The following is a 55,837-nucleotide window of genomic DNA, read 5'->3' as shown; positions in this document are numbered from 1 at the left end:
CCCAGGCGAACGACTTCTTGCCGACATACCAGGTCCGGTGCCCGAACCGCAGGCCCTCGGTCACCTCGGGCAGCCGGGCGATGACCCTCTCGACGTCGCGAACTGTCGCCATGCGCCGACCGTAGTACGCCCCGCCGGAGGGCGCCGCGGAATGCGCGCCGCCGCCCGGGTCGTTGTCCCCGCATGAGCCGCATCGGTGTCGAGGAGTGCCCGCAGCGCGTCCGGATCGAGGTCGACGGGGTGACCGTCGCCGACTCGAAGCGGGCCCGCGTCCTGCGTGAACGCGGGCTGCCACCGCGCTACTACCTGCCCGCCGAGGACGTTCGCACCGACCTGCTCACGCGCACCGACTCGAGCACCCGCTGCCCGTACAAGGGCACCGCGTCCTACTGGTCGCTGACGGTGGGCGGCCGCATCCACACCGACCTCGTGTGGAGCTACGAGGACCCGATCGCCGAACGCGCCGACATCGCCGGCCTGCTCTGCTTCTACGACGATCAGGTCGATCTCTACCTCGACGACGAGCGGCAGTAGCCCTCAGGCGGCGAGCACCGCGTCGCACTGGCCGACGGCGGAGGACATGCCCTCCTCCATGCCCATCTCCAGGCACCAGGTCATGTTCTCGGCGGTCTCGAAGACGGTCGCGATCGTCATCACCGTCCCGCCGCCGGGGCGCGGGGCGAGGGTCATGCGCATGGTCATGACGGGCATCGAGCGGTCGGGCTCGAGGTCGTCGGTCGCGAAGCCGTTCTCCCACTCCAGGGAATGCGGGGCGTCGACGGCGCGGACGATCCAGTACCCGCAGGACTTGTCGCCCTCCGGCCCGGTCATGACGTAGCGGACGGTCCCGCCGACCGACAGGTCGTGGTCGACGACGGTCGCCGGGTAGGTCGGCGGACCCCACCACTGCTCCAGCCGGCGCGGGTCGTCGTAGAGCTGCCAGACGCGGGGGACCGGGGCGTCGAACTCCGCGGTCAGGGTCATCGTGCGGGTGGTGGCGTCCTTGGTCACGGAGGTGACGGTCATCTGAAGTCCTCGTTGTCGGGGGAGTTGTCAGCGGAAGCGTCGGCGGCCAGGAGGTCCGCCATTCGGGCGACGCGGTCGCGCCACACCAGTTCGAGCCGATCCAGGGCGTCGCGGGCGGCGGCGAGGGCGGCGGGGTTGCCCGCCACCAGGTGCTCGCGACCGCGTCGTTGCTTGGTCACCAGGCCCGCCCGCTCCAGCACGGCCACGTGCTTCTGCACGGCGGCGAAGCTCATCGGGTACTCGCGGGCCAGGGCGGAGACCGAGTGGGATCCGTCCAGGGTGCGGCGGACGATGTCGCGTCGCGTCGCGTCCGCCAGGGCGTGGAAGAGCTGATCCACCTCGGCCTGATCTACAACCATACGGTTGTATATAGACCAGGACCAGCGCCGACGCAAGAGCAACGCCTTGGATAGCGTGCAGCCATGTACCCGGGAACTCATGCGAAGACGACGCCGGACAAGCCCGCCCTGATCGTGGCCGGAACCGGCAGGACCGTGACCTATCGCGAGCTCGACGAGCGCTCGAACCGCCTCGCCCAGTGGTGGCACGCCGCTGGGCTGCGTACCGGCGACGGAGTCGCCATGCTGCTGCCGAACACGGCCGAGGTGCTGGAGATCTACTGGGCGGCGATGCGCTCGGGTCTCTACGTCACCGCGATCAACTTCAACCTCTCCGCGGACGAGGCGAGCTACATCGTCAACGACGCGAACGCCCGCTCGCTGGTCGTGCACGCCGACCTCGCGGACCTCGCGACCGAGGTCGCGAAGCGCTGCCCCCAGCTCGACTTCAAGCTGGCCATCGGCACGGTCGACGGCTACGACGACTACGAGACCGCGCTCGCCGGCAGCACCCCCGAGCCGCTGGCGCACGAGCCCCGCGGCGCCGACATGCTCTACAGCAGCGGCACCACCGGCCGCCCCAAGGGCGTCAAGCTGCCGATCCCCGGCACGCTCGCGGCCGACGACCCGGGCGTGATCACCCCGCTGCTCAAGATGCTGTGGGCCTTCGACGACTCGACCGTCTACCTCTCGCCCGCGCCGATGTACCACGCCGCGCCGCTGCGCTTCTGCGCCGGCGTGCAGTCCCTGGGCGGCACGGTCGTGATGATGGAGAAGTTCGACGCGCAGCGCTCGCTCGAACTCATCGAGAAGTACAGCGTGACGCACAGTCAGTGGGTGCCGACCCACTTCGTCCGCATGCTCAAGCTCGACGAGTCGGTGCGCTCCGCCGCCGACGTCTCCAGCCTCAAGATCGCGATCCACGCCGCCGCGCCGTGCCCGGTCGAGGTCAAGGCGCAGATGATCGACTGGTGGGGCCCGATCGTTCACGAGTACTACGCCTCCACCGAGTCCAACGGCCTGACCTTCGTCACCCCGCAGGACTGGCTCGCCCACCCGGGCACCGTCGGCCGCGCCGCGCTCGGCGTACTGCGGATCTGCCGGGACGACGGCTCGATCTGCGACGTCGGCGAGCCCGGGGACGTGTACTTCGAGCGCGACGAGCTCCCGTTCGAGTACCACAACGACCCGACCAAGACGAAGGGCGCGCAGCACCCCGAGCACCCGACGTGGACCACGGTCGGCGACATGGGGTACGTCGACGCCGAAGGCTTCCTGTACCTGACCGACCGCAAGGCGTTCATGATCATCAGCGGCGGGGTGAACATCTACCCGCAGGAGATCGAGGACGCCCTCGCTCTGCACCCGTCCGTCGACGACGTCGCGGTGATCGGCATCCCGGACCCGGAGATGGGCGAGCGGGTCAAGGCCTTCGTCCAGGCCGCGCCCGGCGCGACGCCCGGCCCGGAGTTGGAGGAGGAGCTGATGGCGTTCCTTCGCGACAAGATCGCCGGCTTCAAGATCCCGCGGGTCTGGGAGTTCCGCGACTCCCTGCCGCGCACCGCCACGGGCAAGCTGCAGAAGGGTCTGCTCAAGGAGAGGACGGCGTGAGCCCCGCCCCTCTGGGTGTCGGCATCGTCGGCCTGTCCGCGTCCCGCGGGTGGGCCGGCACCGCGCACGTCCCGGCGATCCGCGCGATCCCCGGGCTGGAGCTCCGCGCGGCCAGTGCGAGTTCGGCGGCCAGCGGCCAGGCGGCGGCGGAGGCGCACGAGGTCCCGATCGCGTGCGCCGACGCCGCCGAACTCGCCGCGCACCCGGACGTCGACCTCGTCGTCATCACGGTCAAGGTGCCGTACCACGCGGAACTGGTGCGGCACGCGATCGCGCACGGCAAGAAGGTTCTGTGCGAGTGGCCGCTCGGCAACGGCACCGCGGAGGCCGAGGCGCTCACCGCCGAGGCCGCCGAGCGGGGCGTCCACGCCTGGGTCGGACTCCAGGCGCGGGCCACGCCGGCGATCCGGCACGCGGCCGACCTGGTCGCGACCGGCGAGATCGGCGAGGTGCTCTCCACGACGCTCGTCGGCGTCGGCGGGGAGTGGGGCGGCGTGGTCCGTCCCGGCGGCGAGTACCTCATCGACGCGGCGAACGGGGCCACCCTGCTCACCGTGCCGGTCGGGCACGCCGTCGACGCTCTCGCCTGGACCCTCGGCGAGTTCGCCGAGGTCTCCGCCACCGTGACGACCCGTCAGCCGACGGTGCGCCACGTCGAGACCAGCGAGGAGATGACGATGACCGCCCCGGACCAGGTGGCGATCACCGGCACCCTGGCGGGCGGCGCCGTCGTCAACGTCCACTTCCGCGGCGGGAACACGCGCGACCAGAAACTCCGCTGGATCGTCAGCGGGACGAAGGGCGAGCTGGTGTTCGTCGGTGTCCACGGGCACCTGCAGTTCGGCATGGTGGAGCTGTTCAAGGGCACGGGCGACGACAAGATCCTCAGCCCGGTCGAGATCCCCGGCGGCTACGAGCTCGTACCGCACGGTCGGGGTGGCCCGTCGTACACGGTCGCGCAGGCCTACGCCGGCCTGCTCCGCGACCTCGACGACGGCGGTCACCGCACCCCGACCTTCGCCGACGCCCTGCGCCGGCACCGGATGCTCGACGCCGTCCAGACGGCCGCGGACACCGGGACCCGGCAGCGCTGCGCGGACTGAGCGGCGCCTCCGCACGACACGCCGGACCCCGTTCGCCCGGACGGTGGAACTTGTTTCGGGTGAACGCCGGACATTCGGGAGCAACGGGGTCCGGCGCGGGTCCGCGCGCCGCCAGGATTCCCTTCGCCGCGGGGGGTCGCGGCGCGAGGGGGATCCGGGCGGATGTGGCGTGCGCGCGTCGGGACGGCGGTAGTGGCCGCCCTGGTGCTGACCGGACTCGCCACGCCCGGGAACGCCGTCACCGGCGGGTGGCGGCCGGACCCCGAGGCGTCGGTATCGGAGCCCCGGGCGAAGCAGACCACCGGCCGGGCGACCTACCGCTACGGGGACCACGGGACGGCGTCGACCCTCGACGTGTACCTGCCGCCCGCCGCGGTGGGGCGGACCGGCGCGAAGCTGCCGACGGTCGTCCTCGTCCACGGCGGGGCGTGGACGCGGGGGAGCCGGGCGTCGATGGCGCCGATCGCCCGCAAGCTCGCGCGTGAGGGCTACGTGGCAGTGGCGGTGAACTACCGGCTCGCGACGCAGGCCCGCTGGCCCGCGCAGCGCGAGGACGTCGCTGCCGCCGTGGCGTACCTGCGCCGGCACGCCGACCGCTTTCACATCGACCGTCGGCGCCTGGCACTGCTCGGCTCGTCCGCGGGCGGACACATCGCCGCCGCGGTCGCGACCGCGGGGGACGGCCGGGACCGCTTCCGGGGCGTGGTCGCCCTCTCCGGTCTGCTCAACCCGCTGACCGTGACCAAGCAGGCGCCGAACTTCGAGGACGCGGTCGTGCAGGACAAGCTGCTGCGCTGCGACCCGGCCGAGTGCCCGGACCGCTACCGGGACGCGACGCCCGCCGCGGCGCTGAACCGCCGCGACGTGCCGTCCCTGCTGTTCCACTCCGAGGGGGAGGGCCCCTTCGACACCGCACAGGCGCGGGAGTTCGCCGTGAGGTCGCGGGCCGTCGGTGTCCCGTCGACGCTGAAGGTCCTCGCCGGCGACCAGCACGGAGCGGCGTACTGGCCGCGCGTCAGCGAGTTCGTCCTGAGCTGGCTGGCGACCCGGCTGCGCTGACGCCTCGGGCGGGTGCGAAAGAGTTGGCGCCGTGGACTACTCGCTGACCTGGCCGGAAGCCGCCGCCGTCGTCCTGACCGCGATCGGCATGTACGTCGCGTTGCTGGTGCTGATCCGGCTGGCCGGACGGCGCCTCGTGGCCGCGCTGACCGTCTACGACCTCGCGCTCGGCCTGTGCCTCGGCTCGATCGTGGGCCGCTCCATCCTCGGGCACACCCCGTCGCTCCCGGCCGGTGTGCTCGGCTTCGTGACGCTGTTCCTCCTGCACGCGGGAACGCGGCACCTGCTCGGCAACCCCCGCGTCGACCGCCTGCTCGGCGGGGGACCGGTGCTGGTGATGAGGGACGGCCAGGTGCTGGCCGAGGCCCTGCGGGGAGCCCAGCTCTCCGAGGACGACCTGCGCGCGGCCCTGCGCCGGGCGGGCATCGGGTCCTACGCCGACGTCGGCGTCGCGATCGTCGAGCGGACCGGAACGATCAGCATCCTGCGCCCTGGCCAGGCCACCGCCGACGTCCTCACAGGCGTCGAGGGATGGCGCTGACGGGGCGTCAGAGAGTCGTCACTGGTAGGAGATCATCACCGGGACCGGCTCCCGGTTCAGGGTCTCCCGTGGGGTCATGAGCCGGGTGTCCTTCTTGTAGAAGTTCTTCCAGCCCATCCAGATCTCGTCCGGCACCGTGTTGGTGACGATGCGCCAGGTGCCTTCCTTGGCGATCGGCTCGCCCTGGCCGTCCATGTGGATCAGCAGCGCGAGCTCGTCCCGTGAGGTGTCCAGGGCCGATCGGTTCGTGATCATCGTCAGGCTGAACTGGTGCAGGACCAGCAGCTTCTGCGGCAGGTTGTTCTCGGCCGTCAGGTCAGCGAGCCAGTCGATGACGCGGTTGATCTCCGAGGAGTCCACGCTGCCGATCTGGCGCAGGTGCACCTGCCCGGGCTTGAGCCGCCACTCGGGGTCGAGCGCCAGTCCGACGTGCGGGTGCTTGAGCAGCTCGGCGTAGCGCTTGGCCTGCGTGAGGAAGTCCGTGCGACCCGGCTGCAGGTCGAGGATCACGTACATGCCGGCCGCGTCGGCCTGTTCGATCCAGGGCCGGATCTTGTCCAGGCCGGACTCGGCCGAGTAGTCGCCGTCGCTGCCGGGCACGCCCTGCGCGACGGTCGTGATGATCTCGAAGGTGGGGATGACCGGGACGTCGGAGATGCCGTCGTAGAGGTCGGCGATGCCCTTCGCCCGGCTGATGCTGGCCTCGATGCCCTGCGCGCCGAGGACGCCGAGTTCCGGCGCACCCGGGTAGCCGTACATCGCGATCAGCCGCCGGCCCGGGAAGAACACCTGGCCGCCGCCCGGCAGCTCGACGCCGGTGCCGACGACCGCCATGCGGTCCGAGAGCCGCTTCGCGGAGCCGATGTCCCCGACGCCGAGGACCTTCGTCGGCTTCGCCGCGAAGAGCGCCTGCACCGCGCACTTGCCGGCGCGCGGGTCGCCGTTCGTGACGCCGACGACGTTCGCGCCGGCGACGGTCGCCGAGGCCTGCGCGGCCAGGGCGCCGGCGCGCAGGTCCTCCTCGGCGGGAACCAGCACCGCGAGCCCGGACAGCCCCTCCGGGGCCGAGGTCCGCGGCAGGTCGGACGCGTTCTCGACGACCTTCACACCGGGCAGGGCCTCGCGGACCTTCGCCGCCACCGCGGCGTCGGTCGCCAGCACCGCCTCGGGGGAGAGCCGCTGGATCTCCGCCGCGACCGTCGGGTCGAGCGGCACGTTCACCGGAGCCTGCGTCTCGCTCGGGGCCTCCGGCGGGATCTCGGTCGGGCTGTCCGTCGTCCCCGGGGTCGTCGTGTCGCTCGGGGTCGCGGTCTCGCTCGGGGACTCGGTCGGCGTCGCGGTCTCGGTCGGCGTCGCCGTCGCGGTCTCGCTCGGGGCGGGGGTCGCGGTGCCCTCGGCGGGAACGTTCTCCGCGAGCTCGTCGAGGCAGTTGGAGGAGCCGGCGGTCGCGACCGAGAACGACGCCGGGGTCATCGACAGGGACGCGGTGGCGGTCTCCTCCGACCCCTCAGAGTCGGCCTCCGACTCCGAGGGCGTCGCGGTCGGGCTCGCGGTCGCGGTCGGGCTCGCGCTCGGGTCGGCGGTGGGGACCGCGCTCGGGGGCGGGGCGGCGCAGTCGGCGGTGTCGGTCTCCAGGGAGACGGCGGCGGCGGTCGGGGCGCTGGTCGGGGCGGCGGTCTCGCTCCCGGTCCCGCCGTCCCCGGTGAGGTCGGTGACCAGGACCGGGGCGCCCACGTCGCGGCCGGCCCGGGTCGCGTCGGCGAGGCCGGGGCCGGCCGCGGGGCCGACGACCACGACCGGGGCGGAGGTGAACAGCGCGGAGCTGACCGCGACCGAGACCTCGGCCGGGGTCTCGGCGTCGACGACGGTCGTGCAGCCGTCGGGCAGCTTGACCGCGGCCGCCTTGCCCCCGCCGGGGGCCGGGGCGCCGGTCGCGCCGGGGGAGCCGTCCTTGTCGTCGTCGCTGCTGCAGCCGGCCGCCAGGGCGACGAGGGCCAGTGCCGCGGTGGCCGCGGTCAGTCGAACCCGGCCCGGACCACGGCGCAACCGTGCAGACATGCGAACGCCCCCGCTTCCCCTCGGCCCGTCCGGGCCGAAACCAAGATCACCAGTATTGGGGAGGCGGGGGCGCCGCGCCGGTATTTGCGGTGGCTGCCGCTCAGAACCGGATCACGCCGCGCAGGTTCTTGCCGGAGAGCATGTCCGCGTAGCCCTGATTGATCTCGTCGAGGGAGTACTCGCGGGTGACGAGCTCGTCGAGCTTGAGCTGCCCGGCGCGGTACATCTCGAGCATGCGGGGGATGTCGTGACGCGGGTTCGAGGACCCGAACAACGAGCCGAGGATCTGCTTCTCGTAGAGCGTGAGCTCGAACAGGTTGGTCTTGATCTCCATCTGGTCGGGGTGACCGATGGCGGTGACGACGACCTTGCCGCGCTTGCCGACCAGCGACAGCGCCGGCGCGATGTAGTCGCCCTCGGCGACGTCGGTGGTGATGACGCAGATGTCGGCGAGCTGGCCGCGGGTCAGTTCGGCGACGACCGTCCACGCCTCGTCGACGTCGGAGACCGCGTGCGTCGCGCCGAGCTCCATGGCCTTCTCGCGCTTGAACTCGACCGGGTCGATGGCGACGATGTTCCGCGCCCCGCCGATCCGCGCGCCCTGGACGGCGTTGATGCCGATGCCGCCGATGCCCATGACGACGACGGTGTCGCCCGGCTTCACCGCGCCGGTGCGGACGACGCTGCCGAACCCGGTCGGGACGCCGCAGCCGACGAGCGCGGCCTTCTCCAGCGGGATGTCGTCGTCGATCTTCACGACCGACTGGTCCGGCACGACGGTGTGCTCGGTGAAGGTGCCGAGCAGGCACATCTGGCCGACGTCCTCACCGCGCGCGTGGAACCGCCAGGTCCCGTCGAGCTGCGGGCCGAGGATCAGCGCCGCGCCGCTGTCGCACAGGTTCGTCATGCCGCGCGCGCAGTACGAGCACTTCCCGCAGGAGGGCAGGAAGCTCATGACGACGTGGTCCCCGACCTCGACGTCGGTGACGCCCTCGCCGACCTCGGTCACGATCCCGGCGCCCTCGTGCCCGCCGAGCACCGGCAGGGCGATCGGGATGTCGCCGGTGACGAGGTGCTCGTCCGAGTGGCACAGCCCGCTCGCGACCATCTTGACCTGCACCTCGTGCGCGTTCGGCGGATCGAGGTCGATCTCCTCGACCTCCCACTTGCCGCCGAGCTCCCAGAGCACTGCTGCTCTCGTCTTCATCCCGCTCCTCACTCACTCACCGGTGGTGTCGGAACCGATAACACCACCTCGGAGGCCCCCGCTCCAGGGCGGGGGACCCAACACCCCACCCCTCGGTTGTGCCCCGACCCCAGTGGAGATGACATCTCCACTGGGAGGGGCTGATGTCGATGGAGATGTCATCTCCACTGGAAGGGGAGGGGGTCAGGCGGGTTCGGTCTGGCGGATCGTGACGACGCCGGTGGTGCCGTTGACGGTGAGGTGGGCGCCGTCGGGGATGTCCCGGGTCCCGGTGAGCGTGTTGATGACGCAGGGGACGCCGAGCTCGCGGGCGACGATCGCGCCGTGGCTCATCTGCCCGCCGGTGTCGATGACGAGGGCCTCGGCGACGAGGAACAGCGGTGTCCAGCTCGGGTCGGTGGTGCGGCAGACGAGGATGTCGCCGGGCTCGAGGTCGACGGCGGCGGGATCGAGCGCGACGCGGGCGCGGCCGGTGACCTCCTCGTCGCCGAAGACGCCGATGCCGGTGATCTGCTCGACCCCGGCGACCGGGGCGTCCGACGCCTTCGGGGTGGCGACCTCGGCGGTCGGGTTACCCGTCCAGGCCTGGGGGACGTCGAGGGTCTGGTACTGCGCGTGGTTCGCCTTGCGCTCGGCGACGAGTTCCTGCTGCGGGGTGCTGACGCCCGCGATCAGTTCGGCGTAGGTCAGGAAGAAGACGTCGTCGCGCGCGTCGAGGAAGCCCGTCGCGACGAGGTCGTCGCCGAGCACGCGAGCCGCGCAGCGCGCCCCGTCGATCGCGTGGAGGAAGCCGGCCTTGCCGACCTCGCGCATCGGGATCAACGAGCGTCCGAGCTTGAGCAGCAGCTTCGCCTTGGAGCGCTTGCCCCGACCGAGGGCGGCGAGCAGGTCGGCCTCCGTGGCCTCGCGGCGCGCGATCTGCGCCGCCTCCTTCGCCTTGGGGTGCGCGACGGACGCGCTGCGGTACTGGTCGATCATCCGCTGAACCGGCTTGGGGTCCTCGCGCCAGATCGTGCTCGCGAGGTTGCCCTCGTCGGGCCCGTGGTAGCCGTGGCGGGCGAGGAAGTCGTCGAGCGAGAGCTGGTTCTGCGCGACCTCCCACAGGTCGCCCATCAGCTCGGTCTCCTCCATGGAGCCGTAGCCGGTCATCAGGTCGGCGGCGCGGTCGCGGCTGCCCCACGCCGACTGCGCGAGGGCCTCGATCTGCTCGGCGATGCCCTGACCGATCAGGGTCATCGACGCGTGCCGCTCACCGACGCGGATGAACTCCTCCGCCGAGCGCTTCAGCAGCGCGATCGCGGCGGCCTGGTCCTTGGGCGGGGACACGATCACCGACTGGTGCCACCACTGCCGCTGGTCGGCGAGGATCGGGCGCAGCGTCTTTGCGGCCCACCGTGCGCACAGCGGCAACTTCACCGCGACGATCGGGTACCGCCGCTTGCCCGCGGAGTCCTTCTTCCGGGCGCCCTCGGGACGGCGCTCACCGAACATCTGCTCGACGACGGCGTCACCGGAGGTGCCCGGCATCGCCTCGCCGATCAGCCACATCGTCCGCACGTTGCCGGCCGGGCGGCCGAAGAACGCGGCGGCGAACTTCTCGTCGACCGACGTGGGCATCTTGAGCTGGCTCCGCGGAAACACGCCCATGCGCCCGAAGGCGCGGCGCACGGAGATCTCCATGACGTAGTCCCAGTACGTCCACCCGAGCGGGGTCTGCACGCCCTGGATCGCCTCGGCGAAGTTCGCCCGTGACCAGCGGGTCGTGGGGGAGGAGGTCGCGTGGACCGGGTTGTCGGACGCGGAACTCATGTGCGGGTGCTCCATCCGTTGTGCAGGGCGGCGCGCACGGCGAGACCGATGTCCCGGGTGCCGGCGCGCGGGTTGGTGGACAGCTCGAAGTCGCAGTAGCCGGTGCGCCCGTCGTCGAGGATCACCTCGCACAGCGAGTCGACCCAGACCACCCCGTGGTTGCCGGTGACCACGCCGTCGACGACCGTGCACCGCGCCGACAGTGACGATCCGTCAGCCAGCGTCCAGTGCACCTCGCCGCCGCGGTGGGTGAGGGCGTCGACCTCCATGTACGCGAGGACGTCGACGTTCGTCGCGAGCACCAGCTCACCGTCGCGGACGACGTACCCGATCTGGACGACGCTGTTGTCGGCCGCGTGCCAGGCCATCGAGCCGAACGAGAGCTCGGGGCCGATCGTCCCCGAGACCCAGCGGTGGGACAACAGTTGGTCCCAGCGGCGCGGACCCCACGAGTGGTCGCGGTGGCAGAGGCCGTCGATCTCGTAGCTGCGGCCCTGCAGCACCGCCGTCCCGCGCACCCGGCCGGAGGTCTCGTAGTGGTGCTTGGCGAAGTCCTCGACCATCGACCCGCCGGAGGGGAAGAAGTCGGTGAGGTCGTAGAAGTTCTCCATCACGAGGTCGAGCTCGAGTCCGTCCTCCTTCACACGCAGGCGGGGCCGGCCGTCCTCGACGTCCCACGTGCTGCCGCCGGCGCGAAAGCCGCGTGGCGTGTCGGGGGCGAGCAGGGGGACGCGCTCGACGCGGCGGTACCGCGCCTCGCGGTCGAAGACGAAGCAACACAGCGCGGAGGTGTCCTGGGGGACCTCCTGCCCGATCCGGTGAACGCCGCCCACGCCGGCCGCCGGGTCGAACCAGTGCAGGAAGACGCTCTCCTGCCACCAGGGATCGGAGCCGGGCGCGTGGTTGCCCTCGTCCTCAGGCGTGTACCGCAACCCGCCGCCCATCGGTCGGCACCTCCTCGCCGCGGTCGGTGTCGATGGCGCGGACCGTGGCCCACCACATGACGAACATCCAGACGAAGAAGTCGACGGCCACGACCCAGAACCCGACGATGCCGTTCCACGCGAACGGACCGTCCTGGAAGAACGGCGTCAGCACCCCGAGCGTCAGCCCGAGCGCGCAGTACAGGTTCAGGTAGCCGATCCAGCGTGGGTACACCGCGCCGTCCCCGGAGAGCACCACGGTGGCGATCGCCATGTTCTGGAACACCGCCGGCGCGACCGCGCCGAGGATGAAGAACCACGCCATCGCGTTCATCGTCGACACGACGTCGTCGCTGCTGCCGTCGTAGAAGGAGATCGCGAGCCAGATGGCCGCGGCGATCTGGATGCCGAGGACACCGACGGCGCCGCTGAGCAGCTGAGCCCAGGTCATGACCGGCCGGGCGGTGCCCTCGATCCGGCGCAGCTGGCCGGCGATCGCGACGGTCGGGAAGACGAACACCGCCCCGCCGAAGAAGAACATCGCCGCCGCGATCCGGACGTTGTCCTGGTCGCGGAAGTTGTTCGCCAGCTCCTCGAACGACCCGTCGGGGGAGAACGGCGGGACCCACCCCGCCACCGCAAACGCGCCGCCCACGAGGACGAAGAACAGCCCGGTCAGATGGATGCACAGCTTCTGCGCGAACACATTCGGCCCCATGACCGTGCCCAACCTCCGTGGGATGACGTCCCGCAGGGGGTCCGTGTCAGCCCTCAGGCGGGCTGACAAGCGCCCGCAGGGGACGTCATCCCGCGGGCGTTTCTGTAACAGACTTTCAGTATTGAACATCCGCTACAGATAGTCCAGACCCGGTGTCCGACAGACAGGGAGGCGAGCTACGGCGCGAGGGCCTGGGCGAGGACCTCCTCGGCGGCGGCGCGGGAGCCGCCGAGGCGGAGCCGGGGATCGTCGAGGACGGTCCGGCCCCAGACCAGGAGGAGCAGCGCCTCCGCGGGACCGGCGACCTCGGCGTCGGCCTCGGCCGGCGGGACGGACGCCGTGCCGTCCCCGGCGAACACGACGGGCGCGCCCTCGTCCGGGGTCAGGCGCAGGGTCCGGGTCAGCGGCGGGATCCGACCGAGGGAGACCTGGCGCGGGAAGAACATGTCGGCGACCTCGTGGACGCCGTCCACGGCGAGTGCGGGATCGATCGGGCCGGGCGCGCCCTGCGAGGCCTCGGCGTCCCAGCGGTGGACGGAGGTCTCGTGCGCCTGCCGGCGCAGCCAGAACGCGACGCTCCGGTCCGTGCCGAACGACCAGCACGGGGTCTGCGGGTCGGCGGCCGCGAGGGTCTCGTGGAGGGCGTCCGCGCCCTCGCGGAACCAGGCGACGATCGCGTCGCGGTCCGAGGGCAGGTCGGGCTCCTCGATCGGCCCGGGTCCGGTGACGATGGCGCCGCGGGCCCAGCGGTGGATGCCGCCGAGGTGTGCGGTCAGTGCGGTGAGGTTCCAGTCCGGGCAGGCCGGGACGGGGGCGTCGAGGTCGCCGGTCTCCAGGACACGCGCGAAGGCATCCGCCTCCGCGCGGAAGAACGAGACGAAGTGCGCGGGCGTCATGCCGTCAACCTAGGGCTGTGTCATGGTGAGAGCGATGGAACCGCCCGCCGACCGCCGTGTCGAGAGGTCCGGCCCGGAACGTGTCCTGACGCCTGCCCTGGTCGCGGCCTGCCTGGGCTACTTCATGGTCATCCTCGACACGACGATCGTGAACGTCGCGCTGCCGCCGATCCGCGACGACCTCGACACCAACCTCGCCGGCCTGCAGTGGGTGGTCGACAGCTATCTCGTCGTCCTCGCGGCGGGGATCCTCACCGGGGGCGCGCTCTGCGACCGGTACACCGCGCGGACGGTGTTCCACGTCGGCATCGCGCTGTTCACCCTCGCCTCGCTCGCCTGCGGGCTCGCACCGACGACGGGGACGCTGATCGGCGCCCGGGCGCTGCAGGGTGCGGCGTCGGCGTTGTGCGTGCCGTCCTCGCTCGCCCTGGTCCGTGCCGGGTACGCCGACCCCGGCCTGCGCCGGCGGGCGATCGGGCTGTGGGCGTTGATCGCCGCCTTCGGCGCGGCCGCCGGCCCCGTCGTCGGCGGCCTCGGCGTCGAGGTGTGGTCGTGGCGGTCGGTGTTCCTGGTCAACGTGCCGTTCGGACTGCTCGTGCTCGCGCTGACCGCCCGTCACGTCCCGCGCGGGCAGGGCATCCCGCGCGCCCTGGACGTGACCGGGCAACTGCTCGCCGTCGTCACCCTGGGCGCCCTGGCCGTCGCGTTGATCGAGGGTGCGCACGCGGGGATCGAGCCGGTCGTCGTCGCGGCCGCCGCCGTGTTCGTCGTGGGCGCGCTGGCGTTCCTCGCGGTGGAGACCCGGGTCCCCGAGCCGATGCTGCCGCTGCACCTGTTCCGCGAACCGGCGGTCGCGGGCGGCGCGGTCATCGGCGTCCTCATCAACTTCGGGTTCTACGGCCCGCTGTTCGTCCTGACGCTGTACTTCCAGAACGAGCGGGGGATGTCTCCGTTGGAGGCGGGCTTCGCGCTGCTGCCCCAGGTCGCGGGGATCATCCCGGGCGCGGCGTCCTCCGCCCGCTGGAGCGCCCGCGCCGGCGGCCCGACGGGCACTGCGTGCCTCGGCATGTTCCTCACCGGGACCGGCATCGCCGCGACGATGCTCGCCGGCGACGTCCCCTACGCCGTGCTGGTCCTGACGTTGACGGTCACCGGCGTCGGCATGGGCCTGACGATGCCCGCGGTCACCGCCGCGCTGACCGACGCGGTGCCGGTGCACCACGCGGGTCTCGCGGCCGGAGTCATCAACGCCTCGCGGCAGACCGGCAGCGTCATCGGCATCGCGGTGCTCGGCGGGCTCGTCGGTGCCGGCGACGACGTCGTCCTGCAACTGCGATACGCGCTCGGTGTCGCGGGGCTCGCGTTCTTCGTCGCGGTGATCCTGGCCGCTACGTGTCTGCACCGGTCCGCCAAACTGGAGCCATGGTCTCCCGCCCCGCCCCCACCACCCGCGCCCTCGGTCCCGACTTCGAGGCCCCCGTCGACGACCGGTTCTTCGAGGACTATCCCGTCGGAGTCGCCTTCACCTACGGCTCCCTCGGGCTGACCGAGGACGAGATCGTCGAGTACGCGATGCGCTTCGACCCGCAGGCGATCCACATCGACCCGGACTACGCGAAGCGCGGCCCGTTCGGCGGCATCATCGCGAGCGGCTGGCACACGTCCGGCCTGTGCATGCGGATGTTCGCCGACCACTACCTGACGCACAACGCGAGCCTGGCGTCCCCGGGAGTCGACGAGATTCGCTGGCCCGCGCCCGTCCGCCCCGGCGACGAGCTCCGCCTGCGGGTGACGACGACCGAGGCCCGCCCGTCCCGCTCCAAGCCCGACCGCGGCCTGATCTTCAGCTTCGGCGAGCTGCTGAATCAGGACGCCGTCGTCGTCATGTCGATGAAGGCGATGAACATGGTCGCCCGCCGCCCCGCCTGACCGTTCGGTCGTGAGAAAAGGGTGTCACCCCTTACTGCGCAGTAAGGGGTGACACCCTTTTTTCACGACGGGGTCAGCGGCGCTTGCGGCCGAGGATCGCGGCGGCCTCGGTGGCCATGTCGCGCACGATCTTCCCGGCGGGTTCGACGGAGTCGATGATCTCGCTCGACTCCGAGCCGGCGAGCAGGCACATCTCGTCGAAGTCGCCCTCGGACAGGCGCGTCGGGATGATGACGCTGAACTTCGGCATCGCGTAGGGGATGCCGCCCGGGACGGTCCACGGCATCAGGCGAGCCGTGCCGACGAACGGGGCCGGCGGCGGGGGCACCGGGATCTGATCCTCCTTGCCCTTCCACTCCGTCAGGACGCGGTTGACGATCGAGCGCGTGTACGCGTGGGGGAACTCGGGGCCGAAGATCGCGGTCGGGGTCGTCTGGCTCCAGCCGTCCTTCACCGCGATGACGCGGCGCATGTACTCGGGATGCGCGAACGACTCCTTGCTGACGGCGAAACGGGTCCCGACCCAGCCGCCGTCCGCGCCCTCCGACAGCGCGTTCGCGAGCGTGCGCCCGTCCGCGATGCCGCCGGAGCCGAGGACCAGGACGTTCTTCGGCACCGCCTTGCGGACCATCGGGACGAGCTCGGAGCGGTGCAGCGGGTCGCCGTCCTGGAACCCGCGCACGTGCCCGCCGCCCTGCTTGCCCTGGGCGATGAGAACCTCGGCGCCGTACTCGGCCGCCTCCAGAGCACCCGCGACGCTGCCGACCTGCGCCCACTGCGGGATCTTGGCGTCCTTGAGCTTCCGGACCCACCGCGCCTCGGGCTTCGTCCAGTACCAGACGACGAAGTCGACCTTCTCCTCGATGACGACGTCGATGTGCAGGTCGTTGACCGACCACGTCGCGTTGCGCGCCATGTGTTCGTCGTCGGCCTCGTAGCCGGGGGTGTACAGCGTGCTGTTCGCGAGCGGGAAGTACACGAAGTCGACGCCGAACGGGCCCTTGGTCAGCGCGCGAGTCTCCTGGATCTGCTTGCGCATGCCCTCCGGGGTCTCGGGCATCGGCCCGAGGCAGCCGAGGCCGCCGGCGTTGGTGACCGCGGCCGCGAGTTCGGGCGTCGCGTAGAACGCCATGCCGGCGTTCACGATCGGGTAGGTGATGCCGTACTGCTGCGTCAGTCGGGTCCGCAGCGACGCGGCGCCCCTGGCCGCGTCCGGCGCGGGTGCGGCCGCGGCCACGCCCGGCGTCAGCAGTCCGGCGCCGGTGCCCAGGCCTGCGCCGCCGATCAGCTGCAGGAGTCGACGTCGTCCGAGCTCACCCATGGCGCCTCCCGGCCGGGCAGACATGACACACCAAACCGCGAAGTTGGTGCGATCTGCGTATCGAATCCGCGGTCAGCGGGTCATGTCAAGAGGGCGCGGGCCGCGGCGAAGCGTCCGGTGTACGCCGGGTCGACCGGCGCGACCTCCAGCCCGGCGGCGGCGACGACGCTCTCCAGGTGCGCGTCCGCGGGCTCGGCGAGGGCGGCAAAACAGGTGGCCGCGACGGCGTAGGCCTGCTCGCCGACCCAGCCCGTGGGCCACAGCTCGGCGGGCAGTTCGGGCTCGCGGAGCACGACGCGGCGGTATGCGTGCACGAGCAGAGTCCGCGTCAGAAACGCGTCCTCGGGGTCCATGTCCGGGGGAGTGCGACCGTCGAGCGACTCCGCGAGCGGGCCGAACCGCCGCAGGAACGCCTTCCACGCCGGCTCGAGCTCCCGCAGCCCGCCGGTCAGCGCCCGCGCGAGGTCCTTGGTCGAGCGGCCGCCCGGGGCGACCTCGCCGCGGAAGACCGCGACGTGGTCGGCCAGGCCGAGGTCGGCGAGCAGCTGCTGCAGCTCCTCGGTCCGGTCGAGGGGGCACACGTGCACCGGCGGGTTGAGCGAACCGAAGCCGAGCCAGGCGAGCTGCTGGCGCAGCGCCGTCCGCTCGCCCGTCGGCAGCCCCGGCGACTCGACGGCGACCGTCCACCGCCCGTCCCACGGCGTCGCGGTGCGGGGGTAGTAGATCCGGCGGTCCGCCTCGCGGAACTCGTTCCGGGCCGCAGGCGCGATCGAGTAGAAGCTCAGGCGCCCGTCGCGCCGGTTGACCACGAGGCCGTCGGTGACGAGCCGCTGCAGCGACGTCCGGACGAGCCGGTCGTTGATGCCGAGCGGCTCGACCAGACGCGACAGCGTCCCCAGCCACACCTCGCCCCCGCGCGGGGCGACGGAGTCACCGAAGATCGTGACCAGGAGCGAGCGCGCGCTGGCATCGGGTTCGCGGCGGAACCGTCGAACCAGCAGCGCGCAGCGATCCTGAGCCTCCGTCATTCAGTTCACCTGGCGTCCGCCCAGCTCCTTCCAGTACGGCTCGCGCAGTTTGAACTTCTGGATCTTGCCGGTCGCGGTGCGCGGGATCTCCTTGCGGAACTCCACCGACGTCGGCGCCTTGTAGCCGGCGAGGCGCTCCTTGCAGTGCGCGATCAGCTCGGCCTCGGTGACCTCCGCGCCCGGCGCGAGGACGACGAGCGCCTTGATGGTCTCGCCCCACTTCTCCGACGGGACGCCGATGATCGCGACCTCCGCGACGGCCGGGTGCGAGAAGAGGGTGTCCTCGACCTCGATCGAGTTCACGTTCTCGCCGCCGGTGATGATGATGTCCTTCTTGCGGTCGCCGATGGTGAGGTAACCGGCCTCGTCCATCGAGCCGCCGTCGCCGGTGTGGAACCAGCCGTCCTCGATCGCCTCGGCCGTCGCGTCCGGGTTGCGCCAGTACCCGGCCATGACGACGTTCGAACGCGCCAGCACCTCGCCGTCGTCGGAGATCCGCAGCTTGACGCCCAGGGCCGGCTTGCCTGCGCGGGACATCTTGCGGGCCTTCTCCTCGCCGGGCGCGTCGTCGTCCGCGGGGTCGGGGACGTTGACGGTCAGCAGCGGCGCGGTCTCGGTGAGGCCGTAGATCTGGTTGAACTCCCACCCGAGCTCGTCGCCGATGCGCTGGATCGTGCGCGACGGCGGGGGAGCGCCGGCCACGACGATCCGGACCCGGTCGCGGCCAGGGACCGGGTCGAACTCGGGCGCCGCGTCGAGCGTCGCCGCCCAGACCGCGGGGGCGCCGCACATGATCGTGACGCCGTGCCGCTCGACCCGGCGCAGGATCTCGGCGCCGTCGATCTTGCGGATGACGACGTTGGTCGCGCCGAGGCCCACGGTCGCGTAGGGCATGCCCCAGCCGTTGCAGTGGAACATCGGCAGCGTGTGCATGAGGACGTCGCGCTCGTACAGGCGGACGTGCATCGAGAACGTCACCGCGTTGATCCAGATGTTGCGGTGGGTCAGCTGGACGCCCTTCGGCGATGCCGTCGTGCCCGAGGTGTAGTTGATCGTGGCGGTCGCGTCCTCGTCGGGTGCCGCCCACGGGCGCGGCTCGACGCCGAAGCGCAGAACCGATTCGCTCTCCTCACCGAGGACGAAGCGGTGCCGTGCGCCCTTCACGTCCTTCAGGTCCGCGTCCAGCTCGGGGTCGACGAACAGGACGTCGGCCTCGGAGTGGTCGACGATGAACTGCACCTCGTGCGGCCGCAGCCGGAAGTTGATGGGGACGCAGATCCGCCCGGTGCCGGGCACCGCGTGCAGCAGCTCCTGCAGTCGTGCCGAGTTGTGGCTGACGACCGCGACACGCGCCCCCGGCTCGACGTCGAGCGCGTCCAGACCCGCCTGCCACGCCCGCACCCGCTCGCCGAACTGACGGTAGGTCGTGGTCGCCACCGGCGCGGCGGGCTGGTCGGGTTCGTCGACGATCGCGGTGGAGTCCCCGAAGGCGGTCACCGCCCGGTCGAGGAAGTCGGACACGATCAGGGGAACGCGCATGCGGTGCCTCCACGGGCGTCGTACCGGGGGTGTGCCCCACCGAAGTTAGTCCGTCCGGTCGCCGTCGTCTCGTGCCACCCACCCGGTGGAGTTCCGACGTCCCTGATGCGCCGTCGACAAAAGTGGGGATTGACAAAAAGGGTCCTCGGCGCACGGCCAGGCCGTGCCGACTGGGGCGCCGGCGACGGGGAAGGATGAGGGCATGACTGCGATGAAGTTCGGGGTGTTCATCCCGCAGGGCTGGAAGATGGAACTGAAATCCATCGAGGACCCGGCCGCCAAGTGGGCCAAGTCGGTCGAGATCGCTCAGCTCGCCGAGGAACTCGGCTACGACTCCCTCTGGGTCTACGACCACTTCCACAACGTGCCGAAGCCGGCGCAGGAAGCCATGTTCGAGTGCTGGACGACGATGGCCGCGATCTCGCAGCGGACGTCGCGGATCATGCTCGGCCAGATGGTCGGCTGCAACCCGTACCGGAACCCGGCGCTGCTCGCGAAGATCACGTCGAACATCGACGTGATGTCCGGCGGCCGCCTGATCTGGGGCATCGGCGCGGGCTGGTACCGCAACGAGTTCGCCGGGTACGGCTACGAGTTCGCCTCCAACCGCGACCGTCTCCGCGCCATGCGCGAGTGCATCGAGATCGTGACCGGGATGTGGAAGGAACCGTCGTTCTCCTACGACGGCGCGTACTACCAACTCGACCGCGCCGAGTGCGACCCCAAGCCGCTCCAGGCCCGGCCGCAGGTCCTCGTCGGCGGGGGCGGCGAGAAGGTGACGCTCCGGATCGTCGCCCGCCTCGCCGACGCCTCCAACTGGGGCGGCAAGCCCCACGAGTGGGCCGCGAAGGCCGAGATCCTGAAGAACCACTGTCGCGACGTCGGCCGCGACTACGACGAGATCGAGAAGACCTGGTCCCCGGAGATCCACGTCCGCGAGACCGAGGCCGAGATCGTCGACGGCGGCTCCCGCAGCACCTGGGGCGAGGAGTTCGACTCCTGGCGCGAGGGCAACCTCGTCGGCACCCCCGACCAGGTCGCGGAGAAGATCGCCGCCTACCGGGACCTCGGGTGCACCGGCTTCTACCCGTGGTGCTCCGACTACCCCGACACCACGACGATGCGGCTGTTCGCCGAGAAGGTGATCCCGCAATTCCGCTGAGTCCCCAGCCAGCGACAGGGTTGAAAGAACTGAGGCGACTTCCAGGCCGGAAGTCGCCTCACCCGTTTCAACCTTGTCGCTCACTGGAGCGGGATCGACCAGGATGGGGGCTCCTGGCGGTCCTCGACCTGATTGGTGGAGAACCGGTCGGGTAGCGGCAGGGCCGTGCGCAGTCCCGACGACGCCCCGATCGCGCCCGGCCTCCTGTTCGGCATCGGGCTGGGCGGCTTCATCGACGGGATCGTCCTGCACCAGTTGCTCCAGTGGCACCACATGGTCAGCCACGTCGACGACTACCCGACGACGACGCTCGCGGGCCTGGAGGCGAACACCCTCGCGGACGGAATGTTCCACCTCGCGACCTGGGTCTGCGTCCTGGTCGCCTCGGTCCTCACGCTCCGGGGCTGGCAGCAGCGCCGGCTCGCGCCGAGCTGGCGATTTCACATCGGGTTGCTGCTCGCCGGCTGGGGACTGTTCAACCTGGTCGAGGGCCTGGTCGATCACCAGATCCTCGGCGTCCATCATGTCCGCGACGACCTCGGCGCCCGCCGAGCTGGGATCTCGGCTTTCTCGCTTTCGGGGCGCTGCTCGTCGCCGCGGGGACCGCGATCCACCGCAGCGGCTCGGCCCACCTCCACGCCGCGACGGCGCCCGACTGACTCTGCGTCAGTCGGGCGCCGTCGGGTGGTTCGGCGGTCAGGTGGTGCTGCAGTCCCAGACGTCGCCGGTGACCGTGCAGTGGTCCCCGTCGAAGCCCTGGGCCTCGACGCCGGGGTTCGCGGCCGCCGCGCCGAGGCGGTCGACCATCGAGTCCAGCCACGTCTTGACGGCGGCGCGGGAAGCCGCGGTGTTCTCGTCGGCAAGCGTCGAGGCGGTGAGGTCGGCCCAGGTCAGCAGACCGTTCGGCTGGAGGAAGTACACCCGGACGGACTCGCCGGCGGTGTCCTGCGGGTGCGCCGCGGTCGGTGCCCAGCGGGAGAAGCTGACCTGGATCTCGCGGCCGTCGGGGAGAGAGCGGGTGATGCAGCCGTCGATCGTCGCGCCCTTCTCCACCATCGGTTTGCACATGGCGGCCAGGCCGGCCTCGTTGCTCACGCTCGTGTTCAACGAGACGACGCCGGCGTACCCGCCCGGCAGGCCGGCCGCGGACTTCGTCCCCGGCAGCACGCGGCCGTGCGCTTGGTCCTCGGCGATCGCGAAGTCCTTGCCCATCGCCTTCTGCAGGATCGCGGCGTTGGTCGCGTCGGCGTCCGGGGCGAACTCGGACGTCGACACCGGCGCCGGCTTGACCGCGGGCGCGGGCTTGGCCGCAGGGGCGGAAGCGCCGTCACCCGCGGCGGTCACGAGTTGGGGCCCGGAGTTGCTGGGGGTCAGCTGCATCCCGGCCACGACGACGGCGGCGAGGGAGAGCGCCGCCCCGCTGACGCGGAGGGCGCTGCGGCGGCTGTGGGCCTTGCGGCCGGCGGCGAGCACCACGTCCGGGGTGTGACGGGACGGCGGGGTCGCGGTGCCGGCGGTGCGGAGCCGCTCGATGAGGTCGTAGTCGTTGTTCACCGGATCTCCTCGGTGTGGGAGGCGCCGACCGCCATCGGGGTCAGACGGGCGCGGAGGCTGGTGAGCCCGCGGGCGGCGTGGCTCTTGACGGTGCCGGAGGGAAGGCCGAGGACGTGCGCGACGGTGTCGACGTCGAGGTCCTCGATGTAGCGGAGCACCACCACCGCGCGCTGCGCGCGGGGGAGTGCGGACAGCGCCTCGACGACCTGGTCGTCCAGCGCGGACGGCGTCGGGACCGCGACGTCGGGCAGGACGTCGGTCGCGGTCTCACGGCGCCACGGCCGACGGCTCTCGTCGATCGCGGCGTTGACGACGGTTCGCCGTGCGTACGACCAGGGGTCCGAGTCCCGGTCGACGCGGTCCCAGCTCAGGTACAGCTTGACCAGGGACGCCTGGACGGTGTCCTCCGCCAGGTGCCAGTTGCCGCACACCAGGTAGGCGACGCGACAGAGCCTGGGTGAAGCGTCACGGACGAAAGCGACGAACTCGTCGTCCCGCGTGACTCCGCGCCGAATGCGCATTCCGTTCCCCCTCCGACGCCCTCCATACGGACGGCGCGCCCTGCCAGGTTGCAGGGTCGGCGGGAATTTCGCGCGGTTCTCGCCGGATCGCCGGCGCGCGTCGTGCTGAGAGCCCGCTCTGGAGTCCGCGACATCCTCCCGCGGCGATATCTAACGTGTTTAGATGACGCCGAAGCCGCTGACGCGCGTGTCAACACCGGGGTAGATTCCGGGCAGGTCGCGCGGGCGCGCACCGGAACACCGAACGAGAGGACCGCAATGAGCCTGACCGACGACGTCCAGGTACCGCTGAAGGGCACTGACCGCTTCTTCATCAACGGCGAGTGGGTCACCCCCAGCTCCGACTCGGCGTTCCAGGTGATCGACTCCACCACCGAGCGGGCCGTCTTCAGCGTCGCGGAGGCGCAGGCCGCCGACATGGAAGCCGCGATGGAGGCCGCGCGGCAGGCGTTCGACAAGGGCCCGTGGCCGCGGATGTCGCACTCCGAGCGCGCCGGCTACATGAACGCCCTCGCCGACAAGCTCGCCGAGAAGGCGCAGATCTACGCCGACCTGTGGCCGCGTGAGTCCGGCGTCCTGCACTCGATCTCGCAGTTCATGGCGATGTCCATCCCGGACCTGTTCCGCTACTACGCGAGCCTCGCCGACACCTACCCGTTCGAGGAGAACGTCCAGCCGACGCCGAACCCGCTCTTCCCGCCGAGCTACGCGCTGCTCGTGCGCGAGCCCGTCGGTGTCGTCGCGGCGATCGTCCCGTGGAACGGTCCGCTCGACCTGGCCGCCATCAAGCTGGCCCCGGCCTTCATCGCCGGCTGCACCGCGATCCTCAAGATGTCGCCCGAGGCCCCCGCGGCCGGCTACCTGCTCGCCGAGGCGGCGGAGGAGGCCGGCCTGCCGCCGGGCGTCCTCAATGTCGTCACCGCGGACCGCCAGGTCTCGGAGATGCTCGTCCGCGACCCGCGCGTCGACAAGATCGCCTTCACCGGGTCGACGGCCGCCGGCCGCCGCATCGCGTCGATCGCCGGTGAGCGCATCGCCCGCGTGACCCTCGAGCTCGGCGGCAAGTCGGCTGCCATCGTCCTCGACGACGCCGACATCGCGCAGGCCGCCCAGACCCTCGCCGGGGCCGAGTGCCTGCTCACCGGCCAGGTCTGCGCCTCGCTGACCCGCATCGTCGTCCCGCGCTCGAAGCACGACGAGTTCGCCGAGGCTCTCGCCGCCGCGTTCTCCGCCGTCACCGTCGGCGACCCGTTCGACCCGGCGACCCACATGGGCCCGCTGACCTCGGCCAGCCTGCGCGACCGCGTCGAGGGCTACATCGCCAAGGGTGTCGAGGAGGGCGCGCGCCTGGTCACCGGTGGTGGCCGGCCGAAGCACCTCGAGCGTGGCTACTACGTCGAGCCGACGGTCTTCGCGGACGTCAACAACAAGCAGACGATCGCGCAGGAGGAGATCTTCGGCCCGGTCCTGTCGGTCATCCCCGCGGACAGCGAGGAGGAGGCGATCGACATCGCCAACGACACGATCTACGGCCTCAACGCCGCGGTCTTCACCCCGGACGCCGCGCGCGCCCGGGCGGTGGCGGCCCGCCTGCGCTCCGGCACGGTCGGCCACAACAACATGAAGCTCGACATGGGCATCGCCTTCGGCGGCTTCAAGCAGTCCGGCATCGGCCGCGAGGGTGGCACCGAGGGGCTGCGGTCCTACCTCGAGACCAAGACGATCCTGCTGGACGAGAACCCGTACGCCTGACCTTCCGTCAGCTTCTTGCGTCCGGCCAACTGTGGGCTATAGGCCCCAGTCGGCCGGACGCAACAGTTAAGCGAGCGCGCGGCGCAGCTCGGGGAGCAGCTCGTCGCGGGCCCACGGGAAGTAGGCCTCCTGCGCCTCGCCGCCGATCTGGATCAGCGCCAGGTGCGTGAACCCGGCGTCGGCCCACGCGCGGCACGCCTTGACGACGGCGCCGACGTCGTCGCCGCACGGCATCGCGGCCGCGACGTCCTCGGGCCGGACGAACTGAGACGCCGCGTCGAACGCCGCCGGGCCGGGCAGCTCGGCGTTGACCTTCCAGCCCGCGCCGAACCAGCGGAACTGCTCGTGGGCCCGGCGCACCGCCGCATCCGCGTCGGTGTCGTAGCTCAGCGGCTGCTGGCCGTAGCGCGGCTTGCCCGCCCCACCGGCGGCGTCGAACGCCTGGCCGAGCTCGTCGTTCGGCTCGACGGCGATCAGCAGGTCCCCGTACTTCCCGGCCAGTTCGCACGACTGCGGTCCGGACGCCGCGATGCCGATCCGCGGCGGGGTGTCGGGGACGTCGAAGAGCTTTGCGGACTCGACGTCGAAGTGCTTGCCCCGGTGGTTGACGTACTCGCCGGTGAACAGCGCCGAGATGATCTCGACGGCCTCGGTGAGCATCTCGTGCCGGACGTCGACCGGCGGCCACCCGCCCCCGACGACGTGTTCGTTGAGGTTCTCGCCCGCCCCGAGGTCGAGGGTGAAGCGTCCGTCCGAGAGCAGCGCCGTCGTCGCGGCGAGCTGCGCCACCACCGCCGGGTGGTAGCGCCGGATCGGACAGGTCACGTAGGTCATCAGCGGCAGGCGCTCGGTCGCCTGGGCGACGGCACCGAGCACCGACCACGCGTTCGGGGAATGCCCCTGCTCGGAGAGCCAGGGGAAGTAGTGGTCCGAGATCACCGCGAAGTCGAACCCGGCCTCCTCGGCGGCCACCGCGTCCCGGACCAGCTGCTGCGGTCCGGCCTGCTCGCACATCAGCGTGTACCCGATCTCCATGTCTCGGGACTGCCCGCGGGCCGGAGGGAAAAACAGCTACTCGGTGCAGGCGCTCCCGGTACCGGGGGAGTCGAGCGCCGCCTCGGTGCACAGCTCCGCGACGGCGGCCTCGGCACAGGACGGCGTGCCCGCGGCACGGGTCAGCAACCCGTGCAGGGTGGCCCGCTCCTCGACGGTGAGCCCGGCGAGCAGGCTTTCCTCGACGGTGCGGAGCCGGCGCTGGAGGCGCCGCAGCTCGCGGACGCCGGTGGGGGAGAGCTCGACGATGTGGCGGCGCCGGTCGGCGGGGTCGCGCCGGCGGACCACGAAGTCCCGGTCCTCGAGCTCGTTGAGCAGCCCGACGACGTTGCTGGGGTCGAGATGCAGGGTCTCGGCCAAAGTCTGCTGACCGACCGGGCCGTGCTCGGCGAGCAGCGTGAGCGCGACCAGGTGCCGCGGCCGGAGCTCGCTCGGGGCCATCGCGGCCTCGGCGGCGCGGCGTCCGACGCGTGCGAGGTGGTCGAGCAGGGGAAGCACCCGCAGCTCGTCGGTCACCACCTTCGGCGTCGCCATGAGCCCAGCGTACGGCGTCGAGCAACTATCGATGACGCGACAATCATGTGTGTGCTACAAACTATCTATGGCTCACCTCCTACACCTCGACTCGTCCCTCCGTTCCGAGGGCTCACGCAGCCGCCGCCTCTCCGCGCACTACGCCAAGCTCTGGTCGGCAGCACACCCCGACGGCACGGTCACCTACCGCGACCTGGCCGTCGATCCGATCCCGCACCTCGACGAGGCCGGCTTCACCGCGGCCTTCACTCCCGAGGCGGACCGCACTCCCGAGCAGAACGACTCGTTCAAGGTCAGCACCGAGCTGATCGACGAGCTGGTCGCGGCCGACACCGTCGTCGTCGGGCTGCCGCTCTACAACTTCAGCGTCCCCAGCACCTTCAAGGCGTGGTTCGACCGGATCGTCTCCGAGCGGACACTGGGCCGGCTGACGGAGACCAAGCTCGTCGTCGTCACCGCCCGCGGTGGCGGCTACGGCCCCGGCACCCCGCGCGAGGGGTGGGACCACCGCGAGCCGTGGCTCCGGCATGCGGTCAGCAACCTCGGCATCACCGACGTCACCTTCGTCGACGCCGAGCTCACCCTGGCCCGCGAATCGCCGCAGATGATCCCGCTCGACCTCGGTGCCGCCGAGGATCAGAGTTTCGCCGCCGCGCTCGCCGCGATCGAGGAATTGCTGGCCGCCTGACCTCACGGCCCGTCACGGGCCGTCATGCTGCCGCGCCGACCCGATTTTTTAGAACCAACTTTCAATCTTGAACGTCGACTCCAAGTGGTCTACGTTCACGATGTCGGAAGGAGGTTCGCCTCGTGTTGCTGCTCGACGGGATTTCCGCGGGCTACGGCGGCGTGACGGTTCTGCGGGGTGTGACCCTCGCGGTCCCGCCGTCGTCGGTGGTCGCGCTGCTCGGTCCGAACGGTGCCGGCAAGACGACGCTGTTGCGCGTGGCGTCCGGTCTGCTCCGGCCGACCGGTGGCCGGATGCTCCTGAACGGTGAGGACGTGACGCGTCGCCCGCCGCAGGACCTGGTCGCCCGGGGCGTGTGCCACGTGCCCGAGGGTCGGGGCGTCTTCCCGACGATGACGGTGCGGGACAACGTCCTGCTCCAGGCCCGTCCCGGCCAGGAGGCCGACGCCCTCGAGCGGGCCGTCGCCGCGTTCCCGCGCCTCGGGCAGCGGATGAACCAGGTCGCCGGCACGATGTCCGGCGGCGAGCAGCAGATGCTCGCGCTCGCCCGCGCCTACGTGCAGTCCCCGTCGGTGGTCCTGCTCGACGAGGTCTCGATGGGCCTGGCCCCGAAGATCGTCGACGAGATCTTCGAGTTTCTTCGCATGCTCGCCGGTCAGGGGGCGTCGCTGCTGCTCGTCGAGCAGTACGTCACCCGCGCGCTCGAAGCGGCCGACTACGTCTACCTCCTCGATCGAGGGGCCGTCAGTTTCGCCGGTGAGCCGGGCGAACTCGACTCCGCCGCCATCTTCGCCAGCTACCTGGGGGCGCAGTGACCACCCGGCTGCGCCGCGTCGGCGCCGTCGCGGTGGCCGGCGGCCTGTTGTGCACGGGGGCGGTGCTCGCCGGCGCCGGCGACTCCCGCGCCGAGACGACCTTCGACGCCACCGCCGCCGCCTACGGCGTGTGGGTCACCGCGTCCAACCCGAACTTCCCGCTCGGGGTCGTGCCGGAGGGCTCGGGCCCCACCGCCCAGGCCCGGCTGTCCGCGCTGCCGCGCTCGTCCGCGCTCGCGAGCTTCCCCTACCCGGGGGACGGCCTCGTCGGCCTCCCCGGTCTGATCGGGGCGCTCGCGCCCGGCTTCCCGCCGCTGCCGGACTACCCGCTCTACGCGAACAGCGAGCTCGGCGACGAGCCGCGCTCGGTCACCGCACCCGGCGTCGAGCTGGCCGCCGAGAGTTCGGACCGCATGGCCGCCGGGCGCGCGCAGTCGCTCAGCGCCGCCAGCGGCTACGTCGCGACGGCGCGCGTCGAACGCCTCAGCGACGGGGGCGTGACCGCGATCGCCGAGGCGCGGCAGTCGGCTCTCGCACTCGCCGGCCTCGCGACCTTCGACGGGATCCGCAGTCTCGCCAAGGTGAGCTCGAGTTCCGACGCGAAGCTGACGCGCAGTTCGCTGCTGGAGATCGACTCGCTGCGCCTGCCGGGCGTGAAGTTCGCCGCCCCCGACGGCTCGACCTACGTCGGCCCGGAGTTCGCCTTCCGGGACGGGCAGTTCCACCTGCTCCCACCCGCGGGCGCAGGTCAGGCGACCCCGATCCCGACCGACGTGTTCTTCGACGGGCTCAAGGCCGCCGGCATCGAGGGCAGCTACCAGGCCGCCCGCGAGACCGACACCGGGATCATCGCGCCCGTCCTGTCGTTCACCGCGATGATGCCGGCCCCGCCGGACAACCCGCTCTTCGGTGGCGAGACGAAGCTGACGCTCGACATCGGGCACGCCTTCGCCACGATCGCGGCGCAGGTCATCCCTGAGGGTGCGGCGGCCGTCGCGCCGGTGGGCACGGACGCCGCCGTCACGCCGGCCGACACCACCCCGGCCGGGATCGACGCGGCGGGCGTGCCGGGCGCGCTGCCCTCCACCGGCGTCCTGCCGGCGGCGGCGCCCGGGACGGTCCCGACCTCCCTGGTCGCGGGCAGCGGTGTCATCCCCGACTTCGACGACCTCCGCCGCGGCGGGGTCGGCGACATCTATCTCGTGCTGGCGGGCGCCTGCCTCGTCGGCGTCCTGGTCACCGGTCTCGTCCGGCGAGGAGTACGCGCATGAACACTGCTGTGCAGCAGGCCCCCACCAAGCAGGATCTGCCGACGCTGCTCAAGGCGCAGTGGGACCGGGCCATCGCGGTGGCCTGCATCGTCGGCGCGGTGATCGTGCTCGTCGTCGGCTACATCGGGATCAGTGACACCCCCTACGTGGCCGAGCAGCTGCCGTACTTCATCTCGGCCGGCGCCGGCGGCGTCGTGCTGTGCGCGGTCGCCGGGATGATGTGGGTCTCCGCCGACCTCCGTGACGAGTGGCGCGAGCTGCGCGCCCTGCGCGAGCAGCTGGCCGCGTCCGACGCCGAGGCCTGATCCCGTCGCGATGACGAGTACTCAGGTGACGACGCCTGCCGTGCGGACCCGGGCCAAGCCTCGGTCCGCCCGTGCCGCGCGGCCGATGCCGGACGCGCTGTGGACGCGGGCGGACCTCACCGCGACCGCGGTGCTGCTGGCCGTCGGCGTCCTGCTGGTCGCGCTCGCGTGGTTCGGCGCGAGCGACACCACTGACTGGGACAGCCAGATGTCCTGGACCGCGCTGGCGATGATCGGCGTGGTCGTGGCCTGCGCCGGTGTCGGGGTGTGGCTCTACCGCGGGTTCGCGCGGGTGCGCATCGAGGCGCGCGCGGTGCGGCGTCAGGTCGGGGCGCGCATCGCGGCGCGCACCGCACCCACCGGGGGAGAGAACATCTCCACCGACCGGGGTCGCGTCACCGTCGCCGGGATGGCGCACCACCACCGCGCCGACTGCCTGCTGGTGCGCGGCAAGACGGTCGTCGCCGCGGACGAGGCCCTCCTTCAGCCGTGCGGGGTCTGCGCGTGAACGACTACCTGCCCTTCCTCGTCATCGGCGTCACCGTCGGATCCATCTACGGCGTCGCCGCGATGGGCCTCGTGCTCACCTACAAGACCTCGGGTGTGCTCAACGTCGGCCACGGTGCGGTCGCCGCCTCGGCCGCGGTGTGCTTCCACCAGTTGCGCCAGGAGCACGGCGTGCCCTGGCCGGTGGCGGCCGCGGTCGCGATCCTCGGGTTCGGCGTCGTCGCCGGTCTGCTGATGGAGCAGCTCGCCCGCTCGCTGGCTCATGTGCCGACCAGTCAGAAACTTGTCGCGACCGTCGGTCTCGTCGTCGCGATCCCGGCGCTGGTCGCTTTGCTCTACGGTCCGTCCGCCAAGCGCTTCGAGCCGTTGCTGGAGCAGGAGACGGCGTTCACGATCTCGGGCGTCAACGTCACGACCGAGAACGTCGTGGTCGTCGTGTTCGGTCTGCTCTCGGCCGTCGCGCTCTACGCGTTCTTCAACCGCTCCCGGCTCGGGCGCGCGATGCGCGGCGTCGTCGACGACCCCGACCTGCTCGGGCTCAGCGGCGTCGGTCCCGCGCGGGTCCGGCGGATGGCGTGGCTGATCGGCTGCTCGTTCGCCGCGGTGTCCGGCATCCTGCTCGCCAGCGCGCAGCAGCAGCTCGACGTCACGTTCCTCTCGCTGCTCGTCGTGCAGGCCTTCGGCGCCGCCGCGATCGGCGCGTTCACCAACCTGCCGCTGGCGTACGCCGGTGGGCTCGCGATCGGCGTGCTGCAGGCGGTGCTGTCCAAGGAGGCCAGCCAGCACTCCTGGATGCAGGGCCTCGACGTCAACACCCCGTTCCTCGTGCTGTTCGTCGTGCTGCTGGTACTGCCGCGCCGCAAGCTCGTCGAACTCGGCCGCCCGGTGCGCGGCGCCGGCCGCTCCCGCACCGCGCCGCCGTGGCGGCAGGTCACCGGCTGGTCGGTCGTCGCCGTCGCGGCGCTGCTCGCGCCGACGTACTGGGGCGTGCACCAGTCGTCCTACACGGTCGCGGCGACGCAGGTGCTGCTGTTCCTCTCCCTCGTGCTGCTGGTGCGGGTCTCCGGCCAGATCTCCCTGTGTCAGGTCGGTTTCGCCGCGATCGGCGGCGCGATGGTGGGTCAGTTGCTCGACAAGGACCTCCCGTGGGGCCTGGCCGTCCTCGGGGCGGCGCTGATCGCCGTGCCCGTCGGCGCGGTCATCGCGATCCCCGCCATCCGACTGTCCGGGCTCTACCTCGGCCTCGCGACGCTCGGCTTCGGCATCCTGCTCGCGCAGTACGCGTACACGAAGGACTGGTTCTTCGGGACGCAGGGCCAGGCCACGCGACGGCCCGACGGCCTCGCCGGGGACACGGCCTACTACTACGTCGTCCTCGCGTTCGGCGTCGCCGCGATCCTGGCCGTCGCCGCGCTCGAGCGCTCCCGGCTCGGCCGACTGCTGCGCTCGATGGCCGACAGCCCGATCGCGCTGGCGACGCTCGGCACGAGCGTCAACGTCACCCGCACGCTGGTGTTCTGCCTCTCGGCCGCGCTCGCCGCGCTCTCCGGGGCGCTCGGGGCGTGCGTGTTCGGGTCGGTCAGCGCCGACTCCTACCACTACCTGACTTCGCTGCTGATTCTCGCGGTGCTCTCGCTCGCCGGCCGGGGCACGCTCTCGGCCGCGGTGATCGCCCCGATCATCAGCATTCTCCCGCTCGTCTACATCGACGGCGAGACCCCCGCCCAGTGGCTGCAGCTGATCTTCGGCGTCGCCGCCATCCTCTCCGCGGTCGACCTGCCCACCCGGATCTCGAAGCTGATCGCCCGCGGCGCGGTCGACTCCGAGTACCGGCTCGGCCGCGGCGGACCCATCTCGGGCCGGACGTCGGAGCCCACCCCGACCCGGCCGCTCGTGACCACGAGGAGTGTCCCGTGATCCGCATCAGTTCCTCGCACCGCCGTCTGCTGAGGACGGCGGCCGTCACCGCCGCCGTCGCGCTCGTGCTCACCGGCTGCGGTTCCCGCCTGGACCGCGCGTCGGTCGTCGCCGCGGAGAGCGGCGAACTCGCCCAGCGGCTGGCCGAGGCGCAGGCGAACAACGCCGCGGCCGCACCCGCGACGACGGACGCCGACCCGGGTGCCGGGGTCGGCGCGGTCGCGCCCGGCCAGACCGTCGACGCCCCGGTCGCGGCGGGGACGAGCACCGGGGGAACGGTCGCCACCCCGACGCCGGCCGCGTCCGCCACGGGTGGCGGTGGCAAGGCGAACACCAACGGCGCGAGTACCGGCAAGACACCCGTCGCGGCCGGGTGTGCGAAGCAGGGCCCGCCCGTGGTGATCGGTCAGGTCGGCGCGTTCAGCGGTCTGGTCGGCGCGAACACCCAGGGCGCGGTGAACACCCTCCCCGTGTGGGTGCGTGACGTGAACGCCCGCGGCGGCATCGGATGCCACCCCGTGACGCTGTTTCAGAAGGACACCGCCTCGGACCCGGCGAAGGCCGAGGCGGCGGTCAAGGAGATGGTCAACGTCCGCGGCGCGGTCGCCCTGGTGGCGAGCTACGCGCCGCTCGACATCGTCGGGTTCCGCAAGGGCGTCGAGTCGGCGAAGATCGTCTCGATCGGTGGCGACCAGGTGACGCCGGACTGGCACATGTCGCCGTACCTGTACCCGGTCGGGGGGATCGAGCGGGCGCAGTTCGCCGGGTCCGCGAAAGCGCTGCAGGCCAAGGGTGTCGACAAGCTCGCGATCTTCTACTGCGTCGAGTCCACGGCGTGCACGGCGTTCAAGGACACCCTCGACAAGGAGGGGTACGCCAAGAAGTTCGGGATGGACATCGTCTACCAGACGCAGGTGTCCCTGACGCAGAACGACTTCACCTCGGCCTGCCAGTCGGCGAAGAACGCCGGCGCGAAGGCGGTCGTGTTCGCCGGTGACGCCGGGGGCGTCCAGCGCACGGCCCGGTCCTGCGCGACCGTCGGCCTGAGCGTCCCGATCGTCATCGCGGCGACGCAGGCGACGTTCGACCCGAACGACAAGAACCTGCAGAAGGCGACGGTGTCGATGGCGTCGGCCATCTTCCCGTTCACCCAACAGGACAACGAGGCGCAGAAGGCCTTCCGCACCGCGATGGCGCGGTACAACCCGACGGCCGACATCAACCACGCCGCTGCTCTGACGTGGTCCAGCGCCAAGATGCTGGAGCGCGCGATCGAACTGCTCGGCCCGTCGGTGCACGAGGTCCCGCTCACACGCGACCACATCATGCAGGGCCTCGGCAAGATCAAGAAGGAGACCCTCGGTGGGCTCATCCCGGCGACCTCCTACACGTACAACCAGAAGCAGGCCGCCGAGAACCTGTGCTACGCCGCCATGGCCTTCGACCACCGCGGCTTCCACGCACCCCAGGGATCGAAATTTGACTGCATCTGAGTTCCGTCGGGCTCTCCGTGCCGCCGCCGTCGTCGGTGCGGCAGCGCTCGTCCTGAGCGCCTGCGGTGCGCGGACCGATCACGCTGCCGTGGTCGCCGCCGAGAGTGGCGGCCTGGCCGAGCAGCTCGCGCAGACCCAGGCGAGTGCGGCCGCCGCCGCTCCGGCGTCGACCGATGACAGCAGCGGGGCCGTCGTCGCGGCGCCGGACGCCGCCGTCGACGTCCCCGTCGGCGGGACGGTGCCGGACGGGGGAGCGGTGGCGACCCCGACCCCGGCCGCGGGCACGAAGTCCGGCGCGACGAAGACCAATGCCGCCGGCGGCGCCAAGACCCCGGTGGCCGCCGGGTGTGCGAAGCAGGGGCCGCCGGTGGTCATCGGTCAGGTCGGCGCGTTCAGCGGTCTGGTCGGGGCGAACAACCAGGGCGCGGTGCAGACCCTCCCGGTGTGGGTGCGTGACGTGAACGCCCGCGGCGGCCTCGGCTGTCATCCGGTGACTCTGTTTCAGAAGGACACCGCCTCGGACCCCGCGAAGGCGGAGGCCGCGGTCAAGGAGATGGTCCAGTCCCGGAACGCGGTCGCACTGATCGCGAGCTACGCCCCGCTCGACATCGTCGGGTTCCGCAAGGGCGTCGAGTCGGCGAAGATCGTGTCCGTCGGCGGCGACCAGGTCACGCCGGACTGGCATCTCTCGCCGTACCTGTACCCGGTGGGCGGCATCGAGAAGGCGCAGTTCGCCGGGTCCGCCAAGGCGCTGCAGTCCAAGCGCGTGGACAAGCTCGCCGTCTTCTACTGCGTCGAGTCCACGGCCTGCACGGCGTTCAAGGACACCCTGGACCGCGACGGCTACGCCAAGAAGTTCGGGATGTCGATCGTCTACCAGACGCAGATCTCCCTGACCCAGAACGACTTCACCTCCGCCTGCCAGGCCGCGAAGAACGCCGGGGCGAAGGCGGTCGTGTTCGCCGGCGACGCCGGTGGTGTCCAGCGGACCGCCCGCTCGTGCGCGACCGTCGGGCTCGGCGTCCCCATCGTCATCACCGCGAGCCAGGCGACGTTCGACCCGAACGACAAGAACCTGCAGAAGGCGACGGTCTCGATGGCCACGCCGATCTTCCCGTTCACCTCGACCGACGACAACCAGGCGATCAAGGACTACCGGGCCGCGATGGCGCGCTACAACCCGACGGCGGAGTTCAACAACGCCAGCGCCCTCACGTGGTCGAGCGCGAAGATGCTCGAGCGCGCGGTCGAGCTCCTCGGCCCGTCGGCGCGCGACGTCCCGCTCACCCGCGACCTGATCCTGACCGGGCTCGGCAAGGTGAAGAAGGAGACTCTCGGCGGGCTCATTCCGGCCACCACCTACACCCTGAACCAGCCCCACGCCCAGGAGAACTTCTGCTTCGCCGCGATGGGCTTCGACAGCCGCGGCTTCTTCGCCCCCGCCGGCGCCCGCTTCGACTGCATCTGACGCGCCCGCTGTTCAGAAAGGGTGTCACCCCTTACTGCCCAGTAAGGGGTGACACCCTTTACTCCGCAGTAAGGGGTGTCACCCTTTCTGGCGCCGTAAAGGGTGTCACCCCTGGTGGGACAGGTGGGGTCAGGCCGACGGCAGTTGCCGGTAGGCGGCGACGACGGGGGTGAGCTCGGCGGGGGTCGCGCCGTGCAGGATGACGCCGTCGGCGCCGAGATCGAGCTGGCGGCGGACGGCGCGGGCGCAGTCTTCTCCGGTGCCGTAGGCGGCGGGCTCGACCCACTCCGGCGGGAGCAGCGTCGCGATGTGCTCGAGCTGGTCCGGGGTCCCCACCGCGTCGATCAGGTTGCGGCCGAAACCGGCGACGACGGGGTCGGCGCGGAAACGCTCGAGGATCGCCGGGTCCCAGCGGTTCGCGGCGACGAGGCCCTCGCCGTAGCCGGGGAGCTGGAGGTAGGTCGCCAACCGGGCGACGACCTTGAGCAGGTAGGTCTCCCGCGAGACCTCGCCCGGGACCGTTGCGAACACCGACCACACCTGAACCGCCGCGGGGTCGCGGCCGGCCTGCTCCGCTGCCTCGCGGACCGCGGCGACGCAGCGGGTCAGCGTCTCGTCGGTGAAGAACGTGTGCAGGACGACCTGGTCGAACGCGCGGCCGCCGAGGGCGCACGTCCTCGGGCCCCACGCCGTCAGGCCGAGCGGGATGTCCTCGTCGAACGAGGCGTCGAGGTGGAGGAACGCCCAGCGCCCGGCCGGTCCGTCGTGGTCGACGATCACCTCGCCCCGCCACAGGCGCCGCATCAGGCCGGCGAAGTCCTCCAACTGAGCGATCGTCACCTTGGGCAGGCCGAATTGATTAAAGAGCGCGGCGATGCCCCGGCCGAGGCCCAGCGTGAACCGCCCGCCCGAGAGCCGGTGCATCGTCGTGGCGTAGGACGCCGTGATCACCGGGTGCCGGGTGTTGTGGTTGGTCGCAGCCGTCGCCAGCGCGATGCGTTCGCTCGCCGCGGCCGCGGCCCCGGAGAGCGTTACCGCTTCCTTGAGGTTCCACCGCTCGGAGATGAACGCCGCGCCGAGGCCGATCGCTTCGGCCTCCCGCAGTTGGCCGAGCATGTCCCGCGGCGAGTTCGTGTGCCCGGCGAGGGTGTAGAAGCCGAGCTCGGGCAGGTCGGGCGGCACCTTGCTCATCCGGCGGCCAGCAGCGAGAGCGTGTCGACGTCGAGCATGTGCTGAGCGTGCCGCGACGCCATGGTGAGGAACAGGGCGTCGGCCTCGGGCGAGGGGGTCGTCCCCATGCCGGCAGTGATGGCGACGAGCAGACCAGCGATCGCGTGGGCGCGGTAGTCGTCCCAGCACTCGTCCCAGGAGTAGTCACGCACGCCGCCCGCGACGAGCGCCTCGTGGTAGCCGCGGATCAGCGACTCCTGGTGCTCGCGGCGCAGCTCGGTGGGCATCCCGGCACCGAGGAAGTAGCTGGCGTCGATCGTGCCGTCCGCCCAGGTGACGCTCTGCCAGTCGACGACGACGAGCGGCACGGCGCCCCCGGCTGCGTCGAACAGCAGGTTGTCGAGCCGGAAGTCGCTGTGCCACACGCACCGGGGCCGCATGCCCCGCTCGACCCACACCGCGGCCGGGCCGTTCGCGAGCCCGGCGACCGCCCGCTCGGTGGCGTCGTCCATCCGGCCGGCGAAGCGCTCCGCGAACGCCTCCGCCGTCGCCGGCGCCTTCGCGCTCAGGTGACGCCAGACGCCCGTGCCGGTGAGCAGCCACTCGGCCCGGGCGAGCTCGGCATCACCCCACGACGACGCGTGCAGGGCGGCCGCCTGGGCCAGGGCCGCGCGCGCCTCCTCGACCCCGCACCCGTCGAGCTGACCGCACTCCCGGGCGGGGGAGAGGTCCTCGAGGACGAGGACGAAGTCGGCACCGTCCTCGGACACGGTCGCCGCCCAGCACTGCGGCGTCCGGACCGCCAAGCGGGACGCCGCCTCGGTGTAGAAGGCCACCTCACGGGCGTAGCAGCCCAGGTTCTGCGCGAACGCACGACTGTTCGGATCGGCCGCGGGGAGCTTCACCACGACCCGGGCCGGGAAGCCCTCGCCGCCGCTGCCGTAGGTCGGCGTGACGGCGTAGGTGGCGCCGAGCTGACCCTGGCCGATCGCCTGGAGGTCAACCGCCGTGATCGACGGTGATCGCCCGTCGTGCGTGGTCAGGACGCTCGCCAGCCACTCAGGGGTCAGCGCGTCGGCGGTACCGATCAGGGGAGTGCTCACGAGACCTCTCCCAAATTGTTCTGACGGGGGTTCAGGTGACGGCGGAGGAAGGCGACCTGGTGCGCCGTCACCGCATCGTGGTGGGCGCAGCCCGGGTAGACGTCGAAGTGGTCGCCCGGGTAGTGCCGGACCTCCGACCGCGGAGCGCGCCGGGCCGCCGCGCGGATCGGTTCGACCGGCGAGATCGTGTCTCGGTCGGCGATCTGCACGAGGAGCGGGCAGCGGATTCGGGAAGCGAGCCGGCCAGGGCGGTAGCGCGCCAGCCCGAGCATCGAGCGGGCCGCCACCGAGTTGTTCCAGGTCGGCCCGGCGATGGCCTGGTACTGCGCGAACGCACCGGGAGCGGTGATGACAGCCGTCGCTCCCGGCTCACCGACGATCGGGATCGTGACCGGGCGCCGCCCGCGCTTGGCCGCGACCACGTCGCGCAGCGCCGGCGCCACGGATCCGAGGGCGTGGACGCCGTCGCGCCGCACGATGTTTCCCAGCGCGGCCGGCCCGTCGACCGCCGGCGTCACGGCGATCGCGGCCGCGAGGAGCGGCTCCTCGGCGGCAACGCGGAAGATATGACCGCCCGCGAGCGAGCAGCCCCACGCCACGAGACGCTCGGGGTCGGCGTCCGCCCGGGCCCGGACGGCCCGCAGCGCCGCCCGGAAGTCCGCGACCTGACTCTCGACGTCGACGACCCGCCGCGGGTCGCCGTCGCTGCGGCCCCACCCGCGGTAGTCGAAGGCGAGCACGCCGATCCCGGCGGCCGCGAACGTCCGCGCGAACGAGGAGAGACCGGAGTCGACGGTGGCGCCGAAGCCGTGCGCCATCACGACGTAGGGGACGCCGGCGGCAGTGCGGAGATTGTCGGTCTGCGCGCGGTGGTGCTCGGCGGCGCATTGCCCGGTGCCGGACGGGAACGTCAGCACCTCGACATCGGCCCGCGCAGCGGCAGCGACGCTGCGGTCGGTGGTGGTCATGTCCTGCCCCTCGAAGGAATCAGCCCGGCGGACCAGAGCGTGGTGAGCGCGGTCAGGGTGCGATCGATCTGTGCGGAGTTCGCGCCGCTGCGGCTCAGACGCTCGAACGCGCGCTCGTTGGCCCCGATCAGGGCGAGCACGATCTCATGCACCTCGGCCTCGGTCCGGCCCGCGCGCTTGGTCTCCCCGGCCAGGATCGCGGCGACGACGGGAACGGCGAAGCGGTCGTTCCACGCGTCCCACTGTTCGCGGACGCCGGCGTCGAGACCGCGCGCGTCGAGCATCGCGAGAATCAGCACCTGGTGCGACTGCCACGAACGCCACGTCCACTCCAGCACCGAGCGGACGACGTCGGCGGGCGCCCGGGAGGACCGCAGTTCGCCGAGCAGCGCGTCGGCCCCGGAGACGATGAGGTCGAAAACCTCGCCGAGGAGCGCCGACACCGCGGCGCCCTTGCTCGCGAAGTAGAAGTAGAAGCCCGACCGCCCGACGCCCGCCTTCGCGGCGATGTCGCTGACGCTGATGTCCTGCAGTGGCCGCTCCTGCAACAGTTCCTCGACGGCGGCGAGGATCGCCCGCCGCTTGTCGTCCGCGGCGGTGGGTCGCCGCCGCTCGGACGCCCGCGGCAGGCGGGTCACCTCACCCACGCGACGTCGCCGCCGTGCGGACGCGCCCGGCCAACGGCACCGGACCCTGCGCGGCCACCCGCGCCGCCCCCGCGGGCAGTTCCTTGGTCCGCGCGTCGTGCTCGTAGACGAAGTAGTCGAGCTGCTGGGTGTGCCGCGGCCGATCGGTGACGTGCCCGGTGAAGCGGGCGTTGTCGGCGTCGATCACCCGCTCCATCTCGGCGGGGTCCGGTGGCCGGTAGAACCCGGCGACGTAGGCGCCGAGGACCCGCGACTGGCACTCGACGAACGGAAACAACGTCGGCACCGCCTGTGCGAACCCGATAAGGACGAGGTCGTCGATCCCCGGGACGAACATCCGCTTGTACAGCCGGATCTTGTTGTCCGGCGCCGAGAGGAACTCGGGGTCGAGGAACGGGAACGTGATGTTGTAGCCGGTCGCGTAGATGATGACGTCGAACGTGGAGCGCGTTCCGTCGACGAACTCGACCTCTTCGCCGTCGAGTCGGCGCACGTCCGGCTTCGCGACGAGGTCACCGGACCCGAGCCGGAGCAGCAGGTCGTTCGACATTGTCGGGTGCGCTTCGAGGAAGTGATGGTTCGGCCGCGGCAGGCCGAAGCGTTCGGGACGGCCGGAGATCAGCAGCGGCGCCTTGCGCAGAACGAGGCGCTGCCACGACAGCGGGAGATACGGCTTCGTGCGGGCGAGCACGTCCGCGGGCCGGCCGAGGATGTAGCGCGGAATGATCCACGCGCCCGAGCGGGTCGAGAGCGTGACCTGGTTGTCGTAGCTCTTCTGCGATAGCTCGCTCGCGATGTCAGCCGCCGAGTTGCCGATGCCGACCACGAGGATTCGTTTGCCGTACAGGTCGAGCGGCGTGCGGGGGTCGATGTAGTGGTGTGAATGGATGGTCTCGCCGCCGAACTCGCCGGGGAAGTCGGGGTACCGCGGGTCCCAGTGGTGCCCGTTCGCGACGACGAGAACGTCGAATTGCGAGGTTTCGCCGTCCCCGGTCCGCAGCGACCACCCGCCGCCGTCGAGGCGCTGCGCGTGCTCGACCCGGGTGCGGAACCGGATCCGCGCCTTGAGGTCGAACGCCTCGGCGTAGGCCTCCAGGTAGTTCTTGATGTCCGAGTGGTGCGGGAAGTCCGGGTAGTCCGCCGGGATCGGGAAGTCGGCGAACGACAGCAGGCTCTTCGACGTGTCGATGTGCAGCGACCGGTAGGCGCTGGAGTGCCCGTTCGGGTTGCCGAAAGCCCAGTTGCCGCCGATCCGGTCGGACGACTCGAAACACGTGTAGTCGACGCCGTAGTCGCGCAGGATCTTGCCGGCGGTCAGGCCGCTGATCCCGGCGCCGATGACGGCCACGGTCGGGGTGGTGGGCACGAACGGGCTCCAGTTCCGGGGTATTCGCGGGGATTGCCCGACCGTAGGTGTGCGGTTGACAGGTGTCAACCATCTCGAACACTGGTCAACCAAAAATGTAGCGGTTACTATATTCAGTGGAACTGACGTCGCGTCACGGACGGTGGGGGCTCATGGAACGGATCGGCGACCTGTTGACCACGGCCGCGCAGGCGCGGCCCGACGCGGAGCTGTTCAGCTTCGGGGACGTCCGCGTCACGTACGCGGAGTTCGACGAGTGGGTCACCGCGGTGGCATCCGACCTCGTGTGTCGCGGTGTGCAGCGCGGGGACCGGGTGCTGGTCCAGCTGCCGAACTGCCTGGAGGCGCTCGTCCTGCAGGTCGCTGCGTTCCGGATCGGCGCCGTGAACACCCCGGTCATCCCGATCTACCGCGAGCACGAGATGCGCCAGATCCTCGGTGACGCCCGTCCTGCGGTCGTCGCGGCCGCCGCGGCGCTGGGGCCGCGCCGGCCGACCGAGGAACTCGACGGCATCCTCGCCGAGCTCGACCTGACACCCGCCGTCCGGTACGTCGTCGGCGGCGTCGTCGAGGGCTGGTCCGCCGTCCCGACCCGGGGGAGTGCGGTCGAGGCGGTCCCGCTGCCCGAACCGCAGGACGCCGAGGACACGACGCTGCTGCTCTACACCTCCGGCACCACCTCGGCCCCGAAGGGCGTGCGGCTCTCCAGTCGGGCGCTGCTGGCGCACCTGGAGAACTTCAAGGTCGCGCTGAGCGCGGACGAGAACACGGTGATCGTCTGCGGCACCCCGCTGTCCCACCTCGGCGGTTTCGTCGCCGGCGTCGTTTTCCCGGCGTACCTCGGTGCGCGGTCGGTCATCCTCGACGCTTGGCGGCCCGACGAGGCGGCTCAGATCATCGAGCGCGAGCGCGGGACGCTGATGATGGGCGCGACGGTGTTCCTCTCCGACCTCGTCCAGCGGTACGAGGCCGGCGCCGGGGCCGAGCACCGGCTGTCGGTCTACGCCTGCGCGGGTGCGACCATCCCGCCCGCGGTGATCGTTCGTGCCGAGTCCGTCGGCATCCAGGCGATGCGCGCCTACGGAATGACCGAGACCGCCGGTGTGTGTGCGATCGCCGGCCCGGAGCATGACGTCGAGCGCCGCTCGGAGTGGGACGGTCGGATCGTCCCGGGCATGGCGATCCAGGCCGTCGACGAGGCGCGCGAGCCGCTCCCGCCCGGCGAGGTGGGGGAGTTCCGCATCCGCGGGCCGCAGCTGCTGTCCGGTTACACCGACCCCGAACTGACGCGCAGCCAGATAGATGACGAGGGCTGGTTCTACCCCGGCGACGTCGGGATCGTCGACCAGCACGGCTGGGTCCGCGTGACGGGGCGGACGAAGGACATCATCAACCGCGGCGGCGAGAAGCTCTCGGCCCTCGACATCGAGGCCGCGGTCGCCGGCCACCCGGACGTCGCTGCCGTCGCGGTCACCGCGGTGCCCGACGACCGACTCGGTGAGGCGGTGGGCGCCTGGGTGGTGCTGCGCGAGGGAGCGACCTGGTCCGGTCCGGAGCCGATCCTCGCCCACCTGGAGACCACCCGGTTGGCGAAGCAGAAGTTCCCGACCGAGTGGCACGTCGTCCCTGCGCTCCCGCTGACCGCGACCGGCAAGGTCCGCAAGCAGGAGCTCCAGCGAACGTGAGGGTCAGTCCTCGGTCGGCAGGCCGAGCAGTGCGCGGGTCGAGCGGACGAGCCCGGCGAAGTCGCGGGCGTTGGGGAGCAGCAGGGCTTCGTTGTTCAACCCGGTCAGGACGGAGACGAGGGCGCGGCTGAGGTCGATGCGGGCGCGCGGGGTGGGGGCGAGCGAGTCGGGCGCGAGTGCGGCCAGGGAGTCGAAGAACTCGCGGTAGGTCCGCAGCAGCGGCCGCAGGCTGTCGCGAAGCTCGGGGCGGCGCGGGTACTCGAACTGGATCACCATGAACATGCGCGCGAGGGCGCGCTCGGTGTCCATCAGCGTGACCGCCGCCGACAGCAGCGCCTCGAGCGCCGGCCCGAACTCGGACTGCCCGGCGACGGCCTCCTGAAAGCGGGTGAGGACGGGGGCGTAGGTGTCCTCCGCCGCGGCGACGAACAGGCCGGCCTTGCCGTCGAAGTGGTGGTAGAGCGTCGGGGGGTTGACGCCGGCGGCTTTGACCAGGTCCTGGACCGTGGTGCTGCCGTAGCCCTGGGCTCCGAACACGTCACGAGCGGCGGCGATCAGGCGGGCCCGACCGTCGGGAGCGTCCGACCGCGGCGGCCGTCCCCGCCGGGCGACGACCGGTGCCGCCTTCGCCATCCGTGCCTCCTTGCGCCGGCATCAGGGTAGACGCCCGGCCGTGCTTGACGACCCGTGAAATGTACTGTTCACTACATTCTAATGTACTGAACGCTACATTCGCCGGTCAACGAAGAGGTTCCATGTCGAGCGTGAGCACCACGGTGGCCGACGGGGTCGGCACCATCACCTTCACCCGCCCCGAGCGTCGCAACGCCCTCAGTCTCGAGCTGCTCGGCCAGCTGTCGGACGCCCTGGACGCCTGGAAGACCGACGACTCCGTCGCGGCGGTCGTGATCACCGGCGGCGAGGACGTGTTCTGCGCCGGACTCGACCTCGACCTGCAGTCGGGCTTCACCGACGAGACCCGGGCGGCCTACTCCGCCGCCTGCCTGCGCGCCTACGGCACGCTGCTCGACTACTGCAAGCCGACCATCGCGGCCGTCGGTGGCCCGGCGCTCGGTGGCGGCCTCGACATCGCGGTGTTCTGCGACATCCGCGTCGGCGCCGACAACGGCATGTTCGGCTACGCGCAGATCAAGTTCGGTCTCACGCCATACTTCTCGCCGCTGTGGCGCATCGTCGGCCTGTCCCAGGCGAAGCTGCTCACCTTCTCCGGTGACCGCATCGACCCGCAGGAGGCTCTGCGCATCGGCCTGATCGACCGGCTGGTGCCGGCCGGCACGGTCGTCAAGTCCGCAACCGAGCTCGCCCGCTCGATCGCCGAGACGACGACCGCGTCCGCCATGAACAACAAGGAGATGGCGCTGCGCTCCCCGGCGATGGACCCGATCTCGGCGCTGACCTACGAGACGTTGGCCTACAAGGAGGTCATCCGTCACCCCGAGGTCAACGAGCGCATCCAGCAGGCGTTCTCGAAGATCAGCTCCCGCGCGAAGAAGGCATGAGTCCGATGACCTACAAGTACATGAACGTCTCGGTCGAGAACGGCGTCGGCATCCTCCAGCTGAACCACCCCGAGAAGCGCAACGCGCTCGGGTGGGAGCTTCACGAGGACATCTGCACCCAGCTCGCCGCGTGGGCGTACGACGACGAGGTCGCCGCCGTCCTGTTCATCGGCAACGAGGACTACTTCTGCTCCGGTTGGGCGCTGGACGTCCTGCAGGGCACGGGCACCGCGCAGACCGGCAGTGACGAGCGCACCCGGTTCGTCGAGCTCGCCACGAAGTTGATGGTCGCGATCTACGACTACCGCAAGCCGACGGTGGCCGCGGTCGCCGGCGTCGCGCCCGGCTACGGCCTGGACGTCGCCAACATGTGCGACGTGACGATCGCGTCGGAGAACGCGGCGTTCGGCTCGACGCAGGTGAAGTACGCGATGAACGGCTTCTACCACGCGCTCGAGCGCAAGGTCGGCGCGCAGAACGCCCGGCGCCTGTACTTCACCGGCGACCCGATTCCCGCCGCCGAGGCGCTGCGCATCGGTCTGGTGAGCGAGGTCGTCCCCGTCGGCACCCTGCGCGAGAACGCCCTGCGCGTCGCGAAGCAGATCGCCGAGGCCGGCCCCGAGCTGCTCACCGTGCTCAAGGAGGTCGCGCTGCGGGCCGGGCACATGGACCCGGTCGGGGCGCTCAACTACGAGCTCCGCGTGACGGCCGACCTGGTCAGCCGCGACCTGTTCACCCGGCGCATCGAGGACGGCCTGGCCCGCCTGCGCGCCGGCCAGAGCAAGGCCACCGAGCGACTCGCGCGCTGACCGGATCGACCCGAGAGGAGGACACCGTGCCGACCACGCGCACCGACTACGACCCGCTGGACGTCTCGACGCTCGCGTTCTGGGCGCAGAGTGCTGACGACCGGGAGAAGGTCTTCGCCGAGCTGCGACGCAGTCGGCCGGTGTCCTGGCAGGCCCCGGTGCAGTCGATGCTGATGCCGGACCCGGACGACCCGGGGTTCTGGGCGATCACACGGCACGCGGACATCCGCCGGATCAGCCGGGACCACGAGGTGTTCTCCTCCTCGGCCGAGGAGTACGGCGGCGTCATGCTCGACCTGATGCCGCCGGACGTGCTGGAGGCGACCTCGTCGATCCTGATGATGGACAACCCGCGGCACGGGTTGATCCGTCGGCTGATCTCCTCGGCGTTCACGCCGCGGCGGATCGCGCTGATCGAGGATCAGATCGCGCGGCAGGCCAAGCAGATCGTGGACGACCTGCTGGCCGGGCCGGGTGAGGTCGACTTCGTGCGCGCGGTGGCCTCGCGGCTGCCGATGTGGACGGTCTCGGAGATGGTCGGCATCGACCCGGAGATCCGCGAGGAGGTCACGAAGGCTGCGAACGAGCTGGTCGGCTGGAACGACGACGAGCAGATCGACGTCGACGGCGACAACCTGATGGTGATGCTCAACGCGATGGGCGTGCTGCACAACGCCGCGTTCGACCTGTGTGAGCGGCGCCGGGCGCAGCCCGAGGACGACCTGATCTCGGCGCTGCTCGCGGCCGAGGTCGACGGCAAGAAGCTGACCGATGAGGACATCGCCGCGTTCTTCTGCCTGATCAGCGTGGCCGGCAACGACACCACCCGCCAGACCACCTCGTTCGCGATGAAGGCGCTGTGCGACTTCCCCGACCAGCGCGAGATCCTCGTCGCCGACTTCGACAACGTCATCGGTACCGCGGTGGACGAGTTCGTGCGCTGGACCTCCCCGGTGATGACTTTCCGCCGCAACGCGCGGGTGGACACCGAGGTCGGCGGTCAGCAGATCCTGGCCGGGGACAAGGTCGTGCTGCTCTACCCGTCGGGGAACCGGGACGAGTCGGTGTTCGCCGACCCGTATGCCTTCGACGTCACGCGCAAGGACAACGACCACGTCGGCTTCGGTGGGGGTGGGGTGCACTACTGCCTGGGCGCGCACGTGGCGAAGGTGCAGCTGCGCTCGATCTTCCGGGAGCTGCTCTTCCGGGTGCCCGACCTGCAGGTGGGGGAGCCGGAGTACCTGGTCTCGAACTTCATCCACGGCATCAAGCGGATGCCCGCCACCTTCACCCCGGCCTGAGCGCCGGACACTCGCCGGACTCAAGGAGACCCACTCATGCCTGGATTCGCCAGCGCCGATGAGATGCACCGCTACATCGGCAGCGTGTTCGAGGACGCCTTGGCCGACCCCGACCTCGGGGACAAGATGGCCGCGACCGGCCTGGTGCTGCGCGTGCACTGCACCGAGCCCGAGTGCGACCTGATCATCGATCTGCCGAACAAGAAGGTGATCGCCGGCACCGACGGGCCCGCCCCGGACGCGACGATGTCGATGAGCACCGAGACCGCCAACGCGTACTGGCAGGGCAAGGTCAACCTGCCCTTCGCCATGGCGCGCGGCAAGGTCAAGGTCGAGGGCCAGCTGACCAAGCTGCTCCAGCTCGCCCCCCTGACCCGCAAGCTCTTCCCCGGCTACGTCGAGCGCCTCAAGGTCGACGGACGCGAGGACCTCGTTGTCAGCTGACCTGGTCGCTCACGTGCAGGCCGAGCTCACCCCGCCACGCACCGACGTCATCACGGACGCCGCCGGTGCCTGGTTCGGTGCGCGCGTGCACCGTCCGACGGCCGATGTCGTCGAGGCGATCCTGCCGACCCCGGCACCGGGGACCGGCGGGTCCGTGTTCGCCCGCATGGTGCAGGGCGTGGACATCGCGGCCGGGGCCAGCGCGAACCTGGTCGTCGACCCCGCGGGAGCGGTGACCGCCGACATCGTGCTGCACGTGCTCGACCCCGACGCTCAGGGTGACCTGGTCTGCCGCGGCTCGATGGTGCGGGCCGGCCGGGCGCACGCCGTCGCCGAGGTGACGGTCGTGGACGCCCGCGGCGAGGTGGTCGGGGTGGCGACGGTGAACCACGGTGTCCGCGAGGGCATTCGCATGTACCTGCACGAGATCGAACCGGGTGGCACCTTCGACCTCGCGCCCTACCGGAAGGCCCCCCTCGGCCCGTTGGCCGAGGTCTTCCACACCGACGGCCAGATCGTTCTGAACGACCGCACCACGAACCCGTGGGGTGTCGGGCAGGGCGCGCTCATGGTGACGCTGGTCGAGCCGGCTGCGACGGAGGCCGGGCTGAGCCACATCGACGACTTCACCGTCCGCTTCATCGCCCCGGCGTCCGTGGGCCCGGTCCGGTTCGTCCGGACCTCGGTCACCGACCGCGCCACGAGCCGTCTGCTCGTCGGCGAGATCCGCGACCTCGGTGCCGATCGCACCGTCTGCCTGATCACCGCCGCCGGTCCCCGTTCCGAAGGAGCCTGACCATGACCGTGACGACGCCTCAGACCGGCGCGCAGACCGGCGCGCAGAGCGACGCGGCGTTCCTCGCCGACTTCGCGGACCGCTGGCTCGCCGCCTGGAACTCGCACGACACCGAGCGGGTGCTCGAGCTGCTCTCGGACGACATCCGCTGGGACGACCGCACCTTCTGGCCCGAGGTCATCGAGGGCAAGGAGGGCGTGCGCGCGTACACGGAGAAGATCTGGGAGGCGATGCCCGACGTGCAGTTCGCCGAGATCGAGCGCTTCTTCGCCCCCGACGCCCGCCGCGGCATCGTGCTCTTCCGTCAAACCGGCTCCGGGCCGGCGAAGCTGAACCCCGAGCGCACGTTCGACGCGCACGGGTGCGACATCTTCCTCGAGTTCCACGGGGACCAGCTGGGTTCGTACCTGTCCGCCTACGACATCGTCCCGATGCTGCAGCAGCTCGGCGGCCTCCCGCCGCGCGAGGGCAAGCTCGGTGGCGCGTACCTGATGAGCCTCGCCCGGGGCGCGCGCGGGAGTGGTGCCTGATGCGCAACCCGCTCGACGACCCGAACCGGCCGGTCTACGACTCCGACCACCGGCTCTTCCGCGACAGCGTCCGGACCTTCCTCAAGCGCTCCGTCGTCCCCTTCGACGAGGAGTGGGAGAGCAAGGGGATCATCGACCGCTCGTTCTACACGGCCGCGGGCGAGGCCGGGCTGCTGCTGTTCGGGACGCCGACCGAGTTCGGTGGCGCCGGGACGAACGACTTCCGTCTCAACGCCATCCTCGGCGAGGAGGCCGCGCGCGCCGGGATGTCGAGCGCGGGGCTGAGCCTCGCGCTGCAGAACGACGTCGTCGGCGCCTACATGCTCGAGCTGACCAACGCCGAGCAGCAGCAGCGCTGGCTGCCGGGCCTGACCTCGGGTGAGCTGGTCGGCGCGATCGCGATGTCCGAGCCGGGCACCGGCAGCGACCTCGCCGGCATCACGACCCGCGCCCGGCGCGAGGGTGACCACTACGTCCTCGACGGTGCGAAGACCTTCATCTCCAGCGGGCAGAACGCCGACCTGGTGATCGTGGTGGCCCGGACCGGCGACCACCCCCACCGCGGGCTCTCGTTGCTGGTCGTCGAGCGCGGGACGCCGGGCTTCGAGCGCGGCCGCAACCTCGACAAGATCGGCCTGCACGGCCAGGACACCAGCGAGCTGTTCTTCTCCGAGGCCCGCGTCCCGGTCGCGAACCTGCTGGGCAACGAGGGGGAGGCCTTCTCCTACCTGGTCAAGAACCTGCCGCAGGAGCGCCTGTCGCTGGCCTGCACGGCGCTCGGAGCGGCCGGTGGCGTGCTGTCGTCCACCTACGACTACGTCACCAACCGCAAGGCGTTCGGGCAGAAGATCGGCAGCTTCCAGAACAGCCGGTTCGTCTTCGCCGAACTGGTCACCGAGCTGACCATCGCCCGCACGTTCCTCGACGACTGCGTCCGGCTGCATGTGGCGGGCGAGCTCTCGGCCGAGCAAGCGGCAATGGCAAAGTACTGGGTCACCGAGCTGCAGGTCCGGACTGCCGACCGCTGCCTGCAGCTGCACGGGGGCTACGGGTACATGCGCGAGTACCCGGTCAGCCGTGCGTTCGTGGACGCCCGCGTCCAGACGATCTACGGCGGGACGAACGAAATCATGCGCGAGATCATCGGCCGCTCGCTGGGCCTGTGAGCGAATAGTGAGGACACATCAGATGCGTTCGCTGCGATCTACGCTGGCGGCCGGGGCCGCGTTGGCGGTGGCGGCCACCGGCGGGCTGGTCCTGCTCTCGTCGCCCGCCCAGGCGGACATCAACTACACCGGTCACGCGGAGGCCTACGGCTTCCGCGCGACGACGACCAACGACGCGATCCCGCTCAACCTGCTGATCGAGGGCGACGCCCCGATCGCGACCGCGGACCTGTCGTCGCTCGGCAACTCGCAGGCTCTCGCGGCCGCGCCGTACCCGGGCACCACCGCCGCGAACACCCCCGGCGCCGTCGGCGGCCTGTTCGGCGTCGCCCTGCCGAACTACCCGGTGGTGGCCCAGGCGAACGCCGGTGACGACCCCGCCGAGTTGAACTTCCCGGGCCTGACGCTGCGCGCCGACGCGGCTCCGACCCGGGCGGCGTCCGTCGCCACGATGGGCAGTGCGGCCACGGGCGCGGAGACCACCGCGATGGTCGACGCCACGCGGGAGAGCACCGAGGGTGTGAAGGCCGAGGGCAAGTCCCGCCTCGAGGCGCTGGCGCTGCTCGACTTCCTCCACATCGGCCGCGTCGAGTCGCGGGCGGTCGCCCTGCTGGACACGTTCGGCAAGCGGACCACCGCGTCCGACCTGCGGATCGACAACATCACCGCGCCGGGCCTGAGCTTCGCGATGCCGGAGAGCACGCCGGCCAAGGTGCCGCTCCCGAACCCCCTGCCGGGCACGCCGCAGCCGCCGACGCTGGAGTTCCCGCCGGTCGCGCTGCCGGGCGGCGGTTCGAGCTACAACGCGCCGGAGCTCGGCTTCCGCAACGGCCAGTTCGTCGTCACCTTCACCGCCGCCGGCGTGCAGCACTCCTCGCCGGTGCCGTTCGAGACCGTGGCCGCAGCCTTTGCGGCCATCGGGGTCGAGGTCACCTACCAGGCCGCGGTGCCGACTCCGAACGGCATCATCGCGCCGTTGCTCTCGTTCCGGACCGAACTGCCGGCGCCGCCGGAGAACCCGCTGGGCGTGAAGAGCTCGACCCCGGTCACCCTCGACCTCGGCCTGACCGCCGCGTCGATCGACGGCTCGGCCCTCGACGGGGCGGGAATGCCGATCAGCGGGGGAACTGACGCCACCTCAGGTGCTGCGGGTGGCGCGCTGCCGGACGGCATCGACGGCGCCGCGAACCCCGGTCTACTGCCGGGCACCGACCTCGGGGCCGTCCCGGGCGCCCTGCCCGGCACCGCTCCGGGCGTCGCGCCCGTCGGGGCGCCGAGCCCCGTCCAGCTCGCCGGTGGTCCGGGCATCGGGGGAGCGGGTTCGCCCTTCACCGACCTGTACGTCGTGTTCGTCGTGGTCGCGGCGGTCGTGCTCCTCGGGGCACCGCTCGTGACCGTCGTGGGATCGAAGATCGTGGGATCGAGGTAGTGATGGAGCTCCTGACGTGGCTGCGGACGCAGTGGGACCGGGCCGGGGCGGTCGCTCTGGCGCTGCTCGGCCTGCTCGCGCTCGGTCTGGGCTGGCTGGGTGCCAGTGACACCCCGCACCTGGCCATCCAGATCCCGTACTTCATCTCCGGCGGGCTGACCGGCATCTTCCTGGTCGGCTCGGCGGCCGCGCTGTGGCTGTCCGCGGACATGCGGGATGAGTGGCGGGAGCTGCGGCGCCTGCGGGTGTTGCTGGAGGAGGAGCGGGCGGAGCGCCTGGCCGCCAGCAACGGCATGACCGCGGCGCCGGGGGTGCGCGAGTCCGCGGACCGTTCCGAGCTGTCGGTGGGGCGGTCCCGTTGAACGAGCGCTATGCGCTCCCGGCCGAACCGCGTGATTCGTACCTGGGCACGGGGCTGTGGGGTCGGCGCGACCTGACGCTGCTGCTGGTGCCGTACGCCCTGGGCGCGGTGGGTCTCGTCGTGGCCTGGTACGGCAGCGCGAAGGAGGCGGACTGGCGCGACGACGCGCGCTGGCTCGTCACGGGCACCGGGTCGGTGACCCTGGCCGGTCTCGGGCTGTTGCTCTGGCTCGTTGCCGGCAAGCTGCGCATCGTCGCGGCCGAGCGCGCGGTCCGCACCGGTCTGCTCGAGCGCCGGGAGTCTCGCGCCGAGCGCACTGCGACGCAGGTCCTGCCGGACAGCAACTACGTCACCTGGCCGGGTTCGCGCCGGTTCCACCGGCCGTCCTGCCTGCTGATGTCGGGCAAGGAGGTCGTCGCGGCGACCGACCTGGCTGACCTCGGGGCGTGCGGGGTGTGTGAACCGTGAGCGAACGAAGTGAGCGAACCATCAACACCGAAGGCGGCCCCGCGAGGACGAAGTCCGTGGCGGTGACGCCGTGAGCGAGTACATCCCGTTCCTCGTCTTCGGGGTCACGACCGGTGCGATCTACGGCCTGTCGGCGATGGGCCTGGTGCTCACGTACAAGACGTCGGGTCTGTTCAACTTCGGCCACGGCACGCTGTCCGCGCTGGCGGCCTACCTCTTCTACTCCGCGCACGACCAGGCGGACATGCCGTCGTGGCTCGCGGCGATTCTCGCCGTCGGTGTCTTCGGTGTGCTCGGTGGTCTGGTCTTCGAGCGGTTCGCCGCCGCGCTCGCCGGAGTCTCGATCACGTACCGGATCGTCGGCACCGTCGCGCTGCTCGTCGGTCTGCGTGCGCTGATCGCGCTGATCTGGGGCGGCGCGTCGCGGGACTTCTCCTCGTTCCTCCCGCAGGAGGAGATGTTCACGGTCTCCGGGGTCGGGGTCACCGCGCAGCAGGTCATCATCGTGGCCTTCGGCACCGCGGCCGCGGTGGGACTGTTCCTGTTCTTCCGCCTCACCCGACTCGGTGTGGCCATGCGCGCCGTCGTCGACGACCCGAGCCTGCTCGCGATGGCCGGGGCTCGGCCCTCGCGGGTGCGCCGCGCGGCGTGGATCATCGGCACGACCTTCACCGCTGCGTCCGGTGTGCTGTTCGCCGAGGTGCAGCGTCAGGTGCAGGTCGACGTGCTGACGCTGCTCATCGTCCAGGCCTTCGGTGCCGCCGCCATCGCGCGCTTCTCGTCCCTGCCGCTCGCGTTCGTCGGTGGTATCGCCGTCGGCATCGTGCAGAAGCTGGTCTCCAAGGAGGCCGGCACCACGACGTGGCTGCAGGGCCTCGACCTGAACGTGCCGTTCCTGGTCCTGCTCGCGATCCTGATCTTCGCCCGGAAGGGGAGCCTGGCCGAGATCGGCCGGGACGTGAAGGCCCGCGCGATCGGTCCGAGCCGGTTCACCCCGGCCCAGCAGGGGATCGGGTACGGCGTCGGTGTCGTCGCGCTGGCCCTGTTGCCGGCGTTCGTCGGGACCCGCCTGCCGCTGTGGAACACCGCGCTCGCGCTGGTGTGCCTGTTCCTCTCGCTCAGCCTGCTGGTGCGGCTGTCGGGTCAGATCTCGCTGTGCCAGTTCGGCTTCGCGGCCATCGGCGCGGCAGGTTTTGGCCGGATGCTGGAGCAGGGGCTGCCGTGGGGCTTCGCGCTCGTCGTGTCCGCGATCGTCACCGGCGCGGTCGGTGCGCTGATCGCGATCCCGGCGATCCGCCTGTCCGGGCTCTACCTCGGCCTGGCCACGCTTGGCTTCGGGATCATGCTCGACCAGTTCTTCTACACGAAGGACTTCATGTTCGGGCTCTCGCAGCAACTGGCGACGCCGCGGCCGTCCGGGTTCACCTCGGACAAGGAGTACTTCTATCTGCTGCTGGCGTTCGCGGTCGCGGGTTCGATCGTCGTCCTGCTCGTCGAGCGGAGCCGGTTGGGCCGCCTCCTGCGTGCGCTCGCCGACGCCCCGATCGCGCTGAGCACGCTCGGTGCCGACCTGCGCATCACGCTCGTCATCATCTTCACGATGTCGGCGTCAATGGCCGGGATCAGCGGTGCGCTGTTCGCCGGACTGTTCGGCCGCGTCGGTGGATTCAGCTTCCCGGCGATCCAGTCGCTGCTGGTGCTGGCCGTGCTGTTCGTGGCGGGTGCCCGCCTGATCATCCCGGCCTTCGTCGCCCCGGTGCTGCTGTTCGTCCTGCCGGGCTACATCGAGAACAACGACGCGTTCCTGGTTCTGCAGATCGGGTTCGGCGTCATCGCGTTCGCGGTCGCGGCGCTCTCGTCCACGGACGTCGGAGCCCGCGTCGCGGCCGTCACCGACACCGACCGGAAGGTCGGACCCACCGACCGCCGGTTCAACACCCCCGCGGGCGAGGGGCAACGCCGCAAGCCCGCCCTCGCCTCGCACTGAGCATGTCGATCCAGGGAGACCCCATGACTACTGCACGACGGACCACACGGAGGCGCCTCGCCCGGGCGGGCGCCGCCACGCTGCTCGTCGGTGCCGTGGTGCTGACCAGTGGCTGCGGAACCCGCACGCCGATCGCCGAGATCGTCGCCGCGGAGGGCCGCGCGCCGGCCACGACCGGCGTCGACACGGGCCTGCCGGCCGACTCCGGTGACGTCGCCGCCCCCGGCGCCGTCGACCCGGGCGTTCCCGACCCCGGTGCCGTCGTCGACAGCGGGACCGCGCCGGGCGTGACCGCGCCGGGTGCGGGGACCGCGACCACCGCGCCGGACGCCAAGCCCGCCGCGGGTGCGGGCCAGGGTGCGAAGCCGGCGGCCGGTGGCGGCGCGGCGACCCAGAGTCAGACGTGCACGAAGGCGCTGGAGCCGATCCGCATCGGCCAGGTCGGCGGGTGGACCGGCATCGTCGGCAACATCCTGTCCCCGAGCCGCCTCGCCATGCAGGTGTGGGTGAAGGACATCAACGCCCGCGGTGGCATCGCGTGCCACCCGGTGCAGCTGTTCCAGGCCGACGACGGCTCCGACCCCTCGCGCGCTGCGGCCGCGGTCCAGGACCTCGTGCAGAACAAGAAGGTCGTCGCGCTCGTCGGCAGCCAGGCGCCGGTGTCGATCTCCGGCTTCGCGGCGAAGGTCAACCAGCTCAAGATCCCGGCCGTCGGCGGCGACCTGATCAACTTCGAGTGGAACCGGACGCCCTACATGTTCCCGCAGGGCGGTGACCTCGACGGCGACGTGCTCGGCGCCATCAAGGTCCAGGCCGACCGTGGGTTCAAGAAGGTCGCGACGATCTACTGCGTCGAGGCGAAGCCGTGCACCGACGCCGTCGGCGTCATCGACCGCGGCAAGGACAAGATCGGGATCACCGAGGTCTACAAGACCCAGGTCTCGATCACCTCGACCGACTACTCGGCGCAGTGCCAGGCCGCGAAGAACGCCGGCGCGGACCAGCTCCTGCTCGCGATCGACGCCTCGGCGATCAGCCGTCTCGTCCGTTCCTGCAAGGCGCTGAACTACACGCCGGCCCTCTCCACCTCGCCGATCGCCGTCGGTGGTTCGGTGACGAGCGACAAGAACGTCCAGGAGGTCACCCTCGCGGTCGGCTCCGCCACCGCGCCGTGGACCGAGAAGTCGACGCCGGCGCAGAAGCGCTACCACGAGGCGTTCGCGCGGTACGCGCCCGGCGTGGCGCCCGACGGTGCGAGCAACGTGGCGTGGGTCAGCGGTGAGCTCTTCGCCAAGGCGATCTCGAACCTCGGCGCCGAGGCGTCCGGCCCGATCACGACCGAGCTCGTGCTCAGGGGTCTCGGCACGATCAAGAAGGACAACCTCGGCGGTCTCACCATCCCGCTGACCTTCAAGTACGGGCAGGACAGTGCGGGTGCGTACCCGTGCTGGTTCCCCGTGCTGCTCACCACCAAGGGCTGGCAGGCGCCGCAGGGCAACAAGGCGTCCTGCCTCTGACCCCGGGCGTCCGCCCCACCGATCTGCCGATTCGCGAGGAGTAGTTGATGACGGGCCTGTTCTACCCCGGTGCGCACGTCGCCGAGAATCCGGACCAGCCGGCGGTCGTGATGGCCGGTTCCGGGGAGCAGCTGACGTTTGCTCAGCTGGATGCGTCCGCGCACGAGATCGCGCTGGCGCTCCGCGAGCTGGGCCTGGCGGTCCGCGACCACGTGGTCGTGTGGATGGAGAACCGCCTCGAGTTCCTCCAGGTGGCGTGGGGCACCCACTACGCCGGGTTGAACTACACGTTCCTTTCGACGCGGCTGACTCCCGACGAGGCGGCGTACATCGTCTCCGACTCCGGGGCACGGGTCCTGATCGTCTCGTCCGGTCTCGACGCCGACCGCGTCGCGAAGACCCGCGAGCTGGTCGGCCGCGAACTCCAGGTCGTGGTCGTCGGCGGTGAGACGAACGGCTGGCCGGCGCTGGCGGACCTCGCGGCCAAGCACGCGGGGGAGCGGCTCGTCGACCCACTGGAGGGCAGCGACCTCACGTACTCGTCCGGGACGACCGGACGGCCGAAGGGCGTGCTGCGTCCGTTCACCGGTCAGCCGCTGGGCACGACGCTGGTACCGGGCCGGATGGGCAAGGCGCTCCTCGGGATGGGCCCGGACACCGTCTACCTGTCGCCGGCGCCGATGTACCACACGGCACCGCTGCGCTGGTGCATGGACGTGATCGCGCTCGGCGGCACCGCCGTGATCATGGAGAAGTTCGACGCGGAAGGTGTGCTGGCCGCGGTCGAGAAGTATCAGGTGACGCACGCTCAGTTCGTGCCGACGATGTTCACGCGGATGCTCCGGCTGCCGGAGGACGTGCGCTCGCGCTACGACCTGTCGAGTCTGAAGGCCGCCATGCACGCGGCGGCGCCGTGTCCGCGGCCGGTCAAGGCGGCGATGCTCGACTGGTGGGGCCCGATCGTCCACGAGTACTACGGCGGGACCGAGGGCGCGGGCCTGTGCTGGGTCACGCCGCAGGAGTGGCTGGCGCGTCCCGGCACCGTCGGTCGCGCGGTGCTCGGCCGCGTCGAGATCGTCGGGCCCGAGGGTGAGGTCCTGGGTCCGAACGAGGACGGTCTCGTCTACTTCGCCGAGGGCAACACGTTCGCCTACCACAACGACCCGGACAAGACCGCGCAGGCGGTGCGGTCCGACGGCGCCTCGACGATGGGCGACATCGGCCACCTGGACGACGAGGGCTACCTGTTCCTCACCGACCGGGCGTCGAACATGATCATCACCGGCGGGGTCAACGTGTACCCGCAGGAGGCGGAGAACCTGCTCGCCACGCACCCGAAGGTCGCGGACGTCGCGGTCATCGGTGTCCCGAACCAGGAGTTCGGCGAGGAGGTCAAGGCCGTCGTCCAGCTCGCGCCGGGCGTCGAGCCGTCGCCGGAGGTGGCCGAGGAGCTCGTCGCGTTCTGCCGTGCCTCGCTCGCCGACGTCAAGTGCCCGCGCAGCGTCGACTTCCGTCCCGAGCTGCCGCGCGAGCCGACGGGCAAGCTGCTCAAGCGCCTGATCCGCGACGAGTACTGGGCCGGCGCGGGCACCCGGATCTGACGGCTTTTCAAGACGGGAGCGACGCGATGCTGGTCCTGCGTGACCTCACCGCCGGGTACGGCGCCACCACGGTGCTGCGCAAGGTGAACCTGATCGTCCCGCCCGGGTCGGTCGTCGCCCTGCTCGGCCCGAACGGGGCCGGCAAGACGACGCTGCTCCGCGCCGCGAGCGGTCTGCTGACCCCGAAGTCGGGGTCGGTCCTGATCGACGGGCACGACGTCACCGGCGCGGACCCGGACCGCCTGATGCGCCGCGGGGTCTGCCACATCCCCGAGGGTCGCGGGGTCTTCCGCAGCCTGACGGTGCGGGAGAACCTCGTGACGTTCAGCCGCCCGGGGGAGGAGGAGAAGGCGATCTCCTCCGCCGTCGAGGCGTTCCCCCGTCTCGGCGAGCGCATCAACCAGGTCGCCGGAACCATGAGCGGCGGCGAGCAGCAGATGCTCGCCCTCGCGCGCGCCTACGTCCAGAAGCCTCGCTTCGTCCTCCTCGACGAGGTCAGCATGGGCCTGGCCCCGAAGATCGTCGACGAGGTCTTCGAGTTCCTCGCGCTCCTGGCGAACCGCGGCGCCGCGCTCCTGCTCGTCGAGCAGTACGTCGCCCGCGCCCTCGACGTCGCGGACTACGTCTATCTGCTGAACAAGGGCGAGGTCGCGTTTGCCGGCGAACCCGACGAACTCGACGCCGACGCCCTCGCCGAGCAGTACGTCGGCTCCGCCGCCCACTGACGCGTTGAACAAGGGGTGACACCCCTTACTCCGCAGTAAGGGGTGACGCTCCTATGTCCCGTCAAGCCGGGTTGGGGCCTGCTTCGAGGAGTCGGTAG

The 55,837-nt window shown here is 71.2% G+C and carries 54 protein-coding genes and 2 pseudogenes (1 of these 56 cut by a window edge); 33 read left to right on the top strand and 23 right to left on the bottom strand.

Features of this window, described 5'->3' with window-relative positions; translation table 11 throughout:
* Window positions 1-112 carry the beginning of an MmcQ/YjbR family DNA-binding protein gene (locus ABD401_RS08910; protein ID WP_344603752.1) on the bottom strand. Its footprint begins 275 nt before the window's first position, so 112 of the gene's 387 nt are visible here — the first part of the coding sequence; it begins with the start codon at window positions 110-112; its stop codon lies beyond the left edge, outside the window.
* 71 nt (window positions 113-183) lie between these two features.
* Between ABD401_RS08910 and ABD401_RS08905 the strand changes: the two genes are divergently transcribed.
* A complete protein-coding gene (locus ABD401_RS08905) occupies window positions 184-534 on the top strand; it encodes a DUF427 domain-containing protein (protein WP_344603750.1) in 351 nt (116 codons plus the stop codon).
* A gap of 3 nt (window positions 535-537) precedes the next feature.
* On the opposite strand, the gene ABD401_RS08900 is transcribed toward ABD401_RS08905, so the two are convergent.
* The gene (locus ABD401_RS08900) at window positions 538-1,026 is read right to left on the bottom strand and encodes an SRPBCC family protein (protein ID WP_344603748.1); all 489 of its coding nucleotides are present in this window, start codon (window positions 1,024-1,026) and stop codon (window positions 538-540) included.
* Window positions 1,023-1,385 carry an ArsR/SmtB family transcription factor gene (locus tag ABD401_RS08895; protein ID WP_344603746.1) on the bottom strand — a complete coding sequence of 121 codons (363 nt, stop codon included), beginning with the start codon at window positions 1,383-1,385 and terminating at the stop codon, window positions 1,023-1,025. The genes ABD401_RS08900 and ABD401_RS08895 overlap by 4 nt, the downstream gene beginning before the upstream one ends.
* 63 nt (window positions 1,386-1,448) lie before the next feature.
* On the opposite strand from ABD401_RS08895, the gene ABD401_RS08890 reads away from it, so the two are divergent.
* From ABD401_RS08890 to ABD401_RS08875, 4 genes are all read left to right on the top strand, one after another.
* Window positions 1,449-2,975 (top strand): acyl-CoA synthetase, encoded by a 1,527-nt coding sequence (locus tag ABD401_RS08890; RefSeq protein WP_344603744.1) that lies wholly within the window; start codon window positions 1,449-1,451, stop codon window positions 2,973-2,975.
* On the top strand, window positions 2,972-4,078 hold the full coding sequence (locus tag ABD401_RS08885; protein ID WP_344603742.1) for a Gfo/Idh/MocA family protein: 1,107 nt from the start codon (window positions 2,972-2,974) through the stop codon (window positions 4,076-4,078). Before ABD401_RS08890 ends, ABD401_RS08885 begins: the two co-directional genes overlap by 4 nt.
* A gap of 162 nt (window positions 4,079-4,240) precedes the next feature.
* Window positions 4,241-5,137 carry an alpha/beta hydrolase gene (locus ABD401_RS08880; RefSeq protein ID WP_344603740.1) on the top strand — a complete coding sequence of 299 codons (897 nt, stop codon included), beginning with the start codon at window positions 4,241-4,243 and terminating at the stop codon, window positions 5,135-5,137.
* Between the two features lie 31 nt (window positions 5,138-5,168).
* A complete protein-coding gene (locus ABD401_RS08875; protein ID WP_344603738.1) occupies window positions 5,169-5,678 on the top strand; it encodes a DUF421 domain-containing protein in 510 nt (169 codons plus the stop codon).
* An 18-nt stretch (window positions 5,679-5,696) separates the two neighbouring features.
* Here the strand turns inward: ABD401_RS08875 and ABD401_RS08870 are convergent, their stop codons facing one another.
* From ABD401_RS08870 to ABD401_RS08845, 6 genes are all read right to left on the bottom strand, one after another.
* The gene (locus tag ABD401_RS08870; RefSeq protein ID WP_344603736.1) at window positions 5,697-7,736 is read right to left on the bottom strand and encodes a hypothetical protein; all 2,040 of its coding nucleotides are present in this window, start codon (window positions 7,734-7,736) and stop codon (window positions 5,697-5,699) included.
* 100 nt (window positions 7,737-7,836) lie between these two features.
* Window positions 7,837-8,943, bottom strand: coding sequence for an NDMA-dependent alcohol dehydrogenase (locus ABD401_RS08865; RefSeq protein ID WP_344603734.1), 1,107 nt, complete (start codon window positions 8,941-8,943; stop codon window positions 7,837-7,839).
* Window positions 8,944-9,126: 183 nt separating this feature from the next.
* Window positions 9,127-10,752 carry a PEP-utilizing enzyme gene (locus ABD401_RS08860; protein WP_344603732.1) on the bottom strand — a complete coding sequence of 542 codons (1,626 nt, stop codon included), beginning with the start codon at window positions 10,750-10,752 and terminating at the stop codon, window positions 9,127-9,129.
* Complete coding sequence (locus ABD401_RS08855) at window positions 10,749-11,696, bottom strand: DUF7065 domain-containing protein (RefSeq protein WP_344603730.1); 948 nt, start codon at window positions 11,694-11,696, stop codon at window positions 10,749-10,751. The genes ABD401_RS08860 and ABD401_RS08855 overlap by 4 nt, the downstream gene beginning before the upstream one ends.
* Entirely contained in the window at window positions 11,668-12,393 is a 726-nt protein-coding gene (locus tag ABD401_RS08850) for a hypothetical protein (protein ID WP_344603728.1), read from the bottom strand. Before ABD401_RS08850 ends, ABD401_RS08855 begins: the two co-directional genes overlap by 29 nt.
* A 176-nt stretch (window positions 12,394-12,569) precedes the next feature.
* Window positions 12,570-13,289: a maleylpyruvate isomerase family mycothiol-dependent enzyme gene (locus ABD401_RS08845; protein WP_344603726.1), complete on the bottom strand. Its 720-nt coding sequence runs from the start codon at window positions 13,287-13,289 to the stop codon at window positions 12,570-12,572.
* Window positions 13,290-13,311: 22 nt separating this feature from the next.
* Between ABD401_RS08845 and ABD401_RS08840 the strand changes: the two are divergent.
* Both ABD401_RS08840 and ABD401_RS08835 read left to right on the top strand, forming a co-directional pair.
* Window positions 13,312-14,694, top strand: a pseudogene (locus ABD401_RS08840) (MFS transporter); the annotation flags it as partial.
* A 17-nt stretch (window positions 14,695-14,711) separates the two neighbouring features.
* A complete protein-coding gene (locus ABD401_RS08835) occupies window positions 14,712-15,218 on the top strand; it encodes a MaoC family dehydratase (protein ID WP_344603724.1) in 507 nt (168 codons plus the stop codon).
* Between the two features lie 73 nt (window positions 15,219-15,291).
* Here ABD401_RS08835 and ABD401_RS08830 read toward each other — a convergent pair whose 3' ends face one another.
* From ABD401_RS08830 to ABD401_RS08820, 3 genes are all read right to left on the bottom strand, one after another.
* On the bottom strand, window positions 15,292-16,539 hold the full coding sequence (locus tag ABD401_RS08830; protein ID WP_344603722.1) for an NAD(P)H-dependent flavin oxidoreductase: 1,248 nt from the start codon (window positions 16,537-16,539) through the stop codon (window positions 15,292-15,294).
* A gap of 80 nt (window positions 16,540-16,619) precedes the next feature.
* The gene (locus tag ABD401_RS08825) at window positions 16,620-17,567 is read right to left on the bottom strand and encodes a PaaX family transcriptional regulator (protein ID WP_344603720.1); all 948 of its coding nucleotides are present in this window, start codon (window positions 17,565-17,567) and stop codon (window positions 16,620-16,622) included.
* A complete protein-coding gene (locus ABD401_RS08820) occupies window positions 17,568-19,106 on the bottom strand; it encodes an AMP-binding protein (protein WP_344603718.1) in 1,539 nt (512 codons plus the stop codon).
* 202 nt (window positions 19,107-19,308) lie between these two features.
* Between ABD401_RS08820 and ABD401_RS08815 the strand changes: the two genes are divergently transcribed.
* Complete coding sequence (locus ABD401_RS08815) at window positions 19,309-20,268, top strand: TIGR03560 family F420-dependent LLM class oxidoreductase (RefSeq protein WP_344603717.1); 960 nt, start codon at window positions 19,309-19,311, stop codon at window positions 20,266-20,268.
* An 80-nt stretch (window positions 20,269-20,348) separates the two neighbouring features.
* Here ABD401_RS08815 and ABD401_RS08810 read toward each other — a convergent pair whose 3' ends face one another.
* Window positions 20,349-20,501: a hypothetical protein gene (locus ABD401_RS08810; protein ID WP_344603771.1), complete on the bottom strand. Its 153-nt coding sequence runs from the start codon at window positions 20,499-20,501 to the stop codon at window positions 20,349-20,351.
* Here ABD401_RS08810 and ABD401_RS08805 point away from each other — a divergent pair.
* A pseudogene (locus tag ABD401_RS08805) lies at window positions 20,434-20,927 on the top strand (DUF2243 domain-containing protein). The gene ABD401_RS08810 and the pseudogene ABD401_RS08805 sit on opposite strands and share 68 nt — an antisense overlap.
* Window positions 20,928-20,964: 37 nt before the next feature.
* Here ABD401_RS08805 and ABD401_RS08800 read toward each other — a convergent pair.
* Together ABD401_RS08800 and ABD401_RS08795 are read right to left on the bottom strand one after the other, a co-directional pair.
* The gene (locus ABD401_RS08800) at window positions 20,965-21,822 is read right to left on the bottom strand and encodes a hypothetical protein (RefSeq protein ID WP_344603716.1); all 858 of its coding nucleotides are present in this window, start codon (window positions 21,820-21,822) and stop codon (window positions 20,965-20,967) included.
* Window positions 21,819-22,343, bottom strand: coding sequence for a SigE family RNA polymerase sigma factor (locus tag ABD401_RS08795; protein ID WP_344603714.1), 525 nt, complete (start codon window positions 22,341-22,343; stop codon window positions 21,819-21,821). Before ABD401_RS08795 ends, ABD401_RS08800 begins: the two co-directional genes overlap by 4 nt.
* A 258-nt stretch (window positions 22,344-22,601) precedes the next feature.
* Between ABD401_RS08795 and ABD401_RS08790 the strand changes: the two genes are divergently transcribed.
* A complete protein-coding gene (locus tag ABD401_RS08790) occupies window positions 22,602-24,095 on the top strand; it encodes an aldehyde dehydrogenase (RefSeq protein WP_344603712.1) in 1,494 nt (497 codons plus the stop codon).
* A gap of 66 nt (window positions 24,096-24,161) precedes the next feature.
* Here the strand turns inward: ABD401_RS08790 and ABD401_RS08785 are convergent, their stop codons facing one another.
* Together ABD401_RS08785 and ABD401_RS08780 are read right to left on the bottom strand one after the other, a co-directional pair.
* On the bottom strand, window positions 24,162-25,130 hold the full coding sequence (locus ABD401_RS08785; RefSeq protein WP_344603710.1) for an LLM class F420-dependent oxidoreductase: 969 nt from the start codon (window positions 25,128-25,130) through the stop codon (window positions 24,162-24,164).
* 36 nt (window positions 25,131-25,166) lie between these two features.
* Entirely contained in the window at window positions 25,167-25,682 is a 516-nt protein-coding gene (locus ABD401_RS08780) for a MarR family winged helix-turn-helix transcriptional regulator (RefSeq protein WP_344603707.1), read from the bottom strand.
* A gap of 67 nt (window positions 25,683-25,749) precedes the next feature.
* Here ABD401_RS08780 and ABD401_RS08775 point away from each other — a divergent pair, with 67 nt between their 5' ends.
* The 8 genes from ABD401_RS08775 (at window position 25,750) to ABD401_RS08740 (ending at window position 34,146) form a co-directional block, all read left to right on the top strand.
* Complete coding sequence (locus tag ABD401_RS08775) at window positions 25,750-26,370, top strand: FMN-dependent NADH-azoreductase (RefSeq protein WP_344603705.1); 621 nt, start codon at window positions 25,750-25,752, stop codon at window positions 26,368-26,370.
* A 122-nt stretch (window positions 26,371-26,492) separates the two neighbouring features.
* Window positions 26,493-27,185 (top strand): ABC transporter ATP-binding protein, encoded by a 693-nt coding sequence (locus ABD401_RS08770; RefSeq protein ID WP_344603703.1) that lies wholly within the window; start codon window positions 26,493-26,495, stop codon window positions 27,183-27,185.
* A complete protein-coding gene (locus ABD401_RS08765) occupies window positions 27,182-28,456 on the top strand; it encodes a hypothetical protein (protein ID WP_344603701.1) in 1,275 nt (424 codons plus the stop codon). Before ABD401_RS08770 ends, ABD401_RS08765 begins: the two co-directional genes overlap by 4 nt.
* Window positions 28,453-28,761, top strand: coding sequence for a hypothetical protein (locus tag ABD401_RS08760; RefSeq protein WP_344603699.1), 309 nt, complete (start codon window positions 28,453-28,455; stop codon window positions 28,759-28,761). The genes ABD401_RS08765 and ABD401_RS08760 overlap by 4 nt, the downstream gene beginning before the upstream one ends.
* Window positions 28,762-28,786: 25 nt before the next feature.
* A complete protein-coding gene (locus ABD401_RS08755) occupies window positions 28,787-29,269 on the top strand; it encodes a hypothetical protein (RefSeq protein WP_344603697.1) in 483 nt (160 codons plus the stop codon).
* The gene (locus ABD401_RS08750) at window positions 29,266-31,185 is read left to right on the top strand and encodes a branched-chain amino acid ABC transporter permease (RefSeq protein WP_344603695.1); all 1,920 of its coding nucleotides are present in this window, start codon (window positions 29,266-29,268) and stop codon (window positions 31,183-31,185) included. The genes ABD401_RS08755 and ABD401_RS08750 overlap by 4 nt, the downstream gene beginning before the upstream one ends.
* Complete coding sequence (locus tag ABD401_RS08745; protein WP_344603693.1) at window positions 31,182-32,678, top strand: ABC transporter substrate-binding protein; 1,497 nt, start codon at window positions 31,182-31,184, stop codon at window positions 32,676-32,678. The genes ABD401_RS08750 and ABD401_RS08745 overlap by 4 nt, the downstream gene beginning before the upstream one ends.
* Window positions 32,665-34,146 (top strand): ABC transporter substrate-binding protein, encoded by a 1,482-nt coding sequence (locus tag ABD401_RS08740; protein WP_344603691.1) that lies wholly within the window; start codon window positions 32,665-32,667, stop codon window positions 34,144-34,146. Before ABD401_RS08745 ends, ABD401_RS08740 begins: the two co-directional genes overlap by 14 nt.
* Before the next feature lie 129 nt (window positions 34,147-34,275).
* Here the strand turns inward: ABD401_RS08740 and ABD401_RS08735 are convergent, their stop codons facing one another.
* Genes ABD401_RS08735 through ABD401_RS08715 form a run of 5 tightly spaced genes read right to left on the bottom strand, consistent with a single transcriptional unit; the run spans window position 34,276 to window position 39,400 of the window.
* A complete protein-coding gene (locus ABD401_RS08735) occupies window positions 34,276-35,337 on the bottom strand; it encodes a TIGR03857 family LLM class F420-dependent oxidoreductase (RefSeq protein WP_344603689.1) in 1,062 nt (353 codons plus the stop codon).
* On the bottom strand, window positions 35,334-36,419 hold the full coding sequence (locus tag ABD401_RS08730) for a phosphotransferase (RefSeq protein WP_344603687.1): 1,086 nt from the start codon (window positions 36,417-36,419) through the stop codon (window positions 35,334-35,336). Before ABD401_RS08730 ends, ABD401_RS08735 begins: the two co-directional genes overlap by 4 nt.
* A complete protein-coding gene (locus tag ABD401_RS08725) occupies window positions 36,416-37,387 on the bottom strand; it encodes an alpha/beta hydrolase (RefSeq protein WP_344603685.1) in 972 nt (323 codons plus the stop codon). Before ABD401_RS08725 ends, ABD401_RS08730 begins: the two co-directional genes overlap by 4 nt.
* Window positions 37,384-38,034, bottom strand: coding sequence for a TetR/AcrR family transcriptional regulator (locus tag ABD401_RS08720; protein WP_344603683.1), 651 nt, complete (start codon window positions 38,032-38,034; stop codon window positions 37,384-37,386). Before ABD401_RS08720 ends, ABD401_RS08725 begins: the two co-directional genes overlap by 4 nt.
* Entirely contained in the window at window positions 38,027-39,400 is a 1,374-nt protein-coding gene (locus ABD401_RS08715; RefSeq protein ID WP_344603681.1) for a flavin-containing monooxygenase, read from the bottom strand. Before ABD401_RS08715 ends, ABD401_RS08720 begins: the two co-directional genes overlap by 8 nt.
* 152 nt (window positions 39,401-39,552) lie before the next feature.
* Here ABD401_RS08715 and ABD401_RS08710 point away from each other — a divergent pair, with 152 nt between their 5' ends.
* On the top strand, window positions 39,553-41,085 hold the full coding sequence (locus ABD401_RS08710) for a class I adenylate-forming enzyme family protein (protein WP_344603679.1): 1,533 nt from the start codon (window positions 39,553-39,555) through the stop codon (window positions 41,083-41,085).
* Window positions 41,086-41,088: 3 nt separating this feature from the next.
* Here the strand turns inward: ABD401_RS08710 and ABD401_RS08705 are convergent, their stop codons facing one another.
* Window positions 41,089-41,718: a TetR/AcrR family transcriptional regulator gene (locus tag ABD401_RS08705; protein WP_344603677.1), complete on the bottom strand. Its 630-nt coding sequence runs from the start codon at window positions 41,716-41,718 to the stop codon at window positions 41,089-41,091.
* 122 nt (window positions 41,719-41,840) lie between these two features.
* Here ABD401_RS08705 and ABD401_RS08700 point away from each other — a divergent pair, with 122 nt between their 5' ends.
* The 14 genes from ABD401_RS08700 (at window position 41,841) to ABD401_RS08635 (ending at window position 55,739) form a co-directional block, all read left to right on the top strand.
* Window positions 41,841-42,605 (top strand): enoyl-CoA hydratase/isomerase family protein, encoded by a 765-nt coding sequence (locus tag ABD401_RS08700; protein WP_344603675.1) that lies wholly within the window; start codon window positions 41,841-41,843, stop codon window positions 42,603-42,605.
* The gene (locus ABD401_RS08695) at window positions 42,602-43,414 is read left to right on the top strand and encodes an enoyl-CoA hydratase/isomerase family protein (protein WP_344603673.1); all 813 of its coding nucleotides are present in this window, start codon (window positions 42,602-42,604) and stop codon (window positions 43,412-43,414) included. The genes ABD401_RS08700 and ABD401_RS08695 overlap by 4 nt, the downstream gene beginning before the upstream one ends.
* 26 nt (window positions 43,415-43,440) lie before the next feature.
* On the top strand, window positions 43,441-44,715 hold the full coding sequence (locus ABD401_RS08690) for a cytochrome P450 (protein WP_344603671.1): 1,275 nt from the start codon (window positions 43,441-43,443) through the stop codon (window positions 44,713-44,715).
* 36 nt (window positions 44,716-44,751) lie between these two features.
* The gene (locus tag ABD401_RS08685; RefSeq protein ID WP_344603669.1) at window positions 44,752-45,159 is read left to right on the top strand and encodes an SCP2 sterol-binding domain-containing protein; all 408 of its coding nucleotides are present in this window, start codon (window positions 44,752-44,754) and stop codon (window positions 45,157-45,159) included.
* On the top strand, window positions 45,149-45,955 hold the full coding sequence (locus tag ABD401_RS08680) for a hypothetical protein (RefSeq protein ID WP_344603667.1): 807 nt from the start codon (window positions 45,149-45,151) through the stop codon (window positions 45,953-45,955). The genes ABD401_RS08685 and ABD401_RS08680 overlap by 11 nt, the downstream gene beginning before the upstream one ends.
* A 2-nt stretch (window positions 45,956-45,957) precedes the next feature.
* A complete protein-coding gene (locus ABD401_RS08675) occupies window positions 45,958-46,485 on the top strand; it encodes a nuclear transport factor 2 family protein (RefSeq protein ID WP_344603665.1) in 528 nt (175 codons plus the stop codon).
* Window positions 46,485-47,651, top strand: a complete 1,167-nt coding sequence (locus ABD401_RS08670; protein WP_344603663.1) for an acyl-CoA dehydrogenase family protein — start codon at window positions 46,485-46,487, stop codon at window positions 47,649-47,651. The genes ABD401_RS08675 and ABD401_RS08670 overlap by 1 nt, the downstream gene beginning before the upstream one ends.
* Window positions 47,652-47,673: 22 nt before the next feature.
* A complete protein-coding gene (locus ABD401_RS08665; protein WP_344603661.1) occupies window positions 47,674-49,080 on the top strand; it encodes a hypothetical protein in 1,407 nt (468 codons plus the stop codon).
* A 2-nt stretch (window positions 49,081-49,082) separates the two neighbouring features.
* On the top strand, window positions 49,083-49,442 hold the full coding sequence (locus tag ABD401_RS08660; RefSeq protein WP_344603659.1) for a hypothetical protein: 360 nt from the start codon (window positions 49,083-49,085) through the stop codon (window positions 49,440-49,442).
* Window positions 49,439-49,909: a hypothetical protein gene (locus ABD401_RS08655; RefSeq protein ID WP_344603657.1), complete on the top strand. Its 471-nt coding sequence runs from the start codon at window positions 49,439-49,441 to the stop codon at window positions 49,907-49,909. The genes ABD401_RS08660 and ABD401_RS08655 overlap by 4 nt, the downstream gene beginning before the upstream one ends.
* A gap of 70 nt (window positions 49,910-49,979) precedes the next feature.
* On the top strand, window positions 49,980-51,896 hold the full coding sequence (locus tag ABD401_RS08650) for a branched-chain amino acid ABC transporter permease (protein ID WP_344603655.1): 1,917 nt from the start codon (window positions 49,980-49,982) through the stop codon (window positions 51,894-51,896).
* Window positions 51,897-51,919: 23 nt separating this feature from the next.
* Entirely contained in the window at window positions 51,920-53,413 is a 1,494-nt protein-coding gene (locus ABD401_RS08645; RefSeq protein WP_344603653.1) for an ABC transporter substrate-binding protein, read from the top strand.
* A gap of 47 nt (window positions 53,414-53,460) precedes the next feature.
* Window positions 53,461-55,014 carry an acyl-CoA synthetase gene (locus ABD401_RS08640; protein WP_344603651.1) on the top strand — a complete coding sequence of 518 codons (1,554 nt, stop codon included), beginning with the start codon at window positions 53,461-53,463 and terminating at the stop codon, window positions 55,012-55,014.
* Window positions 55,015-55,040: 26 nt separating this feature from the next.
* Complete coding sequence (locus tag ABD401_RS08635; protein WP_344603649.1) at window positions 55,041-55,739, top strand: ABC transporter ATP-binding protein; 699 nt, start codon at window positions 55,041-55,043, stop codon at window positions 55,737-55,739.
* Window positions 55,740-55,837 lie beyond the last annotated feature (98 nt).

Source organism: Sporichthya brevicatena (genome assembly GCF_039525035.1).
Lineage (GTDB): Bacteria > Actinomycetota > Actinomycetes > Sporichthyales > Sporichthyaceae > Sporichthya > Sporichthya brevicatena.
This window is presented reverse-complemented; position numbering and strand designations above follow the sequence as displayed.

Excerpts from the sequence above, each read along its gene's own strand:
- ABD401_RS08780 (WP_344603707.1), bottom strand. The coding sequence starts at position 25,682 with ATGGCGACGCCGAAGGTGGTGACCGACGAGCTGCGGGTGCTTCCCCTG.
- ABD401_RS08760 (WP_344603699.1), top strand. The coding sequence starts at position 28,453 with ATGAACACTGCTGTGCAGCAGGCCCCCACCAAGCAGGATCTGCCGACG.
- ABD401_RS08890 (WP_344603744.1), top strand. The coding sequence starts at position 1,449 with ATGTACCCGGGAACTCATGCGAAGACGACGCCGGACAAGCCCGCCCTG.
- ABD401_RS08855 (WP_344603730.1), bottom strand. The coding sequence starts at position 11,696 with ATGGGCGGCGGGTTGCGGTACACGCCTGAGGACGAGGGCAACCACGCG.
- ABD401_RS08640 (WP_344603651.1), top strand. The coding sequence starts at position 53,461 with ATGACGGGCCTGTTCTACCCCGGTGCGCACGTCGCCGAGAATCCGGAC.
- ABD401_RS08705 (WP_344603677.1), bottom strand. The coding sequence starts at position 41,718 with ATGGCGAAGGCGGCACCGGTCGTCGCCCGGCGGGGACGGCCGCCGCGG.
- ABD401_RS08670 (WP_344603663.1), top strand. The coding sequence starts at position 46,485 with ATGCGCAACCCGCTCGACGACCCGAACCGGCCGGTCTACGACTCCGAC.
- ABD401_RS08815 (WP_344603717.1), top strand. The coding sequence starts at position 19,309 with ATGACTGCGATGAAGTTCGGGGTGTTCATCCCGCAGGGCTGGAAGATG.
- ABD401_RS08845 (WP_344603726.1), bottom strand. The coding sequence starts at position 13,289 with ATGACGCCCGCGCACTTCGTCTCGTTCTTCCGCGCGGAGGCGGATGCC.
- ABD401_RS08795 (WP_344603714.1), bottom strand. The coding sequence starts at position 22,343 with ATGCGCATTCGGCGCGGAGTCACGCGGGACGACGAGTTCGTCGCTTTC.
- ABD401_RS08810 (WP_344603771.1), bottom strand. The coding sequence starts at position 20,501 with ATGAAGCCGCCCAGCCCGATGCCGAACAGGAGGCCGGGCGCGATCGGG.
- ABD401_RS08695 (WP_344603673.1), top strand. The coding sequence starts at position 42,602 with ATGAGTCCGATGACCTACAAGTACATGAACGTCTCGGTCGAGAACGGC.
- ABD401_RS08880 (WP_344603740.1), top strand. The coding sequence starts at position 4,241 with ATGTGGCGTGCGCGCGTCGGGACGGCGGTAGTGGCCGCCCTGGTGCTG.
- ABD401_RS08675 (WP_344603665.1), top strand. The coding sequence starts at position 45,958 with ATGACCGTGACGACGCCTCAGACCGGCGCGCAGACCGGCGCGCAGAGC.
- ABD401_RS08835 (WP_344603724.1), top strand. The coding sequence starts at position 14,712 with ATGGTCTCCCGCCCCGCCCCCACCACCCGCGCCCTCGGTCCCGACTTC.
- ABD401_RS08660 (WP_344603659.1), top strand. The coding sequence starts at position 49,083 with ATGGAGCTCCTGACGTGGCTGCGGACGCAGTGGGACCGGGCCGGGGCG.
- ABD401_RS08895 (WP_344603746.1), bottom strand. The coding sequence starts at position 1,385 with ATGGTTGTAGATCAGGCCGAGGTGGATCAGCTCTTCCACGCCCTGGCG.
- ABD401_RS08830 (WP_344603722.1), bottom strand. The coding sequence starts at position 16,539 with ATGGGTGAGCTCGGACGACGTCGACTCCTGCAGCTGATCGGCGGCGCA.
- ABD401_RS08820 (WP_344603718.1), bottom strand. The coding sequence starts at position 19,106 with ATGCGCGTTCCCCTGATCGTGTCCGACTTCCTCGACCGGGCGGTGACC.
- ABD401_RS08900 (WP_344603748.1), bottom strand. The coding sequence starts at position 1,026 with ATGACCGTCACCTCCGTGACCAAGGACGCCACCACCCGCACGATGACC.
- ABD401_RS08710 (WP_344603679.1), top strand. The coding sequence starts at position 39,553 with ATGGAACGGATCGGCGACCTGTTGACCACGGCCGCGCAGGCGCGGCCC.
- ABD401_RS08635 (WP_344603649.1), top strand. The coding sequence starts at position 55,041 with ATGCTGGTCCTGCGTGACCTCACCGCCGGGTACGGCGCCACCACGGTG.
- ABD401_RS08685 (WP_344603669.1), top strand. The coding sequence starts at position 44,752 with ATGCCTGGATTCGCCAGCGCCGATGAGATGCACCGCTACATCGGCAGC.
- ABD401_RS08665 (WP_344603661.1), top strand. The coding sequence starts at position 47,674 with ATGCGTTCGCTGCGATCTACGCTGGCGGCCGGGGCCGCGTTGGCGGTG.
- ABD401_RS08735 (WP_344603689.1), bottom strand. The coding sequence starts at position 35,337 with ATGAGCAAGGTGCCGCCCGACCTGCCCGAGCTCGGCTTCTACACCCTC.
- ABD401_RS08725 (WP_344603685.1), bottom strand. The coding sequence starts at position 37,387 with ATGACCACCACCGACCGCAGCGTCGCTGCCGCTGCGCGGGCCGATGTC.
- ABD401_RS08785 (WP_344603710.1), bottom strand. The coding sequence starts at position 25,130 with ATGGAGATCGGGTACACGCTGATGTGCGAGCAGGCCGGACCGCAGCAG.
- ABD401_RS08860 (WP_344603732.1), bottom strand. The coding sequence starts at position 10,752 with ATGAGTTCCGCGTCCGACAACCCGGTCCACGCGACCTCCTCCCCCACG.
- ABD401_RS08870 (WP_344603736.1), bottom strand. The coding sequence starts at position 7,736 with ATGTCTGCACGGTTGCGCCGTGGTCCGGGCCGGGTTCGACTGACCGCG.
- ABD401_RS08645 (WP_344603653.1), top strand. The coding sequence starts at position 51,920 with ATGACTACTGCACGACGGACCACACGGAGGCGCCTCGCCCGGGCGGGC.
- ABD401_RS08825 (WP_344603720.1), bottom strand. The coding sequence starts at position 17,567 with ATGACGGAGGCTCAGGATCGCTGCGCGCTGCTGGTTCGACGGTTCCGC.
- ABD401_RS08905 (WP_344603750.1), top strand. The coding sequence starts at position 184 with ATGAGCCGCATCGGTGTCGAGGAGTGCCCGCAGCGCGTCCGGATCGAG.
- ABD401_RS08775 (WP_344603705.1), top strand. The coding sequence starts at position 25,750 with ATGGCTCACCTCCTACACCTCGACTCGTCCCTCCGTTCCGAGGGCTCA.
- ABD401_RS08790 (WP_344603712.1), top strand. The coding sequence starts at position 22,602 with ATGAGCCTGACCGACGACGTCCAGGTACCGCTGAAGGGCACTGACCGC.
- ABD401_RS08700 (WP_344603675.1), top strand. The coding sequence starts at position 41,841 with ATGTCGAGCGTGAGCACCACGGTGGCCGACGGGGTCGGCACCATCACC.
- ABD401_RS08850 (WP_344603728.1), bottom strand. The coding sequence starts at position 12,393 with ATGGGGCCGAATGTGTTCGCGCAGAAGCTGTGCATCCATCTGACCGGG.
- ABD401_RS08865 (WP_344603734.1), bottom strand. The coding sequence starts at position 8,943 with ATGAAGACGAGAGCAGCAGTGCTCTGGGAGCTCGGCGGCAAGTGGGAG.